This is a genomic window from Streptomyces sp. HPF1205, from assembly GCF_020400825.1.
Classification (GTDB): domain Bacteria; phylum Actinomycetota; class Actinomycetes; order Streptomycetales; family Streptomycetaceae; genus Actinacidiphila.
In genome coordinates, this window is sequence record NZ_JAINVH010000049.1 from 1 (window position 1) to 42,634 (window position 42,634).

Here is a 42,634-nt window from a genome sequence, read left to right on the forward strand (position 1 = left end):
CGGCGACGGGGCGCCGGTCGGGGTGTCTGTCGGTTCCGGGGTCGGGGTGGTGGTCGGTGTGTCCGTCGGTGTCGGCGACGGGTCCCCCGTCGGCGTGTCCGTCGGATCCGTGGCCGAGGACCGGGACACCGCCGACGAGTCGGCCGATCGGGTCGCCGGCGGGGTGATCGACGGGTCGACCGATCCGAGGTTGCCGCTCCACTGGTCGCCGTACGTGAACCAGACCTTGCCGCCGGCGAAGGCCACGTACCGCGGGCCCACGTTGGTGTCCACGGCATAGCGGGTCCGGACGTCCAGGGTGGCCGCGTCGAGCGCCACGATCTGATGGCTGCCCTCGGCTGCCGCGTACAGGACCGTGCCGTCCGGGGACAGCGTCAGGTCGCTGACCCCGCTCACGCCGCTCACCGAGTCGACGGGTGTGCCGTTGTAGTCGGTGGCGACGATCCTCCCCGAAGCGTGGTCGCCGACGAAGACCCGGTGCAGTGCGCCGTCGGCGACGATGCCGCCGGGCGAGGTGACCACCGCCGAGGCCGCCGTAGCGGAACCGGCCGCCACGACGCTCAGTGCCACCGAGCTGAATGTGACCGCGAGAGCTGTCGCGGTAGAAAGGCTGCGCCTACGCACAGTGTGTGTTCCCCCCACGGGAAAGCCGGTCGAGCTGGCTGGAAGTGAGAGCGCCGCGAGAACGCCGCACCGGTCTCCGTGAATACGGACGGCCGTGCGGTGCGCGGCTGCCGGTCGACAGCATATGCGGGCGGATGTCTGTCTGGCGATCGAGAACCGCGGTGCGCGCCTTCGCCGTGCGCGCGCGGCGAAGGCGGCAGGCGCCGACGGCCGGGTCGGACATGACGGACTCAACCGGGCCCCGCCCCACGCAAGGCTTCGGCGTAGTCGTGTGACGTCCGGTTTGTGATCACGTGAGGCCGAGGAGGGTCAGCGGGCGTCGTGAGTCGCGGGCGTTGCGGCGAAGTCGGCGGCGATGGTGGTGGTGCCGGACAGCTGCTTGCGGATCGGGGTGGCCGGTTGGGCCGCGGTGGCCTGCTCGGCGGTCAGGCTGGTGACGTCGTGGACGGACGCCGTCCGACGACGCCGAAGCCCTGTCCGGCGGGCGGGCCGTCTCTGATCTCCCTCGCCACGTCCTGGGCGTCCTTGCGGATGCCCTCGGCTTCCTCGAGCGCTTCCTGCCGCAGGGCTTCGGCTTCCGCCCGCACCTGCGTCATCAGGGCCGCTACTTGGGCGGCCTCCAGCCCCTGGTTTGGGTGGGTCGAGCACGATGTCGTTGAGCGCGACCGTGGTTGCGTCAGCGTCGAAGCCGCTGTCCCACGGGTCCTTGTCATCGGGGAGTGTCCAGCAGCCGGCGGATGCGCTTGTATTCGGCGGCCATCTGCGGTGTGGCGAGGATGTCGTCGAGGTCGGCGGAGACCTCGTGGTCGATGTCCTCGATGGACCGGATGGCGAGTTCGTAGAGCTCGCCGCGCCGGTTCTTCTCCAGGTAACTGTGCCAATGCGCCAGCGCTTGGATGGCGGTGAGGACTCCGGGGTCCAGATCGTCCTCGACCAGGATGCCGTCATAGATCGTCGCAAGCTCGTCGTGCAGCTCGGCGGCGCTGATCGTCAGGACGTTCGCGCAGGCGGTGGCCAGCGCGGCCCGGGCCTCTTCGGTGAGTTCGTCCTCGGCCGCGCCGCGGAGCAGCTCCGGCCGCACCAGACGAGTGACCGTCTCCTCTCCGAAGGCACGCACGCCGTCCTCGGTGGCCGCGACGATCAACCGGAGGATGTCCGCCTCGAGTTCGCTGTATTTCACGCCCGCAGCTTAAGCCGGGTGCGACGGATCGCGGGATCGGTGCGGCAAGCACAGCAGAACCCGGGGACGGCCCGAACGACATGTCGGACGATCTCCGCCGTGGGCACCGGCCGCCGACCGGAGCGAGTAACGCTCCAGACGCTCACACCAGACCCGTGACCAGCAACTTCACGATGCGCCCGACTCAATGAGCGTCCGACGCGCGCGCACCCGACCGGCCGACCGCGCGCGACTGTCACCCTTCCGACGGCAGGTAGCCGTCGGCTGTCGGATTCCGCGCTCTCCCGTTCGTCGTAGGGACAAGAAGATCGAAGATTGCGGCGGAAGGAGATCCGGGATGGGGCGGGAGGCCGAGGTGCTGCTCGGGCGGTTGGCGGGACAGCGCGGGCATGTGCTGGGGATCTTGGAGGGGCTGACGGAGGAGCAGCTGCGCCGCCCGGTGCTGCCTTCCGGCTGGAACTGCTTGGCGCTGGTCAGGCATCTGACGCTGTCCGACGAGCGGTACTGGTTCCGCTGCGTGGTGGGCGGCGAGCCGCGGGACATCCTGCCGGCCGAGAAGGGCGGCGACTGGCGCGTCGGCGCGGACGAGAGCGGCGAGGACGTCTTCGCGCTCTACCGCGAGGAGATCCGCCGTGCCGACGCCGTCCTCGCGGCGACGGACCTGGACGCGCCGCCCAAGCAGCCGGACCCCGTCTGGGCCCGCTGGGGGATGGACTTCCCCGATGTGCGGTCCGTCGTGGCGCACGTCCTCGTCGAGACCTCCGTCCACGCCGGGCACCTCGACGCGGTGCGCGAGCTGCTGGACGGCCGGCAGTGGGTGGTGCAGTGAAGCGGCGATCTCGGAATTGCGCCCGGCGCAGTGTCGGATCCGGGGCCGCCGCGTTCGTCGTATGGTCGTGCACGCCGTTGAGCAGGGAGGAACCCCACGCATGAGGTACATGATGTTCGTCGTCGCCGATCCGGACGCCGCCGCCGAGGCCGAGACCGAGGCCGCCGCCGGGGCCGAGGCCGGGGCCGCGCCCGGCGACCTGACCATCGAGGAGTGGCTGGCCGACGTCGACGGCCGCGGCAAGCGGATCATCGGGGAGCGGCTGCGGCCGCTCAGCGATGCCACGACGGTACGAGTCAGCCGCGGCCAGGTGCTGGTCACCGACGGCCCGTTCACCGAGTCCAAGGAGTGGATCTGCGGCTTCGACATCCTGGAGTGCGAGGATCTGGACGAGGCCATCGCGATCGCGGCGCGGCACCCGATGGCCGTCGGCGGCAAGCTCGAACTGCGCCCGTTCTGGCCGGGCGAGCACGCGTGACGGCGGCGGCCGGGGCGTCCTCGGCGGCGGCCTCGGCCGTCGCCGCGGAGCGAGCCGGCATGGTCGCGACGCTCATCCGCCTGACGGGCGACTGGGAACTGGCCGAGGACTGTGTGCAGGACGCGGTGGAGAAGGCGCTGCGGCACTGGCCCGAGGCCGGCCTGCCGCGCTCTCCCGCGGCCTGGCTGACCACAGCGGCCCGCAACCGGGCGCTCGACGTGCTGCGCCGTCGCCGCACGGAGCAGGCCAAACTGGCCGAGTGGGCGTTGCTGGACGAGGCGGCGCGGACCGCTACGGACCGCGACGACCGGCTGAGCCTGATCTTCACCTGCTGCCATCCGGCGCTGCCGCTGGACGGCCGGGTGGCGCTGACCTTGAAGACCGTGGCCGGGCTCGGCACCGCGCAGATCGCCGACGCCTTCCTGGTCTCCGAGAGCACCATGTCCCAGCGGCTGCTGCGCACCAAGCGCAAGATCAGCCATGCCGCGATTCCGTACCGGGTGCCGCCGGACGAGCTGCTGGCCGAGCGCACCGACGGGGTGCTCGCCGTCCTCTACCTCGTCTTCAACGCCGGCTACGGACAGCTCGAACGCCGCCTCGCGGACGAAGCGCTGCGCCTGACGCGGCTGCTGGTCGACCTGATGCCGTCCGCCGACGAGGCACGCGGCCTGCTGGCCCTGATCATGTTCCAGCAGGCCCGCCGCGCCACCCGGTTCGACGCCGCAGGTGATGTGGTGTCCATGGAGGAGCAGGACCGGTCCCGCTGGGATCCGGTGCTGACCGCCGAGGCGCACCGCGAACTGCGCCGCGCGGCACGCTCCGGCCGTCCGCCGGGCCCGTACCGGCTGCAGGCGCGGATCGCGGCCTGCCACGCGTCCGCGCCGTCCGCGCGGGCGACGCCCTGGCATGCGATCGTGCCGCTGTACGACGCGCTGCTCGCCGCCCAGCCCTCCCCGGTGGCCGCGCTCAACCGGGCGGTGGCGGTGGGCTTCCGCGACGGCTTCGCGGCCGGGCTCGACGCGCTCGACGCGCTGGACGCCGACGTGTTGGCCGGCTACCACCTGCTTCCGGCGGCCCGCGCGGACTTCCTGCGCCGCCTCGGCCGCACCGAGGCGGCCACGGCCGCGTACCAGGATGCGCTGCGGCTGGCGGCCGAGGACGGACCCGAGGCCCGCTTCCTACGCCGACGGCTCGCGTCGCTGCCGACCAGCAGCGGAGCAGCTCGTCGCCTCTAGAGCGGCGCCGCGTTGATCCAGACGCAGGCGAACGAGGATCTGGGGAACGAAGTGACCGTCCACGATCAGGCCCGACCCTGACCTGGTGCGATGAGGGAACATCCCGGGACCGGCGTGATGCCGGCGAATGTGGCCGAGCGCAGGCGGCTCGGCCTTCGGGCGTTGTTCGAGGCGGTCGGCGTCGCCGAGGCCGAGGTGCGGCGCGTTCTCGATGGCGCGGCGCCGGGCCCGGCTGTGTCGCGTCGGCTCGCCCCCGTGCTGCGGTTGCGCGAGGTCGACCTGTTCGTACTCGCGGGCTTGGAGGTGCCGCAGGACCTGGCTCCCTTGGACATCGAGGCGAGAGGGATACTCCCTGGCCTGGTGATCGACGCCATCGGCCTGGAGCCTGAGCGGAGACGGATGCTGCACGAGCTCGTCCGGTCACTGCCGCGGGAGGAACGGGCGGCCCCTTTCGCGCCGACGTGGCCCGCGTCTTTCCCCGGCGGTCCGGCGGCGCGGATCATGCGCATGTTCGTCTACCGCAACCTGCACCCTCTCGGCATCGCCAAAGTCCTCGCGCGGTCCACCCCTTCGTACCTGTCGGCCTCGACGTACGCGATGGTGGGGAACGGCAGGGCCGGGCTGACGCCTCGGCTCGTGGTCGACTGCGCGGCTGTGCTGGGGATGGACGCGGGCATGCTGGCCGCGCTCGCCGGTGTCGAATTGCGGGAGGAGCCCGGGGCGCCCGGGGAGGCGGCTGTGTACGCGGGCTCACTGCTGTGGGACGCGCGGCGGCTGACCGCCGAGCAGTTGCGGCCGATCGCCGATCTGGCGCGTTCGCTGCGCAGGGAGCGGGCCGACCGTGGTGCCGGTACGGAAGGCGGCGCGGGGCCCTCGCGTCCGTCGACCGGGCGAATTCCGCCCGGGGCGATGAGTCGGGGCGGTGCCGCCGGTACGTACCGGTGAGCACCGAACCGAAGGGAACCCACCGCATGAGCGTCATCGTCGTCGAATTGATCACCCCGGACGGGATCGTGTCCGACCCGGACGGGTCGCACGGCACGCCGCCGGGCGGCTGGATGTTCCGGTACGGGGGGAAGGCGGTCGGCACGCAGGACGGATTGCGCCTCGGCCCCGCGCTGGAGGAGGGCGTGCTGCCGCTCGGGCGCGTCACCCGGCCGCTGTTTGCGCGGACACGGCCCGGCCGCCGGGATGCCCGCGCCGCGCGGATGAACGCCGCGGCGAAGCCGGTCGCCTCCCGCACCGCGGCCCAGGCCGACACCTCGGCCCGGGCCGGCTCGACGGTCCCGGACGGCGACCTGGTCGGCGCCGGCGTCCGGCCGGCGGACCTGGAGCTGCTGCATGCCGCGCACGTCGGTCCCGCCGTCCTCACCCGGTACCGGGGGGCTGCCCGATGACGGCACGCTTCGTCGCCCTGTACGGGACGCCCACGGACCCCGAGCGGTTCGAGCGGCACTACCGCGAGGTCCACATCCCGCTCGCGCGACGCCTGCCGGGGCTGCGCCGGTATACGCTCGGCCGGGACCTGGCCGCCACTGGCGGCGACCGCCCGTACTACATGGTCGCCGAGCTGGACTGGGACACGATGGACGAGTTGCGCGCCGCGTTCGACTCGCCCGAGGGGCGCGCGTGCGGCGCCGACGCCGGGCACCTGCGGGAACTCGCTCCCCTGCACACCATGATCTTCACCGTGGACGACGGCGTGCGGTAGGCGATCCCGGCAGGAGAACCCACCGGACGAGCGAGCCCGGCGGCCGGTCCTGGGTGACGCGCGGGGCGAGGCGTTCAGGAATCGGTGGATCCCGGTCAACGCCGACCGGACGCACGCGCTGTCCCGGGGTCGCGTCAGCCGGTTCCGCGCGTGGCGGGATCCACCAGGGCCTGGATGATCCCGTGCCAGCGCGCGTCGGTGACCGAGGCGTCCTCGTCGGAGCCGAGGTTCAGGGGCGGGTAGCGGGCCGGGAATCCGGCGAACACGAAGAACCGGTCCACCACCTGGTAGTTCGTCGACCGGACCAGGTCGAGCGCCAGCCATCGGGCGTGGAGGCTTTCCACCTGGTCCCGGTCGCCTGTCCGCAGGACGTGGACGGCCAGGGCAGTGAACTCCCGCCAGCCCCAGTGGCCTGACTTCGCGTCGATGACCGCCTGGCTCTCCGCGAGAAGGCCGTCCACGACCGCGCTGTCGCCCGCGGCGCGGATGATCTTCGCGGCCAGCGCCGTCCTCATGAGCAGCGTCTCACCGTAGCGGTCGGCTTCCGTGAGGAGGGCGTCGCATTCCCCCGGCGTGACACGCCCGTGCAGGGTTCGTCGCCAGACGGCCGAGGACTCGTTCTCCAGGGCGATCCGGTGCTGCCCGACGGCCCGCAGCCGGCGGGCGCGGAACGCCGAGGCCTCCGCGGCCTCCTCCAGGAGGCCGCGGTCGAACGCGAGGTCGCCGCGCAGCCGGCGGGCCGTCGACTCCTCCCGTAGCGGGTACAGCTCCAGGTGGCGCTGCAGGGCGTCGAACTCGCCCAGCGAGTGCAGGGTCCGCGCGACCTGGTAGCGGTTGAGTTCGGACTCGCCGTCCTCCCGCAGGAGTTGGGTGAGCAGCCGCAGGCATGTCGCGGAATCGCCGATCGTCCGGTAGGAGTAGGCCAGGCGCAGCCGGCCCCGGCGGCTGATGTCCTCGTTCAGCGGGCCGGCGAGGTAGGCCTCCAGGTAGGCGATACGTTCGCGTACCAGGCGCCCGCCCCGCCACCCCTCGTACAGGCCGGACAACTGCCCCATCCAGGTGTCGGGCGTCGCGGGCGGCAGTCTCTCCGCCGTCCGGGCGAGGCCCGGCAGTTCGCTCAGGGCGGTGGCCAGCCAGGGTTCCTCCAGGTCGTGCTCGGCGCAGACGAACGCCGCCAGTTCGAGAACGTCGAGCCGGCGGTCGACATCGCCGAGGAGGCCGTCCGCGCGCTGCCGGAGCGCGCCGACGAGGTCGCGCGCGGCCGCCCTGCGGTCCTCGGGGGCCCACGCGCCGCTCTCGGCGATGGACTCGCTGCCGACCGCGGACCGCACGGCGTCGTGCAACCGGTACGGGAAGAGGGGGTGGTCGTCCCGGGTCACCAGGCTCTGCCGGCACAGGCGTTCCGCGTCGCCTACCTGCGCGGACGAGGCGTCGGCGAGCAGCCGGGCGTCGAACCGCGGCACCAGGCTCGCCACGCGGGCGAGGTCGCGCTCGCGGTCCGGCATGTTCGCGAAGACCCGGGTCACCAGTTCGGGGAGCGGGCCGCCGAACACCGACGGGTCCGGGGCGCCTGCGGCGGACGCCCGCGCGATGGCGAAGGACAGGTCGAGGTACAGCGGCAGGCCGTGGGCGCCCCGGCGGATGTTCGCGATGGCCGCGGGCCCGAGGCCGGGGTTGCCGGGGGAGGCGGCGGCGGCGATCAGGTACCGCTCGACGTCGGTGTCGGACAGGTCGCCCACCAGGTGCTGACGCGGATCGTCCGCCGCCTCCATGCGCAGACCCGGCCAGACGTCGCCTCCGGTGGCGGGCAGCAGTCCGGTGATGCCCGGCGAGGCCCAGTCCAGCCGGTTGCGGGAGGTGACCACCCACAGCACCCCGGGCGTGAGGTGGACCATGCGGTTGAACAGCCGTTCCTGGGACCTGTCGGCACCCTGTACGTACTCGAACGCGTCGGCGAAGGCGACCACCGGCGGCCGGCCGTCGGGACTCGATGTCTCCAGATCCCAGGAGAGCAGTCCGGCGAGTGTCGCGGCCACGTACGGGGAGGCGTCGCGCTGCGCCTCCTCCACGATCGCGGCCAGCGGGCGGCACTCGCGCAGGACCCGGCCGCGCAGTCGGCCCGTTCGTACCGCGTCGACGATGGAGAGGGCGGTGCGCACGGTCAGCGGACCGATCCCGAACTTCGCCCCGGCGTCGTTGAGGATGTCGGTCAGCGTGTCCGTCATCTGCTGCCGGACGTCGAAGCCCTGGGCGCCGCGGAGTTCGGGCAGCGCGGTGCCCGGGTGGGCCATTGCCCACCACGCCGCCAGGCCGAGGTCGAAGGCGGGGAAACGGCGGCCGGGTTCCGCGACGGCGGCCCGCAGGCGCAGCACGGTCCCGATCGCGTCCACGACCCGGCTGCCGTGGAAGTCCACCCGCGCCGTCCGCACCGGCCGTTCGGACTCCGGCGGCGGCCCCCAGTCGCCGGGGTCGGCCAGCCCCCTTCGCGCCCAGCGTTCCAGCCGCCTGGACAGTTCGGTCTTCCCGATCCCGCCGATACCGTAGAAGACCAGGACGTTGCGCCGTTCGGGCTGCCCCAGGACCGCGGACCCGGCGCGGACACCGTCGAGTTGACTGCGCAAAGCGTCGGCGAAAGCGGTGTGTTCCGCGATGCGGTTGGTGAACAGATCCACCGCTGAGTACTGCGGATCGAAGATGTGGTCGAAATCATTCATGGCCCGGCGTTCCCCCCTGCCCCTGCCCCCTCGCGGCAATGCCGCGGAGCCATTGCACCACCGCGGGAGCGGGTCCGCCGCAAAAACCCCGCAAGGACCCCTCAACGACCCTGCCGTCGATGTTGCAGTAGCAGAGCGCGCCGTCCACCACGTCGAGGACGACCCGGATCAGGGTGCCGCGGACGGTTTCCGTGTACGGCACTCACCATTTCCTGTGCTCAGACGGGTGTTCAACGATACTTGCGGCGGTTGCGGATCAGGCGGACGACGTAGATGGGGGTGCCGATGACGGCGCCGATGATGAGGGCCCAGAACGCGAAGTAGGCGGCGCCGGGGTGAAAGCCGCTGGTGGTGTTGGCGGCGGCCACGGCGGCGGTGAGTGGCTGGTGGGACATCTGCTGGTCCTTGGGCGTTGGCGGAGCTGGGTCAGACGGCGTGGAGTGTGGGGCCGGTGCGCCGGGCCCGCTCCGAGGCGGTGTCATGCATCAGGGCGATGTAGCCGTCCTCAACGGTGGCGCTGACGCTCTCGGCGTCCGGGGCGGGGGTGCCGGAACTGATGACCCGGTACGTGGTGCCGGTCATGCCGGGGGTGACGTTGACGGTGGGCAGGTCGGGCGGAGGGGCGGTCGCCGGCCGGGTGAGGTGCCACACCATGTCCTCGGCGCGGGTGGCAAGGTCGCCGACGGCGCCCTGGAAGGCGACGTGCCCGCGCTCGATCACCACGACGTTCGGGCAGGTCTGCACGATGTCGTCGACGATGTGGGTGGAGAGCAGCACCGTCCGATCGCCGGCCAGCCTGGCGAGCAGACTGCGGAACCGCAGCCGCTCCTCGGGGTCCAGTCCCACGGTGGGTTCGTCGACGATCAGCAGCCGGGGGTCGTTCAGGACGGCCTGGGCGATGCCCACGCGGCGCTTCATGCCGCCCGAGTAGCCCTTCACCTTCCGGCTGGCGACATCGCTGAGCGAGACCAGTTCGAGGACCTCCTTGACGCGGGCGCGGCGGGCGCGCCGGTCGGTGATGCCCTTGAGCAGCGCCATGTAGTCGAGGAACTGGTCGGCCGTCAGGTCCGGGTACAGGCCGAGCTCCTGGGGGAGGTAGCCGATGACGGACTTGACCTCTCGGCGCCGGCTGCGCGACGTGAGCTCGGTCCCGTCCACCGCGACGGTGCCCGCGGTCGGCAGCAGCACCCCGGTCAGGACCCGCATGAAGGTGGTCTTGCCGGCTCCGTTGGGGCCGAGCAGACCGACCATGCCGACGGGCAGGCGCAGGCTGATGCCGTCGAGGGCGCGGACCTCGCCGCGCCGGAAGGTGACGGTCAGATCGGTGATGGTCACGTTGGGCGCGGTCATGACGGGCTCCTCTTGGTGAGCACGAGCTGGGTAATCGCGAGGGCGGCGAGCGCCATGAGCAGCAGGAAGGCGATACTGAGGACGGCCTCGCCGCTGGTCGGGGTGATCCCCCGCTGCCTGGCGTCGAACAGGGTGCCGTGGAACCAGGCACCGGACGGGTACTCGCCGATGGCTTCGAAGGGCGTTCCGGCGGGAGTGGGGATTCCGTAACGCGGGCCGACCATGTTGCCCCAGACCCAGTATCCGAACAGGCCGAGCCGGTACAGCACGGGCCCGGTCAGGTACGGGACGGTGACCGAGCAGGCCGAGACGAAGACCAGCCCGGGAAGGATGACGGCAGCGAACGCCGCGAGGCCGACCGGGATCACCCCGGCTCCGCGCTGGGCGGTCAGGTAGCCGAGTAGGCCCAGCCAGGCGACGGCGACCGGTGTGATGGTCGCCGCGCCGGCGCCGACGGCCTTGCCCCACAGGCGCGGGCCGATGCCGGTGGGCGTCGATGTCAGGAGGTCGTTCAGCTCCAACCGGGACTCCCGCCGGACGCGGTCGGCGAGGACAGCGCCGACGCCGATCGGGCACAGCATGACGAAGTTGTCCGCCCAGTCCGCGAGCAGCGTGGCGTGGTCCGTGGCGCTGGTGAAGCCGGGCGGGAACGGCGACGCGCAGCGCAGCGCGATCAGCCCGATCACGACCAGCCAGACCGCCGGGCGGCGCACCTGCATCAGATACTCGTAGCGGGCGGCCGCGACGGTCTTCGCCCACCAGCCGTGAGCTGCCGTCGGCGGGGCGGTTCGCTGAAGGACGGTGGTCATGCGGTATCGCTCCCCACGAATCGTTCGGGACGCCCCAGCAGCAGGCCGGCCGCGATCACGGCGGCGATGCCGACGGCGGGCAGGGCGATTCGGTTCACGGTCCATTCGTGCGCCGGGACCTTGGCGGCGACGCCCATGAACATGTACTGCGTCCGCAGCACCGTGCTGTCCCGGATGGCGGTCCCCATCAGGTACTGGGCCAGCCAGACGCCACCGATCAGGCCGCTCGCGGCGCCCGGGCTGCGCAGGCCGGCCGCGACGAGCACCGCCAGTGCGACCAGCCAGAGCATCGGCGGGGCCCACACCAGGACGTAACCGTCCGTGCCCTGCCCCTCGGGCCAGGCGTTCAAGGCGCGGAACACGAAGGCGTCCAACAGCGTGACCAGGACCGCTGGGACCACCACCAGGCCGACACGCAGGAACAGCACCCGGCGGTAGACCGTGGTGGTCATGACCAGCTCGGCGCCGGAATCACGCCCCACGACCGAGGAGGCCGCGACGGCGGTGCCGAGCGGGGCGAAGCCCGCCAGGACCGCGCCCGCGGCGAGGTCGAGGTGCTCCGCGCCGGCCCCGGTGGCATGCATGACGATCACCAGGATCGCGCCGCCCAGCGTTGCCGCCAGTGCCGTCACCGGCGGGGCGATGCCGATCACCCGCAGCTCCAATCGGAGGCGGGCCCAGGTGGACCGGTTCACGTCCACCTGCCGGCTCGTTCGGGCCCGGCGTCGCCGCGAGGTGTGTCGAGGTCTCGTCGCATGCCGTCAAGCCTGCTCACGCCGACCGTGGCCCGTACCGGCCAAAAGTACTGACCGGGCGGATCGGAGCGGTCCTTTTGGCCGGTACAGCGGCCGTGACCGGTTCCGTAGTCTGAGCGCCGTGAGTGTGACGGAACGGCTGGCCGCACTGGGCGCACTGGCCGCCAGACGAACCAACGTCCTGCTGGGGCTCGCCTTCGCGGCGGTGTTGGCCGCGACGGCCTACCAGCGTGCCGACGCGGGCCGCCGGGACTGGTTGCTCGACTGCGGTACCGGTGCGGTGGTGTGCGCCGTTGCGCTGCTGCGGGAGCGCGACCGGTTGGTCGCCGTGGCCGTTGGCCTGGCTGTCGCGGCTGCCGACGTCCTCGCCTCCAGCAGGGGGTATCCGACCGGCCAGCCCGGCGTTGCCGCGTCTTTGGCGTTGGCCGTCCTCGCCGGCTCGGCCGTCCGGGTGCTGCCGCTCGGGCGAGCCGTGGTGGTTGCCGCCGCCGGACTCGCGGTCACGACACTCGGCCGGCTCGCGACCACCTCAACTGCCGTCGGCTCGTTCCACATGGGCGTCCAGGGCTGGTTGGCCGGCCTCGGTACGGGGCTGGTCCTGCGTTTCCTGGAGCATCGCCGCCAGGCCACCGTCGAGGCGGTGCGGCGGGACGAACGCCTGGCCCTGGCGCGGGAGTTGCACGATGTCGTAGCCCACCACGTCTCCGGCATCGTGATGCACACCCACGCCGCCCAGATCATGCTCCGCAAGCAGCCCGACCACCTCGGCGCCGCCCTGGCGGACATCGAACGATCGGGCTCCGACGCCATGGACGCCATGCGACGGGTGGTCGCCCTGCTCCGCGACGCGGAGGACGGCGCCGCCGTCACCGCGGGACCGGAGCAACTCATCGACCTGATCCGCCGTTTCGAAGAGCACGGACCGGCCGTCGATCTCCGGCTGCCTCCTGGGGCGCCGACCTGGCCGCCCGTGGTCACCACCACCGTGTACCGGGTCGTCCAGGAATCCTTGACCAACATCGTCCGTCACGCCCGCGGCGCTCGCGCAGCCACCGTCACCATCGACCAGGACCGTACGGACATCACAGTCGAGGTCGGTGACGATGCTCCGCCGCACCCCCCGAGCCGCCCCTCCCCGCGCGGCGGCTACGGCCTGGTCGGCATGCGCGAGCGCGTCGAGGCACTGGGCGGTACGCTCGACGCCGGCCCGCGGCCCGGCACCGGCTGGTCGGTACGGGCCTCTCTGCCCCTGCGGGCCGGAGACCGCCGATGAGCATCAGCGTCCTGGTCGCCGACGACCAGGCCATGATCCGCACCAGCCTGCGCCTCATACTGGACGACGAGCCCGACATCACCGTCGTCGCGGAAGCACGCGACGGTGCCGAGGCTGTCGCCCTCGCCCGCCAACTGCGGCCCGATGTCTGCCTCATCGACATCCGCATGCCTCGCCTCGACGGCATCGACGTCACCCGCGCACTCGCCGGCCCGGGCATCGCCGACCCGCTCCGGGTCGTCATCGTCACCACCTTCGGACTCGACGAATACGTCCACGGCGCCCTCCAGGCCGGAGCCCTCGGATTTGTCCTCAAAGACGGCGACCCCACCTTGTTCACCGCCGCCGTGCGGGCCGCCGGCGTCGGGGACGCACTGATCTCCCCGTCGATCACCCGGCGCCTGCTCCGCAACCTCGCCCCCGTCACAACCCCTTCCGCCCTCCAGCCCGACACCCCGCTCACCGAGCGGGAAACCGACGTCATCCGCGCTGTCGCTCGGGGCAGCACCAACCAGGAGATCGCCGCCGCCCTCTTCATCTCCGTCAGCACCGTGAAGGGCCACCTCACCGCGATCCAGAACAAGCTCGGAGCCCGCAACCGCAGCGAGATCACCGCCTGGGCCTGGGAATCCCAACTCATGCCGGGCAGCGCGGACCGGCGGAACAGCGGCCGATAGCACCAGCGGCGGTGGGTCCGGTCAGGAGGGGGACGCGCCTCCGTCGGCACGTGGCTCGCCCTGAACGGGAGGCGCCGGCACCGGGCACAGCGCGACGCGTATGCTGCCGCGTTCGACCAGGCGGGCCCCACGGGCCGCAGATGCCGGTCGCGCCGGCTCAGCCGTGCTCCGCCGCCGCTTTCGCACCGCAGCCACGTCCTGTCCCGTGGCCGCGGGCGCCGGGTCAGAGGTCGATCTGCTCGAAGATGTGCGGGGACGACACGATGTCGTCGGGGAAATCGGCCACCAGGCGCTGGAACCCCCGGCTGCCGACCGCCGCGGCCAGCGCCTCGGACGATTCCCACATCGCGACGTTCATGAAGAGCCGGCTGCCCGCCGTGCCCTTGTGCATCCGCAGGGAGACGAATCCTGGCTGCGCCTTCATGAACTCCGCCTGCCTTCGGAAGAGAACCAGGAACTCCTCGCTCCTCTCCTTCGGGACGAAGAAGGTGTTGGTCAGGACGATGGGTCCGGTCTTCTCCTTTAACTGCGCGAAGAACGGCGCATTCGGGTCCGGGGTCTGCAGCATGACCATTCTCGGTACTTCCTCTCCTTGCCGGTCGTCCCACGGCACCGGGGCAGGAGGCCGCCGTACTGGATCCGGCGGCACCCGCTCGTCCGTAGGGGACCTGTCTTCCGGGGACCGTTCCATTGTCCAGGTGGAGGTAAACCGTGACGGAGACCCGGGCGGCCCGCTCGCCCGCCCGGGCCCCGCGGAAGGGTCAGAAGAGGGACCTGTACGTCTGCCGGCCCGAGCCGGTCTTCACCCGTGCGGCGAAGTCACCCTTGCCGTCGCCGCGGATGGACGCCCCAAGCTGCCCCGCCCTCGTACGGCAGGGCCTCAGCGGGCCGTCGTGGGCGTTCGGGTAATCGGCTTGCGTGGGCGCCGGGTGGGCGGGGAGGCTGCGGCGGTGGTGATCGAGCTGCTGCCCTTTGCGCTGGGCTGGGACGAGGTGGATCCCGCTCGTCACGCGTTCGACGAGGGGTCGGCGGCGGAAGTGGTTCATGCGCTCGGGCCGGCCCGGCACGTTCCGAAGCGCCCTGAACTGCCCTACGGCGAACGGGCGTTGTACGCGTGGAGTCACAATGAGGGCCAGCGGTGGGCCGACGCCATGTCGTACGCCTTGGTCGAACGCTACGGCCGTTGGGTCGTGGGCTGGCGATGGGCCCACGACGAAGGCGACTTCGACGGGGGGCCGGTCGGGAACTGGTGCTGCCCGCTGCACTCGATCACAACCGCGCGGGAGACGGTCGACCGTGTCGTGGCGGCGCTGTGCGAGTGGCGGGGGTGGCTGGAGGCGCTGGCCGGGCGGTTCGAGGCGTATCCGCTGGAGTTGGCCGCCGTGGAGGACCAGCGCATCCTGTGGGAGCGTGCCGCCCACCACCTGATCCTGCAGGTGGTGGACCGTACGGGCTGCGGCAGCGGTTGGCAGGGGCACTGCCAGCAGGTGCTCACCTGGTTCCTCAGCCGCTGGGGCGTCGCCCCCGGTGTGGCTCAGGGGCTCGTGGACCAGGCGATCGGCGGGCGGTTCCTGAGCTGGACCGCTCCTGACACCGTGCTGGTCGATGGCGTCGCGGAGCGGCTCGCGCTGTCGCTCCGGCCGGACGAGGCCGCACCGTCAGCCGTACCGGAACCGGGGCCGGTGGTGGACCATCTGCGGCGCTGGCTGGAGGTGCGCGAGGCCGTGCCGTGGCACGAGTGCCCGGACGGCGGCGGGGGCGCGCCGGTGGTCCCGTCGCGGGACGGGGTGGTGGAGGACATCCGGGCCTTCGACGGCGCGCTGGACCCGGGTCGCGCGCGGGGTCTGCTGGCCGCCGTGGAGTTGCTGCGGGCGGACGCGGCTCGCGGCGCGGCGCTGGACTTCGAGCTGCTGCGTACTTGGCAGCGGCACGTCCTGGGGACACCGCAGGCGCCGCCTTTCCGCAGCCTGCCCGCCTTCGCCAAGGAAGGCCGGGAACGCTACGGCATCGACGCCGACACCCGCGGCCGCTTCGACGCCTGCCTGGCCCAGAGCGCCCCGGACGGTAAGGCCCCGCTCCCCGCGATCGCTCGGGCCGCCCGCGCGTATCTGGACGTGTGCTTCTTCCATCCCTTCGACGACGGCAACGCCCGCTCCGCCTTCCTCACCCTCGTCTTCGTCCTCGCCCGCGAGGGCATCACGCTCGACACGGTCGGTTTGCTGCGACGGCTCTCCTTCCACGCCGGCGACCCGCAGGACGCGCTGGCCTTGGCCCGTTACGTCGACATCCACATCACCTCGGCCCGGGACAGCGCCGCCTCCGCCGGCTCCCCGGACCGTAAGTGATCACCTGACCGGACCGCGCCCCGCACATCCGGCGCCCGGCGAAGGCCGCGTTCACGGCGGCAGCCGAACGGGTGCTGCAGGCGGGCGGCGTCCTGGACGTCCTCCAGGACGAGGTGGACCGCGCGAAGCTGCCACGGTTCTTCCGGAACTTCGCGTTGATCGAGGCGGAGGTGGTGAGTCGGCTCGAATATGAGCCGCTGCTGATCCCGGGACTGGTGCAGACGGAAGGCTACGCGCGGGCCGTGTTCGCCGGACACTGCCCGCCGCTGGACGAGGACATCGTCGACCAGCACACGGAAGCGCGGTTGAGCCGTCAGAAGCTTCTGGCGCGAGTGCCGCTGGCGGAGCTGTCGTTCGTCATCGCCGAGGAGGCGTTGCAGGTGGAGTCGCGCGAGCACCAGCATCTCGGGTACCTCGAGTCCCAGGGCGTCGGGTGCGTGGTCTCGGGTCCCGCCGATGTCAGTGCCTCAGTGCCTTCGTCTTGCGATAGGGCAAGCTGCGGTCGCAGGCCCTGAACGTCGAGGAGTCCGCACGGCTCATCGAGCGGATGGTTGGTAAGACATGAGCGTGGAGCAGGTGGCCGGGCACGAGGACGGGCTGTGCTGGTTCAAGAGCAGCTACAGCGGATCGGACGGCGGCAACTGCGTAGAGGTCGCCGCAGCGATTGACGCCGTGTACGTACGGGACTCGAAAGCCACGGGCAGCGGCCCGATACTGCGGGTCGGCCGCGAGCAGTGGGCGGCGTTCGTGGGACTCGCCGCCAAGTAGGGCCGAGCGGGCCGGGCGCGGTTCCTGGACGCGGAAGCGGGCTGGTTCAGCGCCCGGGCGACGTGGACCAGCCCGCGGCCGTACTTCCCGGCGCGGGTCAGTGCTTGGACGGGTCGATCGTCTCGTCGGCCGGTGGCGGGGATATCCGCGGGGATGTGCCGAAGCCGCTGAACTGGGTTGTCGACGTCTGGATGCCGGAGTTCTCCACCCTGAGGATGTAGGGAGTGCCGCTCGTGGCCACATAGATGTGGGTGACGGTTCCCTGTGGGGAGGTGTGGACGAGGGGAATGAGGCGTTGGCCGTGGTAGGTGATCGCGGGGCTGCGGGTGACCTTGCCGGCGGTGGCGTCCACGTCCAGCGGGGTGAGGGCGATGGCGAGTTTGCAGTACTGGTCGAAGCCGGAGCCGTAGCCGTTCTGCGGCATGATCGCCCACTTGTCGGCGAGTCCTCGGGCGAATGCCTTGTGGGCCGGCAGCTGTGCGGTCCAGAAGGGGAGGCCGGCTTTCATGTAGAACGTGCCGGCGGCGTCGATGATCCGGATGTGGGCGCCGTTCTGCTCGACGGCGGCGACGCAGTCGCCCGCCTGGGTGACCGTGGATGTCGAGTGGACGGGTGCGCCCGAGCCGGAACCGCGTACGTCCAGCGTCATGGACGTGGCCGTGTGCATGGACTTCAGGGCCTTCACGAGCAGGTCGTGGCCGGCGCCGCCCGTTCTCGCCGCACTTCCTGCCGTCGGCGTGGGCCGCGTGTTCGCACTCGATGCATTCCCCGTGTGCCCTCCGCAGGCCCCCAGCGCGACGGTGGCGACGGCGGCGGTGAGCGTCATGGTCATCGAGCGTTTGTGGGGGTGGCTGAGCATGCGGTCGAACGTATCAGCGTAGGCACCTCGCGTTCCCGGGAAATATCCCCTTCTGCCGGGGCCGGGGCCGGGTGCGGGGGCAGAACCGGCGATGTTGCGGCGATGACCGAGCGGGACGAGTACGGGGGCCGTACCGGCATGAGCGGCGGGAACGAGGACGCGCGCGGCGAGCGGGAAGGCGACGTCGACGGGGGCATCACGCCGCTCACCGCCTTCGACCCGGCGCGCATCGGACCGTACCTGCTGCTCGGCAGGCTGGTGCCGGTGCGTGCCGGTGCCCCAAGGTCCGCGGCAAGGACGCCGCGGCGGTCACCACTCCAGCCCGGCAACCATCCATTCGAGCATGCGCCCCTCGTGCACCCGGGGTACCTGGCGCAAGGGGCCGACGGGAGAGCCGTTCTCGATGCCGTCGCACAAGTCGCGCAGCATCGTTTCCTGGCTGGCCCAGAGCAGGAGGTACTCGGGGTCACCGAAGTTGGTCTCGCCGATCTCACCGTAATGTTCCCCCGTCCGGTGGTCGACGAACAGCATGTCTGCGGTGAACGATGCCGCGAACGGAACCCACATGCGGTGGGCGATCCGGCCGCTCACCAGTTCCCCGTCGCCCTCGTCCATGGCGTCCTGCTCCATGGAGGCGAGAAGGCGCTGGTTCTCCAGGACGCCCGCGGTGTCCAGCAGGTGGTAGTTCAGCAGGAAGGCCCCGGGTTCCGTACTGGAGCGCCGGGCCGTCACACCGTTGTGCCGGATGAGCAGTGTCCTCAGCCCGGGGTGCAGGGGAAAGCCCAGATCTTGCTCCAGTTCGTTGAGTTCGGCCGGGGAGGCACCGGGCCGCAGGGCCGCGTGGTCGCCGGGAGCGCGTTCGGCGAGCAGCCGTTCAAGGCGTTCCCACAACGCGGACAGGTCGTTCGCTCCGGTCTGCACGCTCTCCCCCACCTCGCGGTCCGTCCCGGCGCCGGCTCCACTGCTTCCGGCCGGCAGCATCCTGGCACACCGCCGTACCGCCCTCCTGAGCTTCCTGATGGGCGGTGGCAACCCGAGCCGCGGGCGTGCCGAATCGGTCGAGCGCGCCTGCCGGTCGTACGCGGGAGGGGGCGCGGCGTGGGCCCCGTGAGGTCAGCCCGCGCGTTTGCGGGTGGTCTTCTTCGCGGTCTTCTTGGCCGGCTGCTTCTTCGCGGCCTTCTTGGCCGGCTTCTCCGTGGCCCTCGCGGGAGCCTTCTGGGGGGCCTGTTCCGCACCCTTTCCCGTGGTCTTCTTGGCGGTCGCCCTCGCGGTCTTCTTCGCCGGTTTGCGGTCGGCCATGTGGTGGACCTCGCCGGGGTGCTCGCGGTCGGCGCGGGCCTGTTCGGTGGCGCGCTGGAGGGCGGTCATGAGGTCGGTGACGCCGGCGGCCTCCTCTTCGGGGCGGGCGGGGTGCGGCGGCGCGCGGTGCTCGGCCTTGGCGGTGACGAGTTCCTGGACGGCGGCGGCGTACTCGTCGTGCATGGTGGCCATGTCGAGGTCGCCGAGGGCGTCGATGTAGGCCAGGGCGGCCTGGAGTTCGTCCTCGCCGAGGGCGACGTCGCCGCGGGGTGCGGCGTCGTCGGCGGCGCGGATCTCGTCGGGCCAGCGCAGGCGCTGCAGGACCAGGACGTCGCCTTGGGGGTGGATGAGGCCGAGGGCTTCGCCGGAGCCGCGCAGGGTGTATTTGCCGACGGCGGCCTTGCCGGAGCGGGCCAGCGCGTCGCGCATCAATACGTACGGCTTGTTCGCGGCCGGGCTCTGGGGGGTGAGGAAGTACGGCTGGGCGAACATCTCGCCCGGAACGCGCGCCAGGTCCAGGAAGCCGTTGATCTCGATGGTCTTCGCGGTCGGCAGCGGCAGGTGGTCCATCTCCTCGTCGGTGATCTCCACCAGGCGGCCGTCGGGGGCTTCCCAGGCGCGTCCGATGTCGTCGGGCTCCAGCACCTGCTCGTCCTGCTCGCAGATCTTGCGGTAGCGGACCCGGCCGTGGTCGTCGAGGTGGATCTGCCGGAAGGCGACCTTGTGGCTGGTGACGGCGCCCAGCACGCGTACGGGGATGGCGACCAGGCCGAAGGTCAGCGTGAACTGGGCGATGGGCGGCATGCCGGACCTCCGCTCGGGCGCCCCCCTGGACGGTTCCCCTCGCGGGCAGCGTACGTCCGGCGCCGCGGCCCCGCAGTCCGAGGCGCCGCAGCCCCCCTCACGGCCTGCCGGCCCCAGGGTGTCCTGGGGCCGGCGGGACCCGGGCCGGTTCCTACGGCTTGGTCACGGGCACGGTCTCGTTCCAGGTGAACGTCTCGGTCATGGTGGGAAGGTGCGTGACGTCCTCGACGCGCGCCTGGAGTGTCTGGAGGCCGGTCTTGATGTAGCCCGGAGGGTTGCCGCCGGGATACCTCAGGAGCGACGCGACCGTGGTGTCGTTGGTGACGGTGAACGCCACCTGGGCGCTGCCCCCGCTGTCGTAGCCGGTGATCTGCCAGTGCACGTTGAAGGAGCCGAGGAAGGCCGCCGTGTGCGTCTCCCCGCAGCCGCTGCCAGCGCTGATGTAGGTGCAGGCGTCCTGGGCCACTTGGAGCCAGGCGGGCTGAAGATTGTCGGCGTTGTAGTAGGAGGTGTCCTTTGATTTCGGATCGTCAATGCTGACGAGTTTGCAGGCGTCCTCGGGTTTGTCGGCCAGGCACGTTTCGGCACGCCCGGAGATCTGCTGGCGGACCTTGTCGAGCCAGGCGTGCTGCCGCAGTTCCGCCGTGAAGGCGGAGTCCTGGCCGAACTGGAGATTGAAGTGCGTGCACGGCTGGCCGGCATCGCTTTCCTCTTTGCAAACGTATCCGGCGCTCAGCCAGCTGGCAGTGAGGAAGTTCTGGGTGCAGCCGGTCCAGCCGGCCCACCCCTGGCACTGGCTGTCCGGAACCGGGACGTTCACGGTCGGATCGCTCGGGGCCGGCGGCGGGGTCTTCGGCGGAGCCGTCTTCGGCGGGGGCGGCGGTGTGAAGCGGTGGACGGGTTCGCAGTCCGGGCATGTCGGGTACTTGCCGGAGGGGTCGCTGCCGGTGACCGGGCTGTCGGCGGCGTAGGCGTAGTTGAGCAGTTGCAGGGGCTTGGTGGAGTCGAAGACGGGGTCGGGTGAGGTGAAGCGGCCGGCCGCCGGGTCGTAGTCGCGTGCGCCCAGGTGGACCAGGCCGTCGGCCTCGTCGGTGCCGCCGACGAAGCCGTGCTGGTTGGGCCAGGCGGGGGCGGTGCCGCGGCTGCGGCCGAAGGGGTCCTGGCGGCGTTCGGTGGCGGCCTGGGTGCCTGCCGCGGCGACCGCGAGGGTCGCGGTGCCCTGGTGGTCCGGCATCAGCCAGGTGACGCCCTGGGCGGTGCGCTGGCCGATACTCGTGCCGCCGAAGGTGAGGTAGCGGGTGGCGGTGGGCGAGGCGGAGCCGGTGGCGAGGTGGAGTTCCTCGCCGGGCAGGTAGAGCGTGGTGCCGGCCGGGTCGTGGGTGAGCAGCCGGTTGCCGTCGGCGTCGTAGACGTAGGTGGAGGTGCCGGAGCCGGGGTCGGTGACGGTGGCGGTGCGTCCCTGCGCGTTCCAGGTGAGGCTCTGGGTGCCGGCCGCGGTGCCGGGACGGCCGGTGGTGTTGCCGCCGGCGTCGTAGGTGTACCGCGCGGTGGTGGTGCCTGCCGGGCCTGTGGTGGCGGAGGACAGCAGGGTGTGCGGCTGGGCGGCGCCGGCCGCCGGGTAGGTGTAGCCGGTCGTGGTGGCGGCGGCTCCCGCGGTGGTGGCGTGGACGGTCAGCGAGGTGCGGTCGCCCACGGTGTCGTAGCCGTAGCTCTGCCAGTACGGCGCGGGGCCGCCGAGTGCGGCAGTGCTCGGGGCGGTCGCGCAGTCGCCGTCCGCCGGGGTCCAGGCGGAGGTCAGGCGCCGTTCGGCGTCATAGCCCAGGCACTGGGTGTCGGCCGCGCCCCCGGCCGGGGTGTCGGCGATCTCGGTGACGTCTCCCGCGGGATTCCGGGCGAGGCTGACGTCGGCCAGGGTGGACGGGGCGGTCTGCCTGATGTCGAGGGTGCGGGTCAGGCGGCGGGTGGCCTCGTCGTAATACAGGCCGCTCTGCGCCAGGGGGCCGCCGGTGGAGTACGTCAGGACGGATGGTTCACCGAACCGGGTGTATTCGGCGTCGGTGACGTAGCTGGTGTCACCGGTGAGGGTGAGGGGCTGGCCTGTGTCGGCGTAGGTGTAGCCGAGCGTCTCCATGGGCAGGCCGCCGGCCGCGGGCAGGGTCGTGGTGGAAAGGGTGGTGCCGTCCGCCTTGTAGGTGGAGCCGAAGGTGTAGCTGCCGGCGAGCGCTCCCTCGGCCGCGGGGACGGTCACGGTGGAGCCGGTGGGCTGGTAGGAGGCGGTGTAGCCCTTGACGGCGGTGGTGTAGGCGTTGCCGCCGGAGTAGGCGGTGGAGGCGGTGGGCTTGCCCTTGGCGAGGGTGTCGTAGGTCCATTCGGCGAGTTTCGTGCCGCTGGTGGTGCCTTCGTACTCGGCGGTTTTGCGGCTGAGCTTGTCGTAGGTGTAGGCGAGGGTTTCGCCGCGGGCGTCGGTGGTGGTCAGCACCCGGCCGGCGTCGTCGTAGGCCGTGGTGGTGGTGCCCTTGTCGGGGTCGGTGAAGACGGTCCGCCGCTCACGTATGTCGTAGCCGTAGCTCCAGGTGGCGCCGGCGGCGTCGGTGACGGTCGCGGGCAGGCCCCGGGCGTCGAAGGTGTAGGACGTCGTGTCGTAGGCCCCGGTGGCGGTGCCGCCGTGGAAGGACCGCAGCGCCACGGTACGGCCGCGGGCGTCGGTGAGCGTGCTGGTGGCCTGGCCGCCGGGCGGCGGGACGGTGTCGGTGTGGTCTCCGCCGTAGGCGGTGGTGGTGCGCCACTTCTCGGCGCCCAGGGACCGCAGGACGGACGCGGTCGTCCGGCCGGCGCCGTCGAAGAGGGTGAGGGTCTGCGAGGGGATGGCGTTGTCGCCGGTGGGGTTGAACAGGGTGCTGCCGGGGGCGGCCGCGATGATGTAGGCCGCGTTGGCCTTGTAGGCCCGGCCGGCGGTGTCGTAGAAGGTGTCGGTGACCTGGGCGCCGCCGGCCGGGCCCACCGCCGGGGCCTGGGTCTGGCGGGGGCGCAGCAGGCCGTCGTAGAAGGTGTAGCCGGTGGTGTAGCCGCCGTTGGGGTTGAGGGTGCTGGTGCTGACGACGTCGGGGGCCGTGGTGCTGAGCCGGTAGGCGTACGTGGTGGTGGCGCTCTGGCTCGCCTTGGCGCGGCCGGGGAGCCAGACCGCCGTGGTGCGGCCGAGGCCGTCGAGGGCCAGGTCGGTGCGGCGGCCGTTGGGGTCGGTGACGCCGGTCACCGTTCCCCAGGCAGGGTCGAGGTCGGTGGTGGTGGTCCAGCCCATCGGGTTGGTGCTGGTGGTGCCGGTGACGGGTCCGCCGGAGGCCGGGGTGTAAGCGGTCAGGGTGTGGTTGCCGTCGACGTCCGCGGTGTCGGTGACGCGGCCGTCGGCGTCGTAGGCGGAGGTGGTGGTGGTCAGGTAGGAGGTGGTGCCGGCCGACCAGTCCTTGAGGCTGTCGATCCTGGTCAGGTCGCCTTTGGCGGGGGCGGTGCCGGGCGGGTTGCCGTCGTAGGAGTCGCGGGTGTCGGAGATGATCTGGCTGCCCGAGGTGGGGGTGTGGGCGCAGTCACCGGCGTGGACCTGCACCCGCGAGGCCAGGTTCATGATCCAGGCGCTGGTGTTGCGGACGTAGGTGGTCAGGGTGCACTGGTCGTCGCCGGAGTCGCCGGCGTCCCCGTAGTCGTCGGCCTGGACCGGCATGCCCTGGCTGTCGTAGGCGGTGGCCGTCTTGGTGGTGCGCCAGCCGCGCCCGCCGTCCAGGGCGGTGCGGGTGGAGGTGGCCGCGGTGGCGACGTGGCGGGCGGTCACGCTCACGCCCGCCTGGGTCCGGGTCGCCGTCGGCGCCGACATCCACGGGTCGGTCAGGGTGTCGCTGATCTCGGCCCCGCCGGGGCCGTTGTACGTGATCTGCTGCCGTTCGACGCCTGCGTAGGCGTCGGAGTCGGTGAAGGTGCCGCCGCGGGTGTCGGGGACGGAGGCCGAGCGGGTGCCGGAGGGCAGGTGGTCGCCGTCCATGCCCCGGAAGTAGCGGGTCTCGACGAGTGTCTGCTCGCCGGCGTCGCCCTTGGTGACCCGTACGGTGCCGTAGCCGCGCCACTGGGACCAGGTCTTGTAGCGGTCGGTGACCAGCCCGTCGTCGTCGGTGTAGTGCCAGGCCGGGGTGCCCTGGTAGTCGTAGGAGGTCAGCACCCGGGGGGCGCCGCCGGTGTGGTCGGTCTCGGCGACGGCGGTGACGACGTACTTGTGGAACCAGTCGGTGATGGGGGCGCTCGCGCCGGGCGGCGCCCAGATGACGGGGTAGCAGCGCAGGGTGTTCGACTCGGGGGCGGCGGGCATGCGGCTGCCGGCGACGCAGTCGGGGGCGGAGTACTGGACGGAGGTCTCGCCGCCGGTCTCGTCACGCACGGAGGCCAGGCGCCACCAGTTCATGGCGGGCGAGGCGTCGATGGCATCCACCCGGTTGGCCATCTGGACGCCGGTGAAGGTGATGTCCGGGACGGTGGTGGTCATGCCGTCCAGGCCGGTGTGGCCGATGGCCGACAGCCACAGGCCGGCGCGGGTGCCGTCGCCGGGGTCGGGGTACGCCTGGGTGAGTGTCCACGCCTCCACGTCGCGGTAGGCCGAGGCCGACGGGTTCCACACCTGGGTGGTGATCCTCGACAGCCGCTTGGTGGTGAAGAACGTCGGCGCGTACTGGGTGCAGGAGGCGGTGGCGCAGGACTGGTCCCAGGGGACGTCGGGCCAGTCGGCGGGGTGGGCGGAGTCGCAGGCCGTGCCGGGCAGGCAGCGGTCGGCCATGGTCAGCGTCACGCGGGCGGGCGCCGTGCCGAACTCCGAGCCGGTGCGGGTGCCGTAGTCGATCTCCGTGAGGTGGCCGGCACGGGTGTAGGCCGTGGTCTTGCTGCTGTCCAGGTCGCGGGCGTAGGAGTTGTCCTCGGTCGCGTACCACAGCGACATGGAGTTGCCGTGCGGGTCGACGACGTAGTCCAGGTTCCACTGCCATGCCTGCCGGCACCAGGAGGAGTCGAAGCCGGCGCCGTGGCAGGGCTCGCCGGGGTTGTTGCCGTAGACCGGAACGGTCCACGCGGAGTTGGTGGCGGGCCTGCCCGAAGCCCAGCCGGGCAGGTGGTTGAGCCCGAACCAGTACTGGGTGCCGTCTGCGGTGGTCACCTTCCAGTACTCGCCGTCGTCGTCGCCGTTGGCGGCGCCGGTCAGGTGCTCCACGCGCGAGCCGTCGTCGGACCGCAGGTGCCAGCTGCCGGTGGCGTCGTCCTTGACCAGTTCGCTGGTCTGCCCCTTCAGTGACAAGGTGGCGTTGTCGGTGGCCCAGCACTCGTCGCCGGTCTTGACGGTGTTGTCCGCGTCGGCGCCCATGTCGTCGGCGCAGGCCTTGTATCCGCGGGTGATCGCGCCCCCGGTCGCGAGCTGGAAGCCTTCACCCACCACGGAGGGCTGGTTGTTCGAGGACGCCATCTCACCGTCGACGCTCTGCGAGGAGTAGTCCAGGGCGATGTCGGGCCTGGGGCCGCCGAGCGAGGGCGGCACCCTCATCGGGTAGGACCAGGTGAAATCGCCGGACGAGCCGCCGGCGGTCCACGACGCGGACGGCGACAGCGGCGTCGCGGCGTAGCTGCCCGCCGCGCCCGACGGGCCGGAGGTGACGGCCAGCAGCGCGGTGTCCTGAGCGGTCGTGCCACCGCCCTGCGCCGGCACGGTGACATCGCCCGAGACCGTGTGAGCGGCGGGGTCGTCGCGGGAGTCGAGCGCGGTGCCGCGGCACGCGGCGGCCAGCGGTGTGATCAGCGCGCACGGCGGCAGCGCGACCAGCCGCAGCCGGCTCGCCCAGTCGGCGCCGAAGGCGTCACTGAAGCCGGAGTAGTCCACGGCCAGCCGCAGCCGCCCGGGGGCGGACGCCTCGTCGGCCCGCCCGACCCGCAGCAGCAGTGCGTTCCGCCACGCCGCCGGTGCCCTGCGGCGGTCCACGACGGCCACCGAGGCACGGGTGACGGGCACGGCGGCGGACGCGGCCGGGCCGGACGCGGTGGAACCGGCCGCGGTCCGCGGCGCCCCGGCCGTAGCGGCGGCCGGCCGGCCGGTCGCCGCGCCCACCTTGACCGGCAGGCCGCCGACCCGCACCAAGGCGCCGGTGGCCGTCCCGGCGCCGCGGGCCGCGGTGCCACCGGCCGACGGCACGTCCACGGTGACGGCCGGCGCGGCGGCGGGGAAGGCGCGGTGCCGGGGGGCGGCGCGCAGGCTGTGCGCCGCCGCGGGATCGGCGGTGTAGGGCACGGGCGCGGCCGGGCCGCCGGGTGCCACGACGTGTTCGGACTGCGGGTGGATCGGGTGGAACGCGCCGGCGGACGGCGCCGCGCTCGCCGTGGCGGGGCACAGGGCGGCGATGTGCACGCCCGCTGTGCCGAGCGCCGTGAGCGCGAGCGCGCGCAGCCGCGCGCGGCGGCCGGCATGACGGCCGGGGTCGCGGCCGGACGTACCTGGGCGTCTGCGAAGCACGGCTCCTCCTGGGGTACCGGATGCGGGATACGGGTGGGGGATGCGGGTACGGGTGAGCAGCCGGCGGGCGGACCGGCGGTGCGGGCCCGGCAGCCGGCGGGCGGGGGCCGGCGGGTGCGGGCGGCGTGTCGTGCGCCGCCCGCCCCGCCGGCTGGTGCGCCGGGTGCTACTGGCCGGCCAGCTGGGCGATCTGCTGGTCGTCGAGCGTGCCGAGGTAGACCCGGACGCCGTCGATGTCGCCGGGCCAGGGGTCGGTCCAGGCGGACCCGGCGCGGGCACGTCCGATGTCGAGGGTCTTGGTGGAGTCGAACGCGCTCACGCCGGAAAGTGACCCGGCCAACTGTCCGTTGACGTACAGCCGCATCTGGTGCAGGCCCGCGTCGTAGACGCCGGCCAGGTGGGTCCACACCCCCGCGGTCACGGGGCCGGGGGCGGCCAGGCGGTACTTCACCGGGTCGTTCTGGTTGGCGGCGTGCAGCGCGAACGCCCACTGGCCGCCGTTGTAGGTCAGGACGAAGGAGCTGAAGGCGGTGTCGTTCTGGCTGACCGCCGTCACGAACCTGCCGCCGGTGTCGGTCCTGGCGAGTTCGACCCAGGCGGCCACCGAGAAGGACTGGTCGGTGTGCACGACCGGGGCGGTGGTCTCGGCCCAGCCGGTGCCGGTGCCGTCCAGGGAGATGTCGTTGGAGCCGTCGCGGTCGTCGAGGCCGAAGGCGGCCGTCCCGGCCGGCGCGACCGGGTGCCCGTGGCCGGAGGCGTCGGTGCCGTCGGCGTCGAGATCCCAGGCGCCGGCCAGCGTCGTGGCGTTCGCCGCGGACTCGATCTCCTTGGGATAGACGGCGCGGTTCCACACCCTGACGGCGTCCACGTCGCCGGGCCACCAGTCGGTCCAGGACGAGGAGGTGCGCGCACGCCCGATGTCGAGGCCGCCGGTGGAGGCGAAGGTGCTCACCCCGGTGGCGGTGGCGGCCTGGTACCCGTTGACGTACAGCCACATCTGCCCGGCTCCCGCGTCGTAGACGCCGACCAGGTGCGTCCACACCCCCGCGGTCACCGCGCCCGGCGCGACCAGCCGGTAGTGGACGGGGTTGTCGGTGTCGGCGGAGTGCACGGCGAACGCCCAGCCGGTGCCGTTGTAGCTGAGCACGAAGGAGCTGAACGAGGAGCCGTTCTGGCTGACGGCCGTCACCCACTTGCCCCCGGTGTCGGTCCGCGACAGACGGACCCAGGCCGCCACCGAGAAGCTCTTGCCGGTGTCGACCACGGGAGCGTCGCTCTGCGCGTAGCCGGTCGAGCCGTCCAGGTGGAGGGCATGGTCGGTGGGGGCGCCGGTGCGGGCGGCGGTCCATGTCGCGGCGCCGGCAGCGGTCAGCGTGTGCCCGCCCGCGGTGGCGTCGGCCAGCGTGGTGCCGCTGCCCTCGTCCGCGTCCCAGGCGCCGGCCGGGTCGGCCGGGCCGCCGGCCAGGAACTGGTAGTCGGTGACGTTGGACATGTTCCCCGCCTGGTCGACCGAGCGCACGTACAGGTCCGTCAGCAGCCCGGGAGGCGGCGGGGTGAGGCCGAGCGTGACGCTCGCGCCCGGAGTGGGGGCGCTGACCTTCGTGGTCGGCGGGTCCTGCCAGCCGTAGAGGTAGGACACGACATCGGTGACCGAGTTCGCGCCGAAGGTGAAGGAGCCGGTCTGTCCCACCCCGCCGTGGGTGTTGCCGTCGTCGCCGGGCGCCCCGTACTCCGGGTAGTCGCTGGAGGTGACCGTGGCGGCCTTGTCGGGTCTGCTGGTGTCGACACGGAAGGCACACTGCGCGGACAGCGGTGAGGTGTCGGTGCCGTCGGTGGTGCGCACCTGGAAGTAGTAGGTGCCGCCGTCGGCGAGCTTGCCGGCGGGGATGGTCTTGACCGCGGCGGAGCCGGTGGCCACCGAGTTCTGCGTCACCTTGTTGGTCTCGCTGATCGCCGAGCCCGTGGCGGCCCAGTACAGGCTCACGTTGAGCAAGGTGCCCGCGTCCGGGTCGCTGACGAAGGCGCGCATGGTCGGGGTCGTGCTGCCCACGAAGGTGGTCGAGGAGCACGCGTGTCCGTCGATCGTCAGCGATGCCGGCGCGTCGGGGACGGAGTTGTAGGTGACGGCCAGCGTCGGGTTGGTGTCGAACCGCTTCCAGCCGTAGGTGTCGGACTCGTTGGCGGCCCGCAGTCCGACGGTGGTGTTGCTCCACTTGCTCGCCGCCGCCTGCGCCACCATGGAGGTGACGTTGAACTCCACGCTGCCGTCGGAGCATCCGACGCCTTCGTTGCCGTGGGCCGTGCTGACTTCGGCGACCTTGGTGCTCCAGGCAGGCTGGTTGTTCCAGTCGGTGCCGGAGCCGATGGCGCCGGTCAGCCACAGCTGCACCGGCTCCGGCGTGCACGACCAGGACCACTTCTCCAGGATCTGGAACGTCGCCGACAGGATGTGCTTGCCCGCCACAGTCGAGGTGTTCATCCGGAAGAAGGACCGGCCCAGGTCCCCGCCCTCGGCCGAATAGCCGACCATGGCCTGCCCGTTGGGGTTGGCCGGCATGTTCGCGCCGTTGTAGTAGGGAACGGTCGGGTAGGCGGCGTCCACGGTGGTCCAGGCGAGCCGGGAGCCGGTGAAGGACGGATCGACGGCGACCGGGTAGCGGGTGGTCGGCGCCGACAGGAAGGCCGGGTCCGGACGAAGGGTCAGCACCGTGCCGGCCAGGGCGGCGTCCACCCGGGCCTGGTGGGCGGTGCCGCCGGGGCCGCCGGCCGCGTCCCACATCATGGGCGCCGGTGAGGCGAACACCTGCTGCCCCGAGCGGTCGGTGCCGATCAGGCCGCCGTGCGCGTCCTGTCGCAGGTCCACGCCGCTGACGTGCAGGCCGAAGGTGATGTGCCGCAGCGCCGGATCGCGGGCGGCCCGCCGTGAGGTGATGACCACCTGCTCGCCGAAGCCCTCGTCGGCGGCCGTGACCCGCAGGTCCACCCCTGGCAGGACGCCGTGGTACGTGGCGGTGGCGCCCTCGACCGCGGGCGCGGGCAGCGGGTACGGCCAGGACAGCGACAGGCGCCACCCCTCCCCGCTCAATGCAGCCAGCGGGCCGCTGCCGCCGCCGGAGACGGCCAGCGCGTCAGTGGTGGCCTTCGTCCGCAGCACGTGTCCGTCACGGGCCAGCGAGGGGTCCACGGGCACCCAGCCCGAGCCCTGCCGCACGCGCACCGGCCGCTGGGCGGTCAGCCGGGTGAAGGTGCCGTCCGGATCGGCGTACTCGCTCTGCGTCGCGGTGCGCCCGGCGCCGACCTCGACTCTGCGCCCGCTGCGGTGGGCGTCGGCGGAGGCCAGGCGCTCGGCGCGGGTCAGCCCGTCCCCCGCCCGGTCGGTGTGCCGCGGCGCCTGCGCGGCCGCGGTCCGGCGGGCGTCGTGGGCCTCGGCCACCGGGACGCAGGCCGCCCCGAGCACCAGCCCGATCGTGATCAGCAGGGCGCGCAGCAGCGGACGTCTGCCGCGGCGCCCCGCCGGCCGTGCCGGGCGGGGTCTTTGCGGTCGCCGGAACGGCCTCGGGGCCGCCGGTAAAGACAGTGTGACCATGCGCCTACTCCAGCCGTCGAGGGTGATCTCCATGTCCGTTCCGCTGCCTGCCGGCGGCAGTGGCCGCCCGGGCCCGGGCGGTGTCACGATGCAGACCGGTGGAGCCGGCGGCTGTCTCGTGCACGGACGGCGAACGCCGCGAAAGTGCTGTTCCTTCACCGCAGTTGAGCGGAATCGGTGTTCCCGCCCGGGGCTGCCCGGGAAGGCGTTTCCCGCCGCTCTCCGGCATCCGGCGAACGTCCGACCCAGGTGTAGACGCGGGATTGTCCAGCGGGAAGTTCCGTGGACAATCGGATGACGGTCTTTGTCCGGACGACGAGGGACCAAGGGGTGGGCGGATGGGCCGGGGGATGCGTCCGCTGTCGCCGGACGACGGTCCGGTGGAGCGGTTCGCCTGTGAACTGCGGGCGCTGCGCGCGCTCGCGGGCGACCAGCCGTTCTGGAAGATGGCGCGACGGTGTTCGGTGGCCAAGAGCGCCCTGGCCGCGGCAGCGGCCGGACGGCACCTGCCGTCGAAGAACGTGACCAGGGAATTCGTGCGGGCCTGCAAGGGGGACTGGGCCTACTGGGAGGAACGCTGGGAGCAGGCCGCCGCGGAGGCGGAGGCGTGCCGCCGTGCCCCGGGCACGGCACTGGTCAGGCGGCAGCCCGGTGTGGTGGACATTCTTGACAGCCGCCCGCCGGCCACCATCGTGACGGGCCGTGCCCGGACACCGCCGGACTCGGACTGGGACTCGGACCGGGACTCGGATCCGCCGCCGGAGCCGAAAAGGGCGCGGTTCCCGCGCTGGTGGAAGCCGATCGCCGTCACCGTGCTGGTGGCAGCCGCCGCGGGAGGGGGCTACGCGTGGCAGGCGGGCCGCTCCCACGGCGCCGGCTCCGCCGGCCCTGCCGCGCTTCCCGTGTCCGACGGGACCGACCCGCAGGCGGTCGGGTGCAACCGGGACGTCACGAACCTGGCAACCGCACCCCTGCGCCTCCAGGCCCCCCTCACCCTGCGGGGCCAGCATCTGTCCAGGGGAACACTGGTGGGCCGGGTGACCTTGCGTTACTCGCCGCGCTGCGCGGGTGCCTGGGCCCGTTTCGACCCTGCCCCGGTCATCGACACCGACCTCAAGGACAGCACGGCCGGCGCCGTCACCGTCACCGCCCTGCGCCCCGCCGACACCACCGAGCAGACGTGGAAGATGGGCCACATCGACAACGCCTTCTCCGGACTCCTGCTGACCGGGCTCGGATGCGTCGTCGCCGAGGCCCGCATCGACATCACCAACGAGAACATGACCGCTCAGGGGCAGACACCCTGCCTGCCCGCCCTCGCCGGCAAGGCCTCACCCTGAGGCGCTCGGCACATCTGCCGCGGCTCGTCCGTCCCGGGCGGGAGCGGCGGCGGGCGGGGGGCCGGCCGACTCGCTCCGGCCTCCGGCCCGGCGAAGGGCGCCGCTACGCCTGCGACCGGCCGGCCCAGGCCTGCTCCAGCGCCCGCGTGTAGGCGTCGGCCGGCTGCACGCCGCTGAAACCGTAGCGCCGGTCGAGTACGAAGAACGGCACGCCGCCGGCGCCGAGTTCCGCGGCCTCCCGCTCATCGGCCCGCACCTCGTCGGCGTACGCCTTCGGGTCGTCGAGGACCGCCACGACCTCGGCCTCGTCCAGGCCCACGGCGAGGCCCAGGTCGATCTGGGTCCCCCGGTCGTAGACGGACCGCTCCTCGCCGAAGTTCGCGCGGAACGCGAGGTCCCGCAGCTCGTCCCCCACGCCCCTGGTCTTCGCGAAGTGGATGAGGCGGTGGACGTCGAAGGTGTTGCCGAACAGGCGCGCGCCGACGAGGAAGTCCAGGCCCGCCTCGCGCGCCAGGGCTGCGGCCTGCTCCTCGCGGGCGAGCTGCTGCGCGTGGGTGCGCCCGTACTGCCGTGCGACCACGTCGACGTACGAGGAGTTGCCGTTCTTCGCGTCGGGGTTCAGCTCGTACGAGCGCTCCACGACCTCCACCTCGTCGCGGTGCGCGAAGGCGGCGAGGCCCTTGGCGAAGGCGGCCCGGCCCACGTAGCACCACGGGCAGGCGATGTCCGTCCATATCTCGACGCGCATGACTGGTCTCTCCCTTGTCTTCCGGTTCGCGGCACCGCGGGACCGGAGGACGGGCCGCGTGGTGGTTCTGGTTGTTCTGGTGGTTCGGCTGGTACGGGCGCCCGGAGCGTCCTCCCCCGCGGTGACGCCCGGACACGGCCGCCCCGGGGGGCGGCCGTGTTCAGAATAGACGACCGGTTGGCTATCCGCGCCGTGATGTGACCCGTACGACGTGGCGGCGGCTCCGCGACGCCCGGCGGTCCGGTGTCAGCTCGGCTGGGCCGTCGGCATGATGAAGACCTGCGGGAGGTTGACCCGCAGCGGCAGGGAGGCGATGAAGCCGACCGTCCGCGCGATGTCGTCCGGCACGAGCCAGTCGATGGTCTCCTTCGAGCCCTCCAGCCAGGCGCGGGCGCCGGTGTCGGTGACGTGGTCCTGCAGCTCCGTACCCACGATCCCGGGCTCGATCGCGGCGACCCGCACGCCCTTCGGGCCCAGCTCGACCCGCAGGTGCTTCGACAGGTGCGAGACGAACGCCTTGGTGGCGGCGTAGACGGCGAAGGTCGGGTAGAGGTTCCGCGCGGCGCTGGAGGAGGTGTTGATCAGGTCGGCCACGCCGCGCTCGCCGGCGGCCCGCACCAGCTGCGGGGTGAAGGCGCCGATGACGTTCATCAGCCCCGAGACGTTCAGGTCGATCTGGCGCTGCCACTGGTCGGCGCGCAGCTCCTCGACGGGCGCGGGCAGCATCACGCCGGCGTTGTTGAGGAGCAGGTCCGCGCCGCCCAGCTCGCTCTCCACGCGGTCGGCCGCGGCCCGTACCGCGGTGGCGTCGGTCACGTCGACGGCGATCGCCACGGCCGTGCCGCCGCTCGCGCCGATACGCGCGACCAGGTCGTCCAGCCGCTCCGCGCGCCGCGCCAGCACGGCGACCTTGGCGCCCAGCGACGCCAGGTGCTCGGCCGACGCCTCGCCGATGCCGCTGGAGGCGCCCGTGACGACGGCCACGCGGCCGTCCAGGGGCCTGCCGGACGCCGAGGCGGCCGAGGCGGGGGTCTCAGTGCTCATGGGTTCGTACCTTCCGGAAGACGAGTGGGGTGAGGGGCAGGGACCCGCACGTCCGCGGTCCCGCTACCCAGCAGACCACCGCGGGACCGGGCCGGAGGGCCCGGAAGTGGCCCTGCCGAGGCAGGTACCGGCAGGGCCACCCAGCGCCGGGCGGCCCGTGGGCGGGCGGTCCAGACTGGGTGTATGGACCGCAGCAGCGAGATCGCCGACTTCCTGCGCAACCGCCGCGCGCGGGTCAGCCCCGAGTCGGCCGGGCTGCCCGCCGACGGACGGGTCCGCCGCGTGCCGGGCCTGCGCCGCGAGGAGGCCGCCCGTCTCGCCGGCGTGAGCACCGAGTACTACACGCGGCTGGAGCAGGGCCGGGCCGCACACCCCTCGCCCGAGGTCGTCGACGGCCTGACCCGCGCCCTGCGGCTGGACGCCGCCGAACGCGAGCACCTGACCAACCTCCTGGCCCGCCCGGGCGGGCGGCGGGCACCGGTCGCCCCGCAGCGGGTCCGGCAGGGTCTGCACCTGATGCTCCGGACCCTGGACCACGTGCCCGCGTTCATCCTCGGCCGGCGTACCGACGTCCTCGCCTCCAACCGCCTCGCCCGCGCCGTCCTGACGGACTTCGAGGCGCTGCCCGTCCCGCAGCGCAACCTCGCCCGCTACTTCCTGCTCGACCCCGAGGCCCGTGAGCGCACCGGCGACTGGGAGCAGATCGCGTGCGAGACCGTGGCCATGCTGCGCCTGGAGGCGGGCCGCTGCCCGCAGGACCGGCGGCTGGCCGGCCTGATCGGTGAACTGACGCTCAAATCACCGGAGTTCAGCAGGTGGTGGAACGACCACCATGTGCAGCGGCGCACCCACGGTTCCAAGCACTACCGGCACCCCCTCGTGGGCGACCTGCACTTCTCGTACGAGTCGCTGCAGCCGCCCGGCGACGACAACCAGACCCTGTGCGTCTACATCCCGGCGCCGGGCACAGCCACGGCCGAGTCCCTGCGCATCCTGAGCAGCTGGGACGCCGCCCCCCTCGAACCCCCTCAGGCCGGCGCGGGGCCGGGAATCTGAGCCGTACGGGAGCGGCCGGCCGTCAGCGGCTCCGGCGGCCCGGACCCCGGCGGCCCGGGCCGCGGCCGAGTCCCAGGCTCCGCCTTTGCGGCGGCGGGGCCCGGCCGAGCGGGGCGGCGCGGAGCGCATGGGAACCGGCGTTGTCAGTGCGAGGTGGGACGCTCGGCGGCATGATGCCTTGGACCCTGCGCGATCTCGACCAAGCCCTGTGGGCCGGCTGGGCGGCCGACACCTGCTCACCCGACGACCTCGCCCGCGCCCCCTGGACACCGGACAACCCGGCCTGGGGCCACTGCGACCTCACGGCCTTGATCGTCAACGACGTCTTCGGCGGCGACCTCATGCTGGGCGAGGTGTACCTCGACGGGGTCCAGCAGGGTTTCCACTACTGGAACCGGCTGCCCAGCGGGGTCGAACTCGACCTGACGAGCGAGCAGTTCCGGCGCGGACAGACCGTCACGGGCGCCCGCGTCGTCAAGCGCCCACCAGGCCCGATCTCCCGCCGCTGGGAGGAGTACCTGCTGCTGCGCGAGCGCGTCGCCGACCGCCTCGGCCCGCTGCCGGACCCGCTGTGAGCGGGAGCGCGAGGGGCGAAAACCGTTGGGCGGACGGGGGCGGCCGCTGCTACATTTCCGCCAGGCCGTGCGAGACATCGAGGAGGTGGTACCCGTGAACGCAGTATCGACATGGGTGCTCCCCTCCGGGGTCACGGTCGGGCGGTAGGTCGTCCGGGAGCGCCGTTCATCGCACTCCCGAAAGGCACGACCATGGCCCTTCACGTCACTTCCGAGCAGCGCCTCGACGACGGCGTCCTCGAACGCCGATTCGACCTCGGCGAGATCCCCGGCATCCTGTGGACGCCCGCGTCGGCGTCCGCGTCCGCACCCGTACCGCTGATCCTGCTCGGCCACCCCCCGCTCGGACTGTCGAGGATGTACCCCCGGCTGGCCGGGCGGGCCCGGCAGGCGGCGGCGCACGGTTTCGCCGCCGCCACCATCGAGCTGCCCGGAAGCGGCGACCGGCCCCGCTGGCCCGCCATCGAGCAGGCCCGCGCCGACCTGCGCCGGACCATGCAGGCGGGCGAGCCGGTCGGCGACGAGACCGTCGACGCGCTCATCCTGCCCCTCGTCGAGAGGTCGGTCCCGGAATGGCGGTCGGCCCTGGACGCCCTCCTCGCGCTGCCCGGGATCGGCGGCCCCGTCGGATACTCGGGCGGAGTGATCTCCCTCGGCATCCGCCTGGCGGTGACCGAGCCGCGCATCGCGGCCGCCGGTCTCTTCGCCGGCAGCCTCGTGCCCCGCGCCGTCTTCGAGGAGGCCCGGCAGGTCACCGTTCCGCTGCACGTCCTGCTGCAGTGGGACGACGAGGGCAACGACCGGCAGGCGGCCCTGGACCTGTTCGACGCCTTCGGCTCCAAGGACAAGTCGCTGCACGCCCACATGGGAGGCCACACCGGCGTCCCCGGATCCGCGGGAGAGGACGCGGTCCAGTTCTTCGCCCGGCACCTGAAGTGAGGTCGGGCCGACGGGCCGGCGGCGGACAATGAGCCGCGCCGACCCCGACGCCTCCCACGCCTCCCACGCGTGCCGCGTGAGCCGTGGGCCCCTGCCGCGTCGTCGGCAGGGGCCCACGGTCCCGTCCGGGAGCCGTCAGAGCAGCGCTCCGCCTGAGGTGGTCCCGCCGGACGTGGTCCCGCCTGAGGTGGTTCCGCCGGACGTGGTCCCGCCTGAGGTGGTTCCGCCGGACGTGGTCCCGCCTGAGGTGGTCCCGCCCACGTCGGTCCCGCCCACCGTGGTCCCACCTGAGGTGGTTCCGCCCGCGACGGTCCCGCCCACCGTGGTTCCGCCCGACGGGGTGGTCGTCGGACCGCAGTAGGGCTGGTAGTCGTAGTCCGTGGTGCCGTCGGTGAAGCCATCGGTGCTGCTGGCACCGCCCGAGGTCGATCCGGCCCCATCCGTCACGTCGGCCCAGAAGCAGTCCACGGCCGTGTACTGGCCGTCCTTCCAGATGTCGAGGCCGGCTTGCAGGCGGGTCAGGTACCAGTTCGCGCGGGCCAAGCCGCGGTTGACCGTCTCCTTCAGGAACTGCGTCGGATCGAAGACCCAGTCGCGGATGGGCCGGGACGAGACGAAGGTGATCACGTGGTGGCCGCCGTGGCTGCCCACCCACACGTCCCAGGACAGGCCGACCAGGCTGACGGTACCGACTTTGGAGCCGGCCGGACGGACGGCGCTGCCGTGCTCGAACCACGCCTCGATCTCGGTCTTGTCGACACCGCTCGTGCGAGGTGCCGGGTCGATCCACAAGCGGTAGGCGGCGACCGTGGCGTCGTTGACGTCGCCGAAAAGGACGCCGCTGAACGTAAGGCCGATCGTGTCGAGCCGCTTGGGCAGGTTGGTGCCGGGCGAGCAGACGCCCTCGTAGCAGCCGACGAAGATGAACGGTGAGGCCTTGGGCGGCCCGTCTGTGGGGACGGAGCCGGCGGAGGACTGGGTGACGTAGAAACCGTGCCAGGGGGTGTCGCCGACCAGGATGCACTGAGTGTCGTCAGGGCTCAGCACGTTGTTCTTGACGACATACGTGTCGATAACGACCGTACCGTGCGGGTCGCAGGTCTGGATGGTGGCCGCCTGCACGGCCGGCGACGGGCTCAGGGCGATCAGACCGCCGACAGCCGCGACAAGGGCGGCGAGGATCGTCAGTACGGCCTTGGGCGTGGACTTACGGGCTTGCCATAACGACTTCATGCTCGTTCCTTCGACAGCATGCAGTGGGCGGGTGAGCAAGCGCGGATGCGGGAGCGGAATCCGGGTGCGCGGCGCCGTTCCCGGCACGAACGGGTTGCATCATGGGAGCGCTCCCATACAGGCAAGGTAAGCAGGGGTGAAGGGCCTGGCAAGGGCCGTGGCGGTACCCGCCCGCACCCGTGTCACGGATGCGGGCGCGGGCGTCAGTGGCTCCGCTCGGCGAGGACGCAGAACTCGTTGCCCTCGGGGTCGGCCAGGACGACCCACGGCTGCTCCCCCTGGCCGATGTCGACCCGCCGTGCGCCGTGCGCAACCAGGCGTGCCACCTCGGCGTCCTGGTCGTCGGGCCTGAAGTCCAGATGCAGTCGGCTCTTGGCCTTCTTGGCCTCGTCGATCCGGACGAAGTCCACCCCCGGCAGGCGATCCGGCTCCGGGCGGATCTCGAACTCGTCGTCGGAGGAGTGGACCACGACCCAGCCCAGTGCCTCGGCCCACCACTGCCCCAAGCCCGCCGGATCCAGCGAGTGGACGACTACCTGTTCCCATTCCAAAGCCATCCCCCGAGCTTAGCCGGGGCCGGCCCGGGTCCTGGCTGCGACGTGCGACCGGCCACCAGCGCGACGGCGCGACGGCGTGCGCGGATTCGCGGTGCGGGCACCGATGAGTTCCCGGCCGACCGCCGGTCTACGTACCGAACCCGCAAGCGACCGCAACTGACCACCACTGACGAGGAAAGGCCAATCCGATGAGCGTCCTGACCGCACTGCTGGAGAAGTACGTCGCCGAGGGGGTCTTCCCCGGGGCGGTGGCGCTGGTCGACCGCGGCGGGGAGGTGGAGATCGCGGCCGTCGGGACGATGGAAGCCGGGGGCACGGCGCCGATGGAGGCCGACGCCCTGTTCCGGCTGTCCTCGGTGACCAAGCCGGTGACCGCGGCCGCCGTGCTGGCGCTGGTCGACGACGGCGTGCTCGCGCTGGACGACCCGATCGCGCGCTGGCTGCCCGAGCTGGCCTCCCCGGTGGTCGTACGCACCCCGGCGAGTCCGGTCGACGACGTGGTGCCGGCCGCCCGCCCGGTCACCGTCGAGGACGTCCTGACCTCGCGCTCGGGCTGGGGTTTCGGGGCGGACTTCACCGCGCCCGCCGTTCAGCCGCTGTTCGCGGACGTCGCCGTCTACGGCGGAGGGCCGCGGTCGACGGCGACCCCCGACGAGTGGGCGGCCTCGCTCGCCGGCATTCCGATGCTGCGCGCGCCCGGGTCGGCGTTCCTGTACAACACCAGCTCCGACCTGCAGGGCGTGCTGGTCGCACGGGCCGCGGGGCGCCCGCTGCCGGAGTTCATGGCCGAGCGGATCTTCGAGCCGCTCGGGATGACCGACACCGGCTTTCACGTACCGGACGGCGCGCGCCACCGCCTCACCCCTTATTACACGGTGAGCCCCGACGGCGCCCTGACCCTCGCCGACGGCCCGGACGGGAACTGGTCCACCCCGCCCGCCTTCCCCTCCGGCGCGGGCGGCCTGGTCTCCACCGCCGCGGACTGGCTCGCCTTCGGCCGCATGCTCCTGGCCGGCGGCGGCAGCGTGCTGTCCCCGCGGTCCGTGCGGCTGATGACGACCGATCACCTGAGCGCGGCCCAGCGTGAGGAGGGCTCCCTCTTCCTGCAGGGCCAGGGCTGGGGTTACGGCGGATCGGTCGACATCACCTCCGCGGAGCCCTGGAACAGCCCCGGCCGTTACGGGTGGGTGGGCGGCACCGGCACCGCCGCCCACGTCGTCCCGGCCACCGGCACCGTCACCGTCCTGTTCACCACCCGCGGCCTGGCCGGCCCCGTCCCGCCGGAGTGGATGCGCGACTTCTGGACCCAGGCCGCGAACGCCTGACCGTGCGGGCCGCCCGGAGGACCGTCCGGGCCGCCCGCACGGGTGTGCGGTTTCGGATCGTCAGCCGACCGTGCAGGCCGCGCCGTTCAGGGAGAACGAGGACGGTTTGGCGAAGGAACCGGAATAGGTCCCCTGGAAGCCGAAGCTCTGGCTGCCGGCCACCGGGATCTGCGGGTTGTACGAGACGTTCGTGGCGACCACGGCCCCGGAGGACGGGCTGATGGTGGCATTCCAGGCGTTCGTCACGGTCTGGCCGGACGGGAGGGTGAAGGCGACCTTCCAGCCGTTGACCGCGGCGGAGCCGGTGTTGGCCACCGTCACGTTCGCCGTGAAGCCGTTGGACCACGAGTTGGTGTCGTACGTGACCTTGCAACCGCCGCCGCCGGTCCCGCCGGTCGTGGTCCCACCGGTCGTGGTCCCACCGGTGGTCGTTCCGCCGGTGGTGGTGCCACCCGTGGTGGTCCCGCCGGTGATGGTGCCGCCCGTGGTCGTTCCGCCGGTGGTGGTCCCGCCGGTCGTGGTGCCGCCCGTGGTCGTCCCACCCGTACTCGTACCGCCGGTCGTGGTGGTGCCGGAGCCGTCGAGGCCGAAGAAGTGGATGGCCTTGGCCGCCATGCCGGTGGTGGGCAGGACGTGGCCCGCGCCCTCGACGCTGATCGCCTCGACCTCCACGGTGCCGGCCGCGTTGGCGAAGCTACGCCGGTCCCAGCCCGACTGCACCTGGTCGGTCGAGGTCGGGGTCTGGCTCAGGCCGAAGACGTTCGTCCACTGGTCGACCTCTTCCTGGAGCAGCTGGTAGGGCACGAGGGGATCCGCCGTGCCGTGCCAGAGCTGTACGCGGGGCCGGGGACCGGAGTAGCCCGGGTAGGCCTGGCGTACGGCGTCGCCCCACTCCTGCGGCGTCTTGTCCATGTGCCCGTTGACGCACTTGCTGGTGCTCGGCGGGAAGTCCGCGGCGTCGGCGAAGCAGGTGAAGGGCACGCCCATGAACACCGACCCGGCGGCGAACACGTCCGGGTAGTCGGCGAGCAGGGCGTTGGTCTCCTGGCCGCCGGAGGAACTGCCGGTGGCGTAGACCCGGTGCGGATCGCCGCCGTAGTGCTGCTCGGTGTAGGTGACCATCGAGACGATCGAGGAGGGGTCACTGCCGCCGTTGTGGGTCTTGGACTCCTGCGACCACACGTCGAAGCAGTTGCTCATGGCCGTCTGCTTGGTCGCGGTCGGGTAGATCACGATGAAGCCGTACTGATCGGCCAGCGACTTGAACTCGCTGGACTGGTAGAAGCCAGGGCCGCTGCCGCCACAGGGGTGCATGGCCACCACGATCGCCGGGTTGGCGCGGACGGAATCCGGGACGTAGATGTACATCTGCAGATTGCCGGGATTCGACCCGAAATCGGGAACCGCGACCAGCGACGCGGCCGACGCCGACGACGGAATGGCGATCACGGCGCCCACGGTGATCAGCAAGGTGGTGACGAGCGCGGCGAGCGCGGCTCTGATTCGCGTCATGCTGCCTCCTCATTGACTGCCCGCCACGGAAACGAAGTTAGGCGTTCGTGCGACTGTCGTCAATAATGTGACGAGCTTTCGCGGAGGACACCTACGCCCGGCCCGGCCCCTGCGGCCCGCCCGGGGTGCGGCCCGCCTACGCTTTCCCCGTGACCAGCGCATCCGCGAGCGACATCGAGGCGGGGGCGGCTCCCCGCCCCCAGTCACTGCTGCTGAGCTTCTTCGGCATCCACGTACTGGGCCGGAACACCGCCGTGTCGTCGGCCGGCGTGATCGACGTGCTGGGGCGCGTCGGCGTCAGTGAGGAGGCCGTACGCTCCACGCTGACCCGGATGGTCCGGCGCGGCCTGCTGGAACGCCACCGGCGCGGCCGCAAGACGTACTTCGGGCTCACCGCCCGCTCGGCCAAGGTGCTCAAGGACGGCCAGGAGCGCATCTGGGAGACGGGCGTGCTCAACCGGGACTGGGACGGCACCTGGACGGTGGTCGGCTACTCGTTTCCCGACGCCTGGCGCAGCGAGCGGCACGACCTGCGCTCCCGGCTGCTGTGGGGCGGCTTCGGGCTGCTGCAGAGCGGCATGTGGGCCGCGCCCAGGCGGGTGGACGTGGCCGCGCTGATCGAAGGGCTGGGCCTGGACGCCCACATCAAGGCCTTCCAGGGCTGCGTGGTCGCGCCCACGGAGGCCGGCCCGCTGGTGGCAGCGGCCTACGACATACCGGCCATCGTCAGCCGCCACGAGGCGTTCCTGGCCCGCTGGGACACGCGGGAGGCCGCGGCCGGCATCGAGGAGGACGCCCTGGCCCAGCAGTTGCTGCTGCACACCGACTGGCTCGACGTCGTACGCCGGGACCCGCACCTGCCGGCCGAGCACCTCCCGGCGGACTGGCCGGCGGTCCGGGCCGAGCGCCTGTTCCAGCGGCTGGCGCTGCGCTGCGAGGAGCCGGCCCGGGCGCACGCCGCCGGAATCCTGGACACCGTCGACATCGGGTGAGGGCGGTCGCCCGGCGGGGACGTCGCCGCGGCGGCAGCCGGCGCGGACGTCACCGCACCAGGAGGACGGACGCGCCGGCCGCGAGGACGAGGCAGGTGCTGACGACCGTCGCCGCCAGGCACCGCAGTTTCACCCGCAGGTAGCGCGCCGAGTACTCGTGGCGCAGCTCGACCGCGCGATCGCGGATGCGCTCCAGCATCACCCGCGAGGCGGCCGTGCGGTCGGCGAGGTAGACCCGCTCGATCTCCTCGCGCTGGGCGGTGGTGAGCCAGGGCAACTGCTCGGTGAAGGCACGGGCCTGACGCTGGGCGCGCACCACTTCCGCGTGCCACATCAGGTACCCCTCGACCTCGACGTGCCACGGGCCGTGGTCGCCGTTCATGTCCCGGTGCATGGCGGTGCGCCCTGGGCGTGTGCTCGGATCCCGCTCATTTGTGCCTGTCGCCGGGGGCGATGGTCCTCGACAGGTCGGGGCGGGTGGACAGCGCCTCCACGGTGGCGATGTCGGGGTGGTGCAGGTCGAAGGCCGGCGATTCGGAGCGGATACGGGGCAGCGTGAGGAAGTTGTGCCGCGGCGGCGGGCACGAGGTGGCCCACTCCAGCGAGCGGCCGTAGCCCCACGGGTCGTCCACCTCGACCCTCCTGCCGTACTTCGCCGTCTTCCACACGTTGTAGAGGAACGGCAGCATCGACAGGCCCAGCAGGAAGGAGCTGATGCTGGAGATCGTGTTCAGGGTGGTGAAGCCGTCGGCGGCCAGGTAGTCGGCGTAGCGGCGGGGCATGCCCTCGACGCCGAGCCAGTGCTGGACCAGGAACGTGCCGTGGAAGCCGAAGAACAGCGTCCAGAAGGTGATCTTGCCCAGCCGCTCGTCGAGCATCTTGCCGGTCATCTTCGGCCACCAGAAGTGGAAGCCGGCGAACATCGCGAACACCACGGTGCCGAACACCACGTAGTGGAAGTGCGCCACCACGAAGTAGGAGTCCGAGACGTGGAAGTCCAGCGGCGGCGCCGCGAGGATGACACCGGTCAGACCACCGAACAGAAACGTGACGAGGAAGCCGGCCGCCCACAGCAGCGGCGTCTCGAAACTCAGCGAGCCCCTCCACATCGTGCCGATCCAGTTGAAGAACTTCACCCCGGTCGGCACCGCGATCAGGAAGGTCATGAAGGAGAAGAACGGCAGCAGCACCGAACCCGTGACGTACATGTGGTGCGCCCACACGGTCACCGACAGGCCGGCGATCGCGATGGTCGCGCCGATCAGACCGATGTAGCCGAACATCGGCTTGCGGGCGAAGACCGGGATGACCTCGGAGATGATGCCGAAGAACGGCAGGGCGATGATGTACACCTCGGGATGGCCGAAGAACCAGAAGAGGTGCTGCCACAGGATCGGACCGCCGTTGGCGCCGTCGAAGACGTGCGCCCCGAACTTGCGGTCCGCCTCCAGGCACAGCAGGGCGGCGGCCAGCACTGGGAAGGCCAGCAGT

At 72.2% G+C, this 42,634-nt stretch carries 38 protein-coding genes; 17 read left to right on the top strand and 21 right to left on the bottom strand.

The genetic code is table 11. The features are described 5' to 3' along the window. From K7G61_RS33305 to K7G61_RS33315, 3 genes are all read right to left on the bottom strand, one after another. Positions 1-570: YncE family protein (locus K7G61_RS33305; protein WP_374204325.1), on the bottom strand; the 570-nt coding region annotated here is incomplete at its 3' end. Between the two features lie 479 nt (positions 571-1,049). Further along, positions 1,050-1,220, bottom strand: coding sequence for a hypothetical protein (locus tag K7G61_RS33310; protein ID WP_225850881.1), 171 nt, complete (start codon positions 1,218-1,220; stop codon positions 1,050-1,052). Between the two features lie 113 nt (positions 1,221-1,333). Then, the gene (locus K7G61_RS33315; RefSeq protein WP_225850882.1) at positions 1,334-1,804 is read right to left on the bottom strand and encodes a hypothetical protein; all 471 of its coding nucleotides are present in this window, start codon (positions 1,802-1,804) and stop codon (positions 1,334-1,336) included. 337 nt (positions 1,805-2,141) lie between these two features. Here K7G61_RS33315 and K7G61_RS33320 point away from each other — a divergent pair, with 337 nt between their 5' ends. The 6 genes from K7G61_RS33320 (at position 2,142) to K7G61_RS33345 (ending at position 6,057) form a co-directional block, all read left to right on the top strand. Then, a complete protein-coding gene (locus K7G61_RS33320) occupies positions 2,142-2,633 on the top strand; it encodes a DinB family protein (protein ID WP_225850883.1) in 492 nt (163 codons plus the stop codon). A 100-nt stretch (positions 2,634-2,733) separates the two neighbouring features. Then, positions 2,734-3,111: a YciI family protein gene (locus tag K7G61_RS33325; protein WP_225850884.1), complete on the top strand. Its 378-nt coding sequence runs from the start codon at positions 2,734-2,736 to the stop codon at positions 3,109-3,111. A gap of 59 nt (positions 3,112-3,170) precedes the next feature. Further along, on the top strand, positions 3,171-4,346 hold the full coding sequence (locus tag K7G61_RS33330) for an RNA polymerase sigma factor (RefSeq protein WP_225850885.1): 1,176 nt from the start codon (positions 3,171-3,173) through the stop codon (positions 4,344-4,346). 90 nt (positions 4,347-4,436) lie between these two features. Continuing rightward, positions 4,437-5,291, top strand: a complete 855-nt coding sequence (locus K7G61_RS33335; RefSeq protein WP_225850886.1) for a hypothetical protein — start codon at positions 4,437-4,439, stop codon at positions 5,289-5,291. A 26-nt stretch (positions 5,292-5,317) separates the two neighbouring features. After that, positions 5,318-5,743, top strand: a complete 426-nt coding sequence (locus K7G61_RS33340; protein ID WP_225850887.1) for a hypothetical protein — start codon at positions 5,318-5,320, stop codon at positions 5,741-5,743. Continuing rightward, the gene (locus K7G61_RS33345; protein ID WP_225850888.1) at positions 5,740-6,057 is read left to right on the top strand and encodes an EthD family reductase; all 318 of its coding nucleotides are present in this window, start codon (positions 5,740-5,742) and stop codon (positions 6,055-6,057) included. Before K7G61_RS33340 ends, K7G61_RS33345 begins: the two co-directional genes overlap by 4 nt. 134 nt (positions 6,058-6,191) lie before the next feature. Here the strand turns inward: K7G61_RS33345 and K7G61_RS33350 are convergent, their stop codons facing one another. From K7G61_RS33350 to K7G61_RS33370, 5 genes are all read right to left on the bottom strand, one after another. Then, complete coding sequence (locus K7G61_RS33350; protein WP_225850889.1) at positions 6,192-8,771, bottom strand: lipopolysaccharide assembly protein LapB; 2,580 nt, start codon at positions 8,769-8,771, stop codon at positions 6,192-6,194. A 230-nt stretch (positions 8,772-9,001) separates the two neighbouring features. Continuing rightward, positions 9,002-9,166 carry a hypothetical protein gene (locus K7G61_RS33355; RefSeq protein ID WP_225850890.1) on the bottom strand — a complete coding sequence of 55 codons (165 nt, stop codon included), beginning with the start codon at positions 9,164-9,166 and terminating at the stop codon, positions 9,002-9,004. Positions 9,167-9,197: 31 nt separating this feature from the next. Next, the gene (locus K7G61_RS33360; RefSeq protein WP_225850891.1) at positions 9,198-10,121 is read right to left on the bottom strand and encodes an ATP-binding cassette domain-containing protein; all 924 of its coding nucleotides are present in this window, start codon (positions 10,119-10,121) and stop codon (positions 9,198-9,200) included. Then, on the bottom strand, positions 10,118-10,930 hold the full coding sequence (locus tag K7G61_RS33365; protein WP_225850892.1) for a hypothetical protein: 813 nt from the start codon (positions 10,928-10,930) through the stop codon (positions 10,118-10,120). The genes K7G61_RS33360 and K7G61_RS33365 overlap by 4 nt, the downstream gene beginning before the upstream one ends. Continuing rightward, the gene (locus K7G61_RS33370; protein ID WP_225850893.1) at positions 10,927-11,631 is read right to left on the bottom strand and encodes a hypothetical protein; all 705 of its coding nucleotides are present in this window, start codon (positions 11,629-11,631) and stop codon (positions 10,927-10,929) included. Before K7G61_RS33370 ends, K7G61_RS33365 begins: the two co-directional genes overlap by 4 nt. A gap of 175 nt (positions 11,632-11,806) precedes the next feature. Here K7G61_RS33370 and K7G61_RS37155 point away from each other — a divergent pair, with 175 nt between their 5' ends. Continuing rightward, on the top strand, positions 11,807-12,958 hold the full coding sequence (locus tag K7G61_RS37155; protein WP_225850894.1) for a histidine kinase: 1,152 nt from the start codon (positions 11,807-11,809) through the stop codon (positions 12,956-12,958). Next, positions 12,955-13,635 (top strand): response regulator transcription factor, encoded by a 681-nt coding sequence (locus K7G61_RS33380; protein ID WP_225850895.1) that lies wholly within the window; start codon positions 12,955-12,957, stop codon positions 13,633-13,635. The genes K7G61_RS37155 and K7G61_RS33380 overlap by 4 nt, the downstream gene beginning before the upstream one ends. Before the next feature lie 223 nt (positions 13,636-13,858). Here the strand turns inward: K7G61_RS33380 and K7G61_RS33385 are convergent, their stop codons facing one another. After that, positions 13,859-14,209: an antibiotic biosynthesis monooxygenase gene (locus K7G61_RS33385; protein ID WP_225850896.1), complete on the bottom strand. Its 351-nt coding sequence runs from the start codon at positions 14,207-14,209 to the stop codon at positions 13,859-13,861. Positions 14,210-14,585: 376 nt separating this feature from the next. Between K7G61_RS33385 and K7G61_RS33390 the strand changes: the two genes are divergently transcribed. From K7G61_RS33390 to K7G61_RS33400, 3 genes are all read left to right on the top strand, one after another. Next, on the top strand, positions 14,586-15,980 hold the full coding sequence (locus K7G61_RS33390; RefSeq protein WP_225850897.1) for a Fic family protein: 1,395 nt from the start codon (positions 14,586-14,588) through the stop codon (positions 15,978-15,980). Positions 15,981-16,051: 71 nt separating this feature from the next. Next, positions 16,052-16,495: a Scr1 family TA system antitoxin-like transcriptional regulator gene (locus tag K7G61_RS33395; RefSeq protein ID WP_374204326.1), complete on the top strand. Its 444-nt coding sequence runs from the start codon at positions 16,052-16,054 to the stop codon at positions 16,493-16,495. Between the two features lie 46 nt (positions 16,496-16,541). After that, positions 16,542-16,748, top strand: a complete 207-nt coding sequence (locus K7G61_RS33400) for a DUF397 domain-containing protein (RefSeq protein WP_225850898.1) — start codon at positions 16,542-16,544, stop codon at positions 16,746-16,748. Between the two features lie 97 nt (positions 16,749-16,845). Here the strand turns inward: K7G61_RS33400 and K7G61_RS33405 are convergent, their stop codons facing one another. The 5 genes from K7G61_RS33405 to K7G61_RS33430 form a co-directional block, all read right to left on the bottom strand. Continuing rightward, the gene (locus tag K7G61_RS33405) at positions 16,846-17,607 is read right to left on the bottom strand and encodes a hypothetical protein (protein WP_225850899.1); all 762 of its coding nucleotides are present in this window, start codon (positions 17,605-17,607) and stop codon (positions 16,846-16,848) included. A 309-nt stretch (positions 17,608-17,916) separates the two neighbouring features. After that, on the bottom strand, positions 17,917-18,528 hold the full coding sequence (locus K7G61_RS33410) for an SMI1/KNR4 family protein (RefSeq protein ID WP_225850900.1): 612 nt from the start codon (positions 18,526-18,528) through the stop codon (positions 17,917-17,919). A gap of 192 nt (positions 18,529-18,720) precedes the next feature. Then, the gene (locus K7G61_RS33415) at positions 18,721-19,710 is read right to left on the bottom strand and encodes a Ku protein (RefSeq protein WP_225850901.1); all 990 of its coding nucleotides are present in this window, start codon (positions 19,708-19,710) and stop codon (positions 18,721-18,723) included. A gap of 151 nt (positions 19,711-19,861) precedes the next feature. Continuing rightward, positions 19,862-26,236 (bottom strand): RHS repeat-associated core domain-containing protein, encoded by a 6,375-nt coding sequence (locus K7G61_RS37160; RefSeq protein WP_308190786.1) that lies wholly within the window; start codon positions 26,234-26,236, stop codon positions 19,862-19,864. Positions 26,237-26,402: 166 nt separating this feature from the next. Next, a complete protein-coding gene (locus tag K7G61_RS33430) occupies positions 26,403-29,855 on the bottom strand; it encodes a LamG-like jellyroll fold domain-containing protein (protein ID WP_225850902.1) in 3,453 nt (1,150 codons plus the stop codon). 305 nt (positions 29,856-30,160) lie between these two features. Here K7G61_RS33430 and K7G61_RS33435 point away from each other — a divergent pair, with 305 nt between their 5' ends. Then, a complete protein-coding gene (locus tag K7G61_RS33435; protein ID WP_225850903.1) occupies positions 30,161-31,162 on the top strand; it encodes a DUF2690 domain-containing protein in 1,002 nt (333 codons plus the stop codon). A gap of 103 nt (positions 31,163-31,265) precedes the next feature. Here K7G61_RS33435 and K7G61_RS33440 read toward each other — a convergent pair whose 3' ends face one another. Together K7G61_RS33440 and K7G61_RS33445 are read right to left on the bottom strand one after the other, a co-directional pair. Further along, positions 31,266-31,910 carry a DsbA family oxidoreductase gene (locus K7G61_RS33440; protein WP_225850904.1) on the bottom strand — a complete coding sequence of 215 codons (645 nt, stop codon included), beginning with the start codon at positions 31,908-31,910 and terminating at the stop codon, positions 31,266-31,268. A gap of 246 nt (positions 31,911-32,156) precedes the next feature. After that, positions 32,157-32,954 (bottom strand): SDR family oxidoreductase, encoded by a 798-nt coding sequence (locus K7G61_RS33445; protein WP_225850905.1) that lies wholly within the window; start codon positions 32,952-32,954, stop codon positions 32,157-32,159. Between the two features lie 183 nt (positions 32,955-33,137). Here K7G61_RS33445 and K7G61_RS33450 point away from each other — a divergent pair, with 183 nt between their 5' ends. From K7G61_RS33450 to K7G61_RS33460, 3 genes are all read left to right on the top strand, one after another. Continuing rightward, positions 33,138-34,010 (top strand): helix-turn-helix transcriptional regulator, encoded by an 873-nt coding sequence (locus tag K7G61_RS33450; RefSeq protein ID WP_225850906.1) that lies wholly within the window; start codon positions 33,138-33,140, stop codon positions 34,008-34,010. A gap of 170 nt (positions 34,011-34,180) precedes the next feature. Beyond that, positions 34,181-34,585 (top strand): hypothetical protein, encoded by a 405-nt coding sequence (locus K7G61_RS33455; protein ID WP_225850907.1) that lies wholly within the window; start codon positions 34,181-34,183, stop codon positions 34,583-34,585. A gap of 192 nt (positions 34,586-34,777) precedes the next feature. Further along, positions 34,778-35,524 carry an alpha/beta hydrolase gene (locus tag K7G61_RS33460; protein WP_225850908.1) on the top strand — a complete coding sequence of 249 codons (747 nt, stop codon included), beginning with the start codon at positions 34,778-34,780 and terminating at the stop codon, positions 35,522-35,524. A 135-nt stretch (positions 35,525-35,659) separates the two neighbouring features. Here K7G61_RS33460 and K7G61_RS33465 read toward each other — a convergent pair whose 3' ends face one another. Both K7G61_RS33465 and K7G61_RS33470 read right to left on the bottom strand, forming a co-directional pair. After that, positions 35,660-36,757 carry a glycosyl hydrolase family 5 gene (locus tag K7G61_RS33465; protein ID WP_225850909.1) on the bottom strand — a complete coding sequence of 366 codons (1,098 nt, stop codon included), beginning with the start codon at positions 36,755-36,757 and terminating at the stop codon, positions 35,660-35,662. Positions 36,758-36,960: 203 nt separating this feature from the next. After that, a complete protein-coding gene (locus K7G61_RS33470; protein WP_225850910.1) occupies positions 36,961-37,314 on the bottom strand; it encodes a VOC family protein in 354 nt (117 codons plus the stop codon). A gap of 188 nt (positions 37,315-37,502) precedes the next feature. Here K7G61_RS33470 and K7G61_RS33475 point away from each other — a divergent pair, with 188 nt between their 5' ends. Next, complete coding sequence (locus tag K7G61_RS33475; protein ID WP_225850911.1) at positions 37,503-38,639, top strand: serine hydrolase; 1,137 nt, start codon at positions 37,503-37,505, stop codon at positions 38,637-38,639. A gap of 60 nt (positions 38,640-38,699) precedes the next feature. Here the strand turns inward: K7G61_RS33475 and K7G61_RS33480 are convergent, their stop codons facing one another. Continuing rightward, a complete protein-coding gene (locus tag K7G61_RS33480) occupies positions 38,700-40,151 on the bottom strand; it encodes a PHB depolymerase family esterase (protein ID WP_225850912.1) in 1,452 nt (483 codons plus the stop codon). 149 nt (positions 40,152-40,300) lie between these two features. On the opposite strand from K7G61_RS33480, the gene K7G61_RS33485 reads away from it, so the two are divergent. Next, positions 40,301-41,143 (top strand): PaaX family transcriptional regulator C-terminal domain-containing protein, encoded by an 843-nt coding sequence (locus K7G61_RS33485; protein ID WP_225850913.1) that lies wholly within the window; start codon positions 40,301-40,303, stop codon positions 41,141-41,143. A gap of 49 nt (positions 41,144-41,192) precedes the next feature. Here K7G61_RS33485 and K7G61_RS33490 read toward each other — a convergent pair whose 3' ends face one another. Both K7G61_RS33490 and K7G61_RS33495 read right to left on the bottom strand, forming a co-directional pair. Further along, on the bottom strand, positions 41,193-41,525 hold the full coding sequence (locus K7G61_RS33490; protein WP_225850914.1) for a hypothetical protein: 333 nt from the start codon (positions 41,523-41,525) through the stop codon (positions 41,193-41,195). 46 nt (positions 41,526-41,571) lie between these two features. Then, positions 41,572-42,634 (bottom strand): cbb3-type cytochrome c oxidase subunit I (locus tag K7G61_RS33495; protein ID WP_225850915.1); only part of this gene is annotated, 1,063 nt, incomplete at its 5' end.

Bases quoted from the DNA above. Each gene is read 5' to 3' on its own strand.
- K7G61_RS33310 (WP_225850881.1), bottom strand. From the start codon at position 1,220: ATGACGCAGGTGCGGGCGGAAGCCGAAGCCCTGCGGCAGGAAGCGCTC.
- K7G61_RS33320 (WP_225850883.1), top strand. From the start codon at position 2,142: ATGGGGCGGGAGGCCGAGGTGCTGCTCGGGCGGTTGGCGGGACAGCGC.
- K7G61_RS33325 (WP_225850884.1), top strand. From the start codon at position 2,734: ATGAGGTACATGATGTTCGTCGTCGCCGATCCGGACGCCGCCGCCGAG.
- K7G61_RS33330 (WP_225850885.1), top strand. From the start codon at position 3,171: ATGGTCGCGACGCTCATCCGCCTGACGGGCGACTGGGAACTGGCCGAG.
- K7G61_RS33335 (WP_225850886.1), top strand. From the start codon at position 4,437: ATGAGGGAACATCCCGGGACCGGCGTGATGCCGGCGAATGTGGCCGAG.
- K7G61_RS33340 (WP_225850887.1), top strand. From the start codon at position 5,318: ATGAGCGTCATCGTCGTCGAATTGATCACCCCGGACGGGATCGTGTCC.
- K7G61_RS33345 (WP_225850888.1), top strand. From the start codon at position 5,740: ATGACGGCACGCTTCGTCGCCCTGTACGGGACGCCCACGGACCCCGAG.
- K7G61_RS33350 (WP_225850889.1), bottom strand. From the start codon at position 8,771: ATGAATGATTTCGACCACATCTTCGATCCGCAGTACTCAGCGGTGGAT.
- K7G61_RS33355 (WP_225850890.1), bottom strand. From the start codon at position 9,166: ATGTCCCACCAGCCACTCACCGCCGCCGTGGCCGCCGCCAACACCACC.
- K7G61_RS33360 (WP_225850891.1), bottom strand. From the start codon at position 10,121: ATGACCGCGCCCAACGTGACCATCACCGATCTGACCGTCACCTTCCGG.
- K7G61_RS33365 (WP_225850892.1), bottom strand. From the start codon at position 10,930: ATGACCACCGTCCTTCAGCGAACCGCCCCGCCGACGGCAGCTCACGGC.
- K7G61_RS33380 (WP_225850895.1), top strand. From the start codon at position 12,955: ATGAGCATCAGCGTCCTGGTCGCCGACGACCAGGCCATGATCCGCACC.
- K7G61_RS33385 (WP_225850896.1), bottom strand. From the start codon at position 14,209: ATGGTCATGCTGCAGACCCCGGACCCGAATGCGCCGTTCTTCGCGCAG.
- K7G61_RS33400 (WP_225850898.1), top strand. From the start codon at position 16,542: ATGAGCGTGGAGCAGGTGGCCGGGCACGAGGACGGGCTGTGCTGGTTC.
- K7G61_RS33405 (WP_225850899.1), bottom strand. From the start codon at position 17,607: ATGCTCAGCCACCCCCACAAACGCTCGATGACCATGACGCTCACCGCC.
- K7G61_RS33415 (WP_225850901.1), bottom strand. From the start codon at position 19,710: ATGCCGCCCATCGCCCAGTTCACGCTGACCTTCGGCCTGGTCGCCATC.
- K7G61_RS33430 (WP_225850902.1), bottom strand. From the start codon at position 29,855: ATGGAGATCACCCTCGACGGCTGGAGTAGGCGCATGGTCACACTGTCT.
- K7G61_RS33435 (WP_225850903.1), top strand. From the start codon at position 30,161: ATGGGCCGGGGGATGCGTCCGCTGTCGCCGGACGACGGTCCGGTGGAG.
- K7G61_RS33440 (WP_225850904.1), bottom strand. From the start codon at position 31,910: ATGCGCGTCGAGATATGGACGGACATCGCCTGCCCGTGGTGCTACGTG.
- K7G61_RS33445 (WP_225850905.1), bottom strand. From the start codon at position 32,954: ATGAGCACTGAGACCCCCGCCTCGGCCGCCTCGGCGTCCGGCAGGCCC.
- K7G61_RS33450 (WP_225850906.1), top strand. From the start codon at position 33,138: ATGGACCGCAGCAGCGAGATCGCCGACTTCCTGCGCAACCGCCGCGCG.
- K7G61_RS33455 (WP_225850907.1), top strand. From the start codon at position 34,181: ATGATGCCTTGGACCCTGCGCGATCTCGACCAAGCCCTGTGGGCCGGC.
- K7G61_RS33460 (WP_225850908.1), top strand. From the start codon at position 34,778: ATGGCCCTTCACGTCACTTCCGAGCAGCGCCTCGACGACGGCGTCCTC.
- K7G61_RS33465 (WP_225850909.1), bottom strand. From the start codon at position 36,757: ATGAAGTCGTTATGGCAAGCCCGTAAGTCCACGCCCAAGGCCGTACTG.
- K7G61_RS33470 (WP_225850910.1), bottom strand. From the start codon at position 37,314: ATGGCTTTGGAATGGGAACAGGTAGTCGTCCACTCGCTGGATCCGGCG.
- K7G61_RS33475 (WP_225850911.1), top strand. From the start codon at position 37,503: ATGAGCGTCCTGACCGCACTGCTGGAGAAGTACGTCGCCGAGGGGGTC.
- K7G61_RS33480 (WP_225850912.1), bottom strand. From the start codon at position 40,151: ATGACGCGAATCAGAGCCGCGCTCGCCGCGCTCGTCACCACCTTGCTG.
- K7G61_RS33490 (WP_225850914.1), bottom strand. From the start codon at position 41,525: ATGAACGGCGACCACGGCCCGTGGCACGTCGAGGTCGAGGGGTACCTG.